The sequence below is a fragment of the Lawsonibacter faecis genome (assembly GCF_014287675.1).
GTDB lineage: Bacteria > Bacillota > Clostridia > Oscillospirales > Oscillospiraceae > Pseudoflavonifractor > Pseudoflavonifractor faecis.
In genome coordinates this window covers 57672-115342 of record NZ_JACOPQ010000011.1, presented here as the reverse complement: position 1 = coordinate 115342, position 57671 = coordinate 57672, and the positions used below count along the sequence as shown (strand labels likewise).

Here is a 57671-nt window from a genome sequence, read left to right as displayed (position 1 = left end):
GTCATCCACATAGGCCACGGCGAGCTCCTTGCCCTCGTTCCAGACATTGTTGTAAAGATCGAGAACGGGGTTGCCGCCGGTAAAAGTGAACTCCACGGAGTACTGCCTCCACTCGTTCCCGGCGGCCTTTACCATAGTCTTGCTGCCCTGGCCGGCATAGTCCTTGACGGAGATTTCAAGGATGTCGTCGCCGCGCTCCACCTTGGCCCAGATGGAGAAGGTGTAGGTCATCCCCGGCTGGAGGGTGGAGCCGTCGATGTTGTAACGCAAGCCGGAGCCATCCACACGGCTCTGCGCGTCATCATTGAACTTGACGCAGCTGCTCCCGCCGCGCCCGCCGGTTTTAGACTGCTGAACCAGCCAGTTGTTCCAGCGGCCGATCTCGTTGTTCGTCACGAAGCCGTCGGGCAGATCGAACCCCGGGTCCGCGATCAGGTTGGTTTTTTCATAGGTATCGTTCGCCGCAGAGGCAGCGACAGCCCCGGAGACCGCCATTGTGCAGAGCATGGCGGTGGCGAGGATGAGCGAAACGACCCGGCTAAGCCTTTTAGTTTTCATACCTTTACCCCTTTTCAAAAGGTGTCCGTCTAACAGACAGCGTTTGCGCTTCGTCCGCTCCGGGTCAGGCGTGAAGCAGCTTGGCACAGCGCTCCAGAATGGCGGCGGCCTCAGCGCGGCTGATTTCCGCCAGAGGCGCCAGGCTGTCGCCGCGCCCCTTCAGCAGGCCGCCCTCCACAGCCCACGCCATGGACTCGGCGGCCCAGCCCGAGACGCCGCCTGCGTCGGCGAAAGCGTTCAGCACAGTCAAATCCACAGGCCCGGCCTTGTCCCGGCCCTTGGCATAGCGGTGGAGCATGACAACCATCTGTTCCCGGGTCAGCACATCCTCGCCGCCGAAGATACCGTCACTGTAGCCGTTGATCACGCTGTTGGCGGCGCACCAGGCCACCGCGTCGGTATAATACGCGCCGGGCCTCAGGTCGGTAAAGGCAGGCCAGGCGGTGATCTCCGGCTCCCCGGCCAGGTTGTAGAGCAGCTGCGCCATCATGCCGCGATTGAGGATACCGGCGGGCTCGAAGGTCAGCGCGCTGGTGCCCCGCATCAGGTTCTCGCTGTAGACGTAGGCCACAGCGGAGGCATACCACGCATCCGGAGCCACATCCACGAAGGGGAGCGGGTCCACATGGTTTTCAGGATTCTTGTCCGGCCTGGGCCGGACAACCACTGGTCCCTCCTCAGGAGGGACCGCCGGATCGCTGCCCTGCTCGCTCCACTGCGCGGTGAGGGTAACGTCGGCGGTGATGGCAGCGCCCAGGAAGCGCTGTCCATCGGCGGTGAACCAGCCGTCCAGGGTGTACCCCTTGCGGGCTACGTTGGGAATTTGGCTGAGTGTGAGTTCCTCGCCCTCGTAGACGGTGATGCTGCCCTGCCCGCCCAGCACGCCGCCGTTGGCGTTGAAGGTCACGGTGAAGACGGGAATCGCCGTCCATGTGGAGGTAACCATAGTGTTGCCGGAAATGGGGGTGTCTGCGGTGAAGGCCGCGCCGCTGCCATCCACCCAGCCGGCGAAGCGGTAGCCCTCCCGGGTGGGGTCGGCGGGCATCTGCTCACCCATAGTCTGACCCTGTGCCACGGTGTAGCCCACGCCGTCGATGGTCACGGTGCAGGCCACGGCGTACTCGCCGCCCCACCGGGCGGTAAACACGGTGCCCGCCGGCTGGCCGGACACGGCGGTATCCCCGGGCACCGCCGCATTGGTGGCGCCGATCTGCCAGCCTGAGAAGGGGACGTTGTCCCTGGCGGGCAGCGTGGGCAGCTCACCGCAGCGCAGCTCAATGCCGGACAAATCCACTCCGCCGGTGACAGCGAAGTAGGCGTCACTGCCGCCGGACTTCACCAGGGATTCGCCGGGCGTGTCCTGGGTGTACACAATGGCGCCGTTCTGATGGAGGAAGGGCAGCATCCCCTCATAGTCGTGGTAGGCGGCGGCGGGGGCGGCTCCCTGGATCACCAGGTTCATCCGGCTGTGCCCGCTCATGGACTGGAACGCGCCGTTGGGTATGTTGCCCAGCGTCCCGGCAACCGTCACGCTGCGCAGCCGGGTGCAGTTGGCAAAGGCGTTGGAACCGATGGAAATCACACTCTCGGGCAGGGTGACGCTTCGAAGCTCCAGGCAGCCCTTGAAGGCGTTGACGCCGATATCGGTTACAGTGTTTGGAATCTCAATGGAGCCGATGCGGGTACTCTCAAAGGCGCTGTCGCCGATGGTCCCCACCCCTTCGCCCAGGGTGACGGAGGTCAGCGAGGTACCCTTGAAGGCGTTGCTGCCCACGCTGGTGACTCCAGCGCCGATGGAGACGGACCTCAGCGTCCGATCTGCAACGCCGTTGAGCCAGGGCGGGGTGCTGGTGTTCTTGGAGGAGTAGTTCTCCATCCCGCCCTCACCGGCAAAGTAGAGGCGGTTGTCGGCGGTGCGGGCAAAGCTCACCTTGCCCCCCGCCTGGCCGGAGCGGTCGATGCCGGTGGTGGTGGAGCCGTCCAGCATGGTTATTTCACAGCCCATCACGCCGAAGCCGCCGTCGCTGTTCATCTTCAGCATGGAGGCCCGGTTCTGGGGCAGGGTGACGTTCCGGACAAAGTCGGGCACGGTAAAGGTCTTCTCCCCCTCCACCTCAATATAGCCGCCGGTGGGGATGGTGAACGCGCCGTCTATTGCCGCGATCTCGCCGCCGGTTGCGTCATAGGCGGCCACGGTCTTGCCGTCGTCAATATGCTCGTGCAGGAAGTAGATATAGGCGGAGCCATTTATGCTGAATTGACCATTATCCGCGACGGGACCCCAGAAGTTGCTCATCCACTTATCGTTTGTGCTGTTCTGGCCCCAGATGAAGAGGGTGAGCACGCGGTTGGATGCGCCGATGATCTTATAGGCGCCGCCTGTCTCCGCTCTGGCGGTGACGGCCAGGTCGAAGGGGTCGCCCACCATGGCTGCACCCATGTTCAAATATCTGCCGCCGTTTGAAATCTGGTAGCCCCCCTCGGTGGCGGTGACGGTCATCAGCAGCTGGTCCAGGGTCAGTCTGACGGGTTCCTCACCCAGCAGGTAGCCCACCAGCTCGCCGTTCTCCAGGCCCAGCCTGGCGGTCACAACGCCCTGTCCCTTGATGACGCCGTTGTTGGGCTGGCACGCCTTATCCGGGTTGAGGTACAGGGCATAGACGTCAGTGTCCCCCTCCGCGCCGCTCTGGGCCAGGATCAGATGCTTGCCCCCCGCTGTGGCGGGCAGGGCCGTGGGGTCCTTCATGAACAGGTCGTAGCCGGGGACGTTCAGGGAGGTGAGCCACTGGGTCCCGCCGGGCTCCTCCACCTCCGCGCAGGTGGCCTCAATGGACAGATACCAGGTATTTTTGCCGTCAGCGGACACGGTGCAGTTAGGGTTGGCGGCCTGGTCCTTGATAAACGTCCAGCTCGCGTCGGCGGCGCTGTAGTAATAGTAGGCCACAGGCAGGTTGGCGGTGACCAGCTTGTGGGGTTCGCCGGTCTTGGTGCTGAGCTTGCCGAGGTAGTCGTTCAGGCTCCCCTTGGGGGTCACCGGGCAGCGCCAGGGGTAGGTCTCCGGCCGGTAGCCGGTGTTCTCCTCAATTTCGCCCACGGTGAAATCGTTCACCCACTGTGACCAGCCGTTCTCGCTGACGGCGCTCCACCAGTGTGTGTCCTTCCCGCTCTCGCCCTTGTCCCGGCAGACGATCTCAACCTGATAGAGGTCGGCCTCCTGCACAGTGGGCTTGGCGGCAGGCTTGCCCTCCTCCGGCTCCGTTCCGGTGCCGGGATCGGGCGCTTCAGCGCAGGTGACATAGACATGCAGAGTGCCCTCGTGTTTTTCGTTTCCCTGATTAAAGGTCACGTTGGTATCCGGCTGCTTATCCCGCAGAAGGGTCCAGCCGTCCGTGCTGTTCCAGTAGTAGTAGGCGACGGGGTAGTCCGCCTGCGCCGTGACCGCCCGGTGGCCCTCCGCTTTGGCGTTAACCTCTGCCAGATAATACTCCATCGTATCTGCAGGCGTGACGGGGCAGATATAAGGGTACTGCTCCGCCGTCCCGTTATCCAGGTCGTTCGCCCTGATTTCACCGACCGTAAACTGGTCGGCCGTGGTATTCCAGCCATGCGCGCTGGGGTAGGACCAGTAGTGGGCAGGCTCCTCCTCACACATAACCTCCACCTGGTACAGTTCCGTATCGGCATTGATGGCAGGCTTCTCCGTGGGTGGGACGTCCTCCCCCGCGGCAAATGCCGCGCCCGGCAGCAGCGTCAGCGCCATGCTGAGCGCCAGCAGGACTGACAGGATTCGTTTCTTCATAACGCGCCTCCTATTCGAGTATCGCACAGGTTATTCAACCTATCGTTTGATATCCTGCGCGGACAGCGGCTTGTTTCCAGCCCATGGGGTCCTCAGGCCGGCTGAAGTGTGAGGTAGCGGTCCAGAATGACCGCCGCTTCCGCGCGGGTAACGGCAGCCTTGGGGGCCAGGCAGTTGTCGGTGCGGCCGACAATCAGCTTATTGGATACAAGCCAGGCCATGGCCTGGGCCGACCAGCCGGAGACCTCGGCGCTGTCGGCGAACTGCTCCAGCACGCCGGTGTCAGCGGTCGCATCCCGTTTGTCAACCAGCCTGGCGTAGCGATAGAGCAGGGTGGCAAGCTGTTCGCGGGACAGGGCGTCCTCACCGCCGAACATCCCTCCGCTGTAGCCCTCAATCACGCCCTTATCGGCGCCCCAGGCCACGGCGTCGGCATAGCTGACTCCGCCCGCCAGATCCAGGAAGGATGCCTGGCCGGCAGTCTCCGGCTTCCCCGCCAGGCAGTAGAGCGCCTGGGCGGTCATGCCCCGGGTCATGGCCCCGCCGGGCGCGAAACGCTGGGCATCCACTCCCTCCATTACGCCCCCGTCGACGATGTTGGCAATGGCTACGGCGTACCAGACGCCCTCCGCCACATCGGTAAAGGGAAGCCGGGGGGCATCCTTCTTCGGAGACGGAGACACATAGATCACACCCCCGCCGCCAGCCGACCGGAAGGAGGCTGTCAGGGTCAAATCATGGCTGGGCATGATGCGGTCCTCGGGCAGATTGGTCCAGCCGGCGAATACCTGGCCGGACGGAGCGGCGGGATGGGTCATGGGAACGATGGTGCTGCCTGCGTAACAGCTCTGCACGCCCCAGATCACGTCGTTGACCACATAGGTCACCATGTACCGCTCGGTGTTACCAGTGCGGTACTGGGCGTAGAGCGTCTTGGATGCCTCGTCGATTCCGGCCTGCGCTGCAAGGGCCTCCTCCTCGCTGTCATAGGTTCCGGCCAGGGCCAGCACGTCGGCGAAGTTGGCCTCATACTCCTTCAGCGCGCGAATCAGGACCTTGAGCCCGTCGGCGGTGACGCTGTAGGTGGTGGTCTCGGCGGTGACAAGCTCGCCATAGAGGCGAATTTCGAAGGGCTCCGGCTGCATCCTCCAGCCGCTGGAGAACGCCAGATACTTGCCGCCGTTCCCGACATGGTAGACGCCGTTCCCCTGATGTGTGACGGTGAAGGGCACGGCAGCGTCGCCCAGGGCCAATTGGGAGCCGCTGGCCGCAGCGGTGAGATACTTGCCGTTGGTAATGCTCTTGAAGACAAACGCGCCGTCCTCCTGCTCCTCCAGGCGCCACAGGTCGTCGGTGGGCGACCAGCTGTCGGCGGCGTGGTTGGCGATCATCTGCTCCCCATCCATGGTCGGTCTGCAGTGGTCCGTGGCGTTTTTATTGGTGTTGTTGTGCATCACCCGTTCCCCAGACAGGGCATAGACGATATAGGGCTTGCTCTCCTCCACGCCGTCCTCATCCAGCACATAGCGGGTGGTGCCCGGAATGGTGGTGGAGGTCAGGGCGCTCTTGAATTCCTCGGGCAGGGTCAGTCCGCCCTCGGGCTGCACCAACACCTCAATGGCGGCGGTGCGGGTGAGCGGGCCGTAGGTCACGGAGAGGGTAATGGTTGCGGTGCCCGCTCCGGCGGCGGTGATCACGCCGTCGGCCACAGTGGCCACACTCTCGTCGGAGGAGGCCCACGCCACCCGGGCGTCCGCAGGGGAGTATTTGGGGGTGACGGTCTTGCTGCCGTTATAGTCCAGGTCGATCATTGCGGTGTCCACAGTGAGGGTGACGGGGACAGTGGGCTTCTCCGCCGTCAGCACCCAGCCGCTGCCCAGCAGATCCGCCGGGGTCAGCTTGACAAAGTTCATGGCCATGACGCCCTTGGTGGGGCTGAGTTGGGTGTCCTGCTCATACAGCACGGCAAAGCCCTCCGTGCCGGGGAGCTGGGTCAGGCAGGAGTAGTTGTACCGGCCCTTGAAGCGGACGGTGTCCTTGTTGAGCCAGGTGACGCTCTGGCCCTCGTCGGTGCCGACGGCGCCGATACGGATGACGCCGTCGCTGCGGTAGTTGTTCCGGGGGTAGGACGCCAGGATCAGGTTTTCATACACGGTGTTGTCCGGCCCCACCAGGCAGCCCTCCAGGTTGATGAAGGATACCATGCAGTTGTTGCAGTAGGCCAGGCTTTTATCCAGCTTGTACGTGCCCCAGGTCAGGCCGTTGTCGCTGCTGTCGGCGTAGCCGATATAACCGTTGCTCACGTTGCGGGAGTACATCCGCAGGTCGCCGTTGGGCAGGCGGACAACCTGGGACTCGCTGGCGGAGTCTGCCTCGCCCAGGTTCTCGGTGCGCTCTCCCCGCTGCCAGGTCACGCCTCCGTCGTCCGAGTAGACGGTGCTGGCGCGGCCGCCGTTGCCCTCCCCGGTCCAGTTGTCGTAGAGCTGAAACAGGATACGCTCGCCGCCGTTGGGGAGTGTGGCTGTGAAACCGCGGCCCGGGCAGAACACCAGGAAGCGCTCATTGTCCAGCTTAATCCCGGCGTTGATGAGCACGGGGTCGCTCCAGACCAGCTTGTCCCCCTCCACCTCCGCGCTGCGGATCATCAGGTATGAGGTAGAGTATGCCTTCCACTCGGAGGCCAAATAAAAGAGGTTGGACTGGACATAGTGTTCGCTCTCCTTCTGCCGGCACAAGACAGGCCGGATGTCCGGGCTCTCCGCACCGTAGTCATACCAAATGTCAAAGGAGGCATCCACATAGTAGCCGGTCTCCATCTCCTTGCCGTCCCTGTGGAAGATGGGGAAGAGGTCCACGCTCTCGCCGGTCTTTTCCGCCGTGGCGGTAGCGTCCTTGAAATCCACCCGGTAGAGGTAGTGGGCATCCGCAAAGGTCTTCCCTGTCTCGGCGGTAAGGCCGTCGGTGCCCTTGACGATGCCGCCGTACTGTGACTCGGTGATGTTGCCTACCATCAGCCAGCCGTTCTCGTCGAAGCCGGATCCGGCCTTCTGGGCGTTGGCTTTGAGGTTGACATTTGGGGGCTGGAGGTCGACGGCCATCCAGAGCTTCCCGCTGCTGTCCACAGTCAGGGCCGGGTCGATAAAGGAGGCGCTGTCCGTCTTGCTCTTGGCGCCGTTGGACCAGTAGGTAGGGTCCTGGATTGGGGCGAAGTCGGCGAAGTAATTGACCGCCTCCCACTCCCAGGTCTCGCCGCCGTCCTTGGAGACGGAGACGATGGTGTCCAGGTTGTTGGGAGAGTCGTTGGTATTGGGCCAGCGCAGATCGGAGGCCGCCACAATCCAGCCGTTTTCCAAGGTGACCATGGCGGGAATGCGGAAATAACTTTGAACGTCCTCATCGCTCATTGGTTCGCTGCTGGTTCCGCTGAGGATAGTATCGGGTGTGGTGTAACCCTCCTCAGGCTGGCCGGCGGGGGCGGGGAACTTCCCTTGCTCCGGCTCAGGAGCAGGCTCTGGTTCGGGTTTGGGTTTTGGATCAGGCTCCGATCCCTCGCCTGCATACCAGATGTGAAAGGTATCTTTGCCCGCGCCGGCAGGGGTGATTTGAAACTCGACAGCACCACCTGCGGCGAATACCACAGTGGCATAGCCGTCTCTTTCGCGGATTTTTGTTCTATCGGTCAGGTTCAAAACAGTTCCATCCATGGTATATTGAATGAAATATCCCCCGTTTTCACCCTCAGCCAACTTAACGGTACCGGCTCTCGTATCGGTGCGGGTGTCGCCTGTCACGGTGTCGCCTTCCAGGTCAAAGGGGTTCATGTATGTATCTGAGCCTGAAACACTTAGATCTCCGGGGTCATAGAGCCGGTACTCCGTACCGGCGGCCAACTCAGTCACCACCTCTCCAGTGGTGCTCTTAAGCTGAAGTTCGCCGGCAGTATCGCCGATGACCCACCCCTTTCTGTTGTCAGCACGTGAAAAATACAGCCTTTCCGAACTATCTCCTGCAGGCTCCGCCGCCAACACAGTCAGCGGCAGGCAGGCCGCTGACATGATAGCGGACAGGAAAATTGCGACGAGTCGGGAGCACGCTTGTCTTTTCATGCTTGTCATCCTTTCTTGTTTTTACCCACCGTGCGGCGCGAAGCTGTCTGCGGGGCGCAGTGCACAGCCTCCTTCTGTGAACTGCTGAGCATTCGGGTTCCGGAATCAGCCGGGCGTCGCTTCACTCTGTCCCTTGACGTTTCTAGTGCTAGTATATAGGCCATCCAAATGCGTGTAAATCTATAAAAACAATTAAATTATAAAAAACAAATAAATGTGTCAGTTTTATAGGTCCTGTCTCAGCATGCGCTGCTTTTTGAATTGGCACTGTTTCTGTACTTTCCGCAGATAAATTTGTAAGATTGCACAAAATCGCTCACCGAACAAATTCAAAAACCTGTCGAGCCTCCTCCGCCGTTGATACCCCGTATTCGGTGTATGCAGTCCATTTTTTTTGCCGACCGCAGGAATATTGACCGCAAAATCACCAGGATAGACATACTTCCCCGTTAAACCGGCATTAAACACATGACAATTATATAAAATCGCTTATTAGAATGCCATTTGTTGAAATTGCCTGAGTTTACATGGTGTCCCGGCTTGGAAGAAGGGGCCGTTTTGTCAACTTCTTGACTTTCTCGCCGGCACAAATTACAATAAAAATAACACTTATATAAAACGCAAGAAGGAGCAGCTATGTATCAAGACATGCATGTGACAAAAAAGTGGGAGTTTACCGAGCCAATGGCGGTCTGGTCCATCTATAAGCTCTTCACCGAAAAGGATTACATTATTAACCATCGCATCATCATCCCCGACAAATACTTTTTCATCTATACGATGGAGGGCGTCGGTCACTTCGTCGTGGACGACGAGCCGCTCGTGGTTGGCTCCAACAGCCTTGTGGTGGTCAATGCAAAGCGCAACCTCTACTACCGCTGCTCCGGCCCTAAGTGGAATTTTTGGCTCATTGAGTTCAAAACCACCCATCTGCGTCTTATTCCCAACCATGTTTACCCCCTCACCCTGAGCAAGGCCGGCGCCAAGCTCTGTACCGACGCCCTGGAGGAGTTCAAGCAGGAACGCCTTCAAACCGCCGCCGCTCTGTTCCAGGCCCTTTACTACACCTCATGCCGCATGGTTCAGCAGGCCGACCGCGGCCAAACCCACCGCCTCCTCAACTCCGCCCTGCTCTATATGCGAGAAAACATCGGCAGATTTTCTGTCAAAGAGCTCTGCCGCTATTTAAATGTGGAGGAATGGACCCTGCGCAATATTTTTATGCGGGAACTGAGCACCTCGCCCAAGAGGTACTTTGAATACCTGAGACTAGAGGAATCAAAGCGCTATCTGGAGACCACTTCCCTTTCCATCGCGGCCATCGCCACACAATTGGGTTTTTCCAACCCGGGCCATTTTTCCACTGCTTTCCGGAAGGAATACGGTCAAGCCCCCATGAAATACCGTCAGGATTTTAATGTCGGTGCCGATTCAACGAAATAGGGGTGCTTCGCTTATCCTCCTCCAAGCCACTATGGCATATGTGGCTTGGGAAACAATGAATTGCTTTGTTTTGAAAACTAATACTGTCATTTCGGGGAAGGTTTAATTTTATTCACCAGGGCGATTATGCATACAGCAGGCCGCCAGTACTTACTCTAATTAGGATAATCTACCGCCAGTTCAAAACAGGCCAGCCCAACACAAAATTGTGAGGCCGGCCTGTTTTGAACTGGCGCAGAGACAATACCTGTGCCGGAAATTGCATCGTATCCAAACGCAGAAGCGGAGACCGCATCCATTTGTGGTCTCCGCTTCTGCGTTTCCATGACCGGTTCTCCTGAGCCCTCCAGGAAACGTCCTCGTATACGAACACACATTCATATATACTTCAAAAACGCTCTTAAATCAGCTGTCAAAGTCAAATTATCTCAATATATACTATCGCTTCAACGAATCATTCACAAAAATTAAGAATATATGTTCATCTATATTTACAAATATCCATATGTTGTGTACAATTATTTCAGGCAATTCGACAGGATACATTAAAAAACACCAAGGTTGGGAGGGCGCAGGATGCTGCGGGATTTAATCAAACAGGAGCGCTGTGTGTTCCATGAGGGGTTTGAACGCTGGGAGGATGCACTGGCCGCCGGCGTGGAGCCGCTGGTCCGCTGCGGAGCGGTGGACCAGGCCTATGGGGACAAAATCGTCGAGGCGGTTCGGGCATACGGGCCTTATATCGTAATCTGCCCCGATGTCTGCCTGCCTCATGCATCGGCAAAAGAACTGGTCCATCAGACTGCCGTGAGTCTGATGATCTGCCGCAAAAGCGTGGCATTCAGCGGCGACCCGGCGGAGCGGGCCAGGCTCTTTTTTTCCGTGGCGGCGGTGGATGAGGACGCGCATCTGGAGAATCTGCAGGCCATCATGGCGCTGGTGGAACGAGAGGAGGTTATAGCCGCCCTTTGTCAAGCGAAGACCCCGGAAGACCTATGTGAACTGACGGAACGTTTTGGCATCTGAGCCGAAAACATGAAAAAGGGGAATGGAGAGTAAATGGATATTATTTTAACCATCTGGTCGTTTTTCCAGACCAACATCCTGACGAAACCCGCATTTTTCGTCGGCATCATTGTTTTTATCGGATATCTGCTCCTTCGCCGCCCCGTATACGAGGCATTCGCCGGCTTTGTCAAGGCCACCGTGGGCTATCTCATCCTGAACGTTGGCTCCGCTGGACTGACCAGCAATTTTCGGCCCATCCTGTCGGGTCTGAACACACGTTTTGACCTGTCCGCCGTGGTTATCGACCCCTACTTCGGTCAAAACGCCGCCTGGTCCGCCATCGAGAGCGTAGGCCGCGCCTCCTCCAACACCATGGTGGTGCTGCTGGTGGCGTTTATCTTCAACCTTCTGCTGGTGGCCTTCCGCCGCTGGACCAAGGTCCGTACGGTCTTCATCACCGGCCATATCATGGTGCAGCAGTCGGCCACCGCCCTGTGGATTATGCTGTTCTGCTTCCCCGTAATCCGGGATGTGCCGCTGATTATTCTGCTGGGCATCCTGCTGGGCTCCTACTGGGCGGTCGCCTCCAACCTCACGGTGGAACCGACCCAGAAGCTGACCGAGGGCGCCGGCTTCGCAGTGGGGCATCAGCAGATGATCGGCGTCTGGCTGGCGGACAAGATCGGCTGCGCCTTCGCCAGGCATGACAAGAAGCGCCGGGCCAGCGGCAAGGAGGCCAAGGAGGTCAAGCTGCCCAAGTTCCTCTCCATCTTCGACGACAATGTGGTCGCCACCGGCACGCTGATGCTCCTGTTCTTCGGCATTATCATCGCCATTCTGGGCAAGGACCTGATGCATGAAATCGACACCAGCTTCGCGGGCAACCAGAACTTCGGCTTCTACATCATTGAAAAGGCGCTGAACTTCGCCGTCTACCTGAGCATTCTGAAGCTGGGTGTCCAGATGTTCGTCGCCGAATTGACCACCTCCTTCCAGGGCATTTCCGAGAAGCTGCTGCCCGGCTCCATGCCCGCCATCGACTGCGCCGCCACATTCGGCTTCGGCAGCGCCAATACCGTCACCCTGGGCTTCCTCTTCGGCGCCATCGGCCAGTTCATCGCCATCGCGGGGCTCATTATCTTCCGCAGCCCCGTGCTCATCATCACGGGCTTTATTCCGGTCTTCTTCGACAACGCCACCTTCGCCCTGTTCGCCCACCGCAAGGGCGGCATGAAGGCCGTGGTCGCCACCGCGTTCTGCTCCGGCCTCATCCAGGTGCTTCTGGGCGCGGTGTGCGCCAGCTTTTTCGGCCTGGCCCAGTACGGCGGCTGGCACGGCAATTTCGACATCAGCACCGTCTGGCTCGCCGGCGGCGCGCTGATGAAGTACACCGGCTATATCGGCCTTGCCGTCTGCGTCGCGGCGCTGCTGGTCATTCCCCAGATCCAGTACCGCCGCCATAAGAGCACCTATTTCACCATTGCGGAGGACTACGGTAAGTACTGCGAAATGACCGGCGAGGAAGAGCGCTGAGCCCACGGGAGCCCCTCCGGAGACAGAGGGGCTCCTACAGAAAGGAGTCTTTGTCATGCTGAAAGTCATCTGCGCCTGTGCCAGCGGAATCGGCACAAGCCAAATGATCAAGATTAAAATCCAGCGCGTCTTTGACAAGCTGGGCGTCCCGGTCTCCATCACCCACTGCAGCATCGGGGATGCGAAGGCCACCGGGCAGAAATACGACGTCATCTTCTGCTCCGCCAACTTCGCCGACCGCTTTGACAAGGCCGCCGAGGCCGGGACCGTCATCATCGGTCTGAAAAATTTAATGGACGAGAAGGCCATCGAGGCAGAGATCCGCGCCCGGATCCTGCACCAGGAATAAGGAGGAGTTTTATGTTTATTCGCACGCTGACCGGCGACATCGCGCCGGAGGAGCTGGGCGTCTGCGACTCCCATGAGCATCTGATCCGCTCTGGCGGAGAGGAGACCCGGGACCCCGACTTTGTGATGGACTCCGTGGAGGCCGCCAAGAAGGAGGTCGGCTATTGGCTGGCCGCCGGAGGCAGGGCCATGGTCCTGATGGACTCCCTGGGCTGCGGTCGCAACGTGCCCAAAATTCTGGAGGTGGCGGAGGCCTACCGAGGCAAGGCCAACCTGATCCTGACCACCGGTTTCCACAAGGCCGATTTCTACGACGTGCCGGTCCACTGGATGACCACCGTCAGGGAGATCGACACCTGCGTGGACCTGCTGGCCGCCGAGGTGGAGGAGGGTTTGGATATCCACAGCTACAACGGACCCGTGGTGCAGCGGGTGGAGGCCAGGGCGGGCATCATCAAGGCGGGCACCAGCTACGGGGCCATCCAGGCATTCGAGTACAAGACGCTCCGGGCGGCCGCCCTGACCCAGCAGCGCACCGGCTGCCCGATCTCCGTCCATACACAGCTTGGCACCATGGCCTACGAGACGGCCAACCTGCTCCGGGAGTACGGGGCCGACCTCTCCCACGTCATGCTCTGCCACGTCCATAAGAATCCGGATAAGTACTATCACAAAAAAATAATGGAGACCGGTGTAAACATCTGCTACGACGGCCCCGACCGGGCCAAGTACTTCCCCGACGCCCTCTATGCGGAAAACCTGAAGTGGCTGGTGGACCAGGGCTTTCAAAAGCAAATCCTGCTGTCAATGGACGCGGGCCGCGCCAGCTACCAGCGCGGCTATATGGAGGAGAAGGACCGCACCGTCCTGGGGGTGTCCTATCTGCTGGAGCGCTTTGTCCCCCTGCTGCGGGAGGTGGGCGTACCGGACGACGCCATTAACGACATGCTGGTCAGCAATCCCGCCCGGGTGCTGACCTTCCGGCAGTGAGGGACGCGCCATGAGAGCAGCAGTTTACCGCGGCGTCGGCCGGATGGCGGTCGAGGAGCTTCCGACGCCCCGGGTAACGCCGGGCACCGTCCTGGTCCGCGTCAAGGCCTGCGCCCTGTGCGGCAGCGATATGCGCACATTCCGCCACGGGCATACCGCCATCACCAGACCCACCGTGCTGGGCCACGAGACCGTGGGCGAAATTATTGAGACGGCCCCGGACGTGACCGGCTATCAGGCGGGCCAGCGGGTGGCGGTCACGCCGGGCGTGGGCTGCGGCCGCTGCAGCTGCTGCCTGTCCGGCTGGCAGAATATGTGCCGACGCCGCCAGACCATCTCCCAGCACTACAACGGCGGCTTCGCCGAGTACGTCCTCATCCCCGAGGCAGCCGTACGCGGCGGAAATCTGAATCTCCTCCCCGACGGCCTGTCCTGGCTGGAGGCCTCCCTGGCCGAGCCGCTGGCCTGCGTGCTGAACGCCCAGGAGCTTCTGGATATCAGGCTGGGTCAGACTGTGGCGGTCATCGGCGCAGGCCCGCTGGGCTGCCTCCATGCGGAGGCGGCCCGCAGCCGGGGCGCGGAGAAGGTATTCCTCATCAACCGCAGCGCCGCCCGGCTGGACCTGGCCCGGAGCTACGGCTTTGACGCCTACCTCTCCTCCGATGCGTGCGACTGCGTCCAGGCAGTCAGGGACCTGACGGACGGGCGGGGCGCGGACGTGGTCATCGTCGCGGCCGGGAGCGCCCAGGCAGCCGTGATGGGAATGGAGATGGCCGGCAGGATGGGCAGGGTGTGCATGTTTGCCGGCCTACCGAAGGACGACTCCATGGTGTCGCTGGACCTCAACCAGGCCCACTACCGCCAGATTTCCGTGATAGGCGCCTTCTCCTCCGCGCCGCGGCACAACGCCCTGGCCCTGTCGCTGATCGCCTCCGGCCGCATCCGCGTCGCGCCCGTCCTGACCCATGCCGCCCCGCTGGAGCGGATCGAGGCGGCCATCGCCGCCGCCATGAGCCACCAGGGCATGCGCGTGTCCATCTCCCCCTGCCTGAACGAGCTGGAGCAGGAGCTGAGGGAGTTGCCGCATATCCAAATTGTCGGGGCGTGACCCGCAGCCACCGGAACACGAGCCGGAGAGGAAGGAGACAAAGCAATGAAATTTTGTGTCGTGGGAGACCCCATGATCTCCTCTAAAGCGCTTGAAAAGGCGGTCTATGAGGTGTTTGGATCGGAGTCACAGGTGGCCCGGGTGGACTGGGTTCCCGAAAGTGAGGAGGAGTTCTGGTACCTGCGCAGCCAGGTGGAGAAGCTCGGCCCTCAGGCGGGCAGGCCGCCTGAGGAAATCGCCGCCGCCGCCCGGGACGCGGACGTCATCATCACGCACCACACCCCCATCCAGCGCCGGGTTCTGGAGGCCACCACCGCCAGGTATGTGGGCGTGTGCCGGGCCGGAACGGAGAACGCCGACGTGGCCGCCGCCACGGAGCGGGGCATCAAGGTGCTGAAGACTGTGGGCCGCAACGCCGAGGCCGTGGCCGATTTCACGATGGCGCTGCTGCTGTCCGAGCTGCGCAACGTGGCCCGGGGCCACGCGGCGCTTATGCGCGGTGAGTGGAGAAAAAAATATGTCAATTCGCCCTTCATGGGCGACGCAGCCGGCAAAACCGTGGGTCTGGTCGGCTTCGGCGTGATCGGCCGGCTCCTCGCCAGGAAACTCTCCGGTTTTCAGGTGGATTTGCTGGTCTGCGATCCCTTCGTCTCCCCCGCCGAGATTGTGGCGGCGGGGGGCCGGGCGGTCTCCCTGGATGAGCTGTGCAGGGAGTCCGATTTCATCAGCCTTCACGCCCGCCTCACGGAGGAGACCCGCGGACTGCTGGATGAGCGGGCGTTCGCCCTGATGAAACCCACCTGTTACCTCATCAATACCGCCCGGGCGGGCCTCATCTCGGAGTCCGCTCTGGTGGACGCGCTCCTGCAGAAGAAAATAGGCGGCGCGGCCATCGACGTCTTCTGGACGGAGCCGCTGCCCGAGGGTCATCCCCTGCTGGGCCTGGACAACGTAACGCTGACGCCCCACCTGGCCGGCGCCACCACCGACACGCTGAAAAAGACCCCCTATCTGCTTCTGAACGAGCTGCGCCGGGTCATAGTGGATAAGGCCGATTCCCGCTGGGTGATCAACTGACGGCCCGGCGGCCGGAGGAGGGATAACGAGCAATGGCGAACATACTCATCACCACCCGTTCGGTGGCCAGCTGCGCAACCGCCGTATCCATGCTGCAGCAGGCCGGACACAGCATCAAGGTGCAAATCGGAGTGGGCGATATGCCCGAGGAGGTCATGGCCGGCCTTGTCGCGGGGGTCGACGCGCTGATTGTGGGCGTGGACCGCGTGACGCGCCGGGTGGTCGAGGCCGGGGCGCCTACATTGAAAATCATCGCCCGCAACGGCGTGGGCTACAACAATGTGGACCTGGATGCCGCGGCGGAACACGGCGTCGCCGTCACCGTCGCCCCCGGCGCCAGCGCCGTCTCGGTGGCCGAGCTGGCGCTGGGCCTCATGCTCACGCTCTCGCGCAGCATCGCCTGCCAGAACCAGTGTATCCAGTCCGGCGGCTGGGAGCGCCCCATGGGTACGGAGCTGTACGGACGCACCCTGGGCATTCTGGGCGTAGGGACCATCGGGAGCGAGGTCGCCCGGCGTGCCAGAGCGCTGGGGATGAACGTTCTGGCGTGCGACATTCTGCCCAACCACACCTTCGCGGCGCAGGTGGGCTTCCCCTACGTTCCGCTGGAGGAGCTGCTCCAGGGCTCGGATATCCTCACGCTCCACGTCCCCGCCACACCGGAGACGCGGGGGATCATCGGCCGCGCCGCTCTGGCGCGGATGAGGCCCGGGGCGCTGCTCATCAACACGGCACGGGGAGAGCTCGTTGATGAACACGCCGTCCGCGGGGCCATTCTCTCCGGCGTGCTGGGCGGCTACGCCGCGGACACCCTCCTGCGCGAGCCGCCCTTACCCGGGGACCCGCTGCTGGGTCTGGACCGGGTGGTGCTCACCCCCCACTGCGGGGCATACACCCGTCAGGCGGTTGAACGCTGCGGCATCATGGTGGCGGAGGAGGTCCTCCGGGTCCTTTGCGGCGAGGCGCCCCGCCATCCCGTCGTCCGTCATTAGGGGGTAGGGGAATGGAATACCGGGAACTGGCCGTCATCGGAAACGGCTGCGCAGGCCTCGCCTGCATCCGGGCGCTCCGCGCCTGCGGAGACAAGCGGCCCATCCTCGTTTTGAGCGATACGCGCTGGCCCGCCTATAACCCGATGCTTACCACCTATTTTGCCGGGGGCAAAATCTCCCGTGAGCAGATGTTTCTCTTTGGGCGCAATGAGGACCTGCGCACGAAGCTGGACGCGGAGATCTGGGAGGGCTTCCGCGCGGCCGACCTGGACGCTGAGGGACGAGTCATCCGGGACCAGACAGGCAGGACAGTGTCCTACGGGCAGTGCCTCGTCGCCACGGGCGCCTCCCCCATCCTGCCCCGGACCCCCGGAATGACCCGGCAGACGGTCTTTTTCATGCGCACCATGGACGATGCGCTGCGCCTGCGCAGGCGCCTGGAGGAGCAGCCGCCACGGAGCGCCGCCGTCATCGGCGCTTCCATGGTGGGGGTCAAGGTGATGGAGCTGCTCCACGCCAGGGGCTGCCGGGTGACGCTGGCGGACCTTGCGCCCCACATCCTGCCCGGGGCCGCATCCCCGGAATGCGCCCGCGAGATGGAGCGGCGGCTGGAGTCCAGGAGCGTCCGGCTGTGCCTGGGCGTGACGGCGGACCGGCTGGAGCCGGACGGAACGCTCGTGCTCTCCAGCGGAGAGCGGCTGGAGAGCGACCTGACCGTGGTGTGCATCGGCGTGCGCTCAAATCTGGATTTCCTGCGTCCGGGCCAGGTGGAGACCGACAGGGGGCTTCTGGTGGACGAGTATATGCGCACCAGCGCGCCGGGGCTCTACGCCGCGGGGGACGCGGCCCAGGGCCGGGAGCTGCTCAGCGGGGAAAGCATGGTTATCGGCCTGCTGGCCAACGCCCGGCGGCAGGGCCGGACGGCGGGACGTAATCTGGCGGGTGTCAAGACCCCCTACCCCGGCAACGTGCTGCACAACATCACCCATTTTATGGACATGGAATTTCTGGGGGCGGGCTCCGTGCGAAGCTATGATCAGGTGCGCTGCATGAGCCGCGGGGACAGCTTCGCGCAGTTATTCTGGACAAAGGGCAGGCTGACCGGCGTGAATCTGCTGAACGGGGGCGCCGTGGCGGGACCCGCCCGCCAGGCGCTCTTCCGGCAGGCGCTGCGCGCCGGCGGACAGCCCCCTGAGATACCGGACGAGCAAAATTTACTGCTGCGGGACTTGGAGAAGGAGTTGGTACAGCCGTGGACGTGACCGAGCTTGAAAAAGGTAAGATTCCCGGCGTCGAGACCGGGATCGAGATACGAAAATCCATCTGTGCCATCTGCGACCCCAGCGGATTGTGCGGGCTGGACCTGTCCGTGGACCGTAGCGGCGTGATCTGCAAGACCGAGGGCAGCGCGGAGCACCCCCGGAACAGGGGGACGCTGTGTTCCAAAGGGGCCGCAACCAGGCAGTACGTCTATCACAGCGAGCGCGTCAAAACGCCTCTGCTGCGCAGCGGCCCCAGGGGGTCCGGAAAATTCCGCCCCGTCTCCTGGGACGAGGCGCTGGACCTGACGGTCCGGCATCTCAACGAGACCAAGCACAGCTACGGCCCGGAGAGCGCGGTTTTTTACTCCGGCTACGCGAAGTATTACCGCCCCTATCTCAAGCGGCTGTGCCACAGCTACGGCTCCCCCAACTACCTCACCGAGGCCAGCTCCTGCCACTCCGCCATGCTGATGGCCCAGCGGCTGGTGTACGGCCACCAGGCCGAGGCGGACGTCTCCAATGCGGACTTGCTGCTGTTGTGGAGCATCAATCCCTTCCACGCCAACGTCCACAAGGCGCGGGACATCCAGGCCCGGCTGGACCGGGGTGCGCGGATGATTGTGGTGGACCCGCGGGAGACCCCCACGACCGCCCGGGCGCACCTCCACCTGCGTCCCAGGCCGGGAACGGACGGCGCGCTGGCCCTCTCCATGGCGCAGGTCATAATTGAGGAGGAGCTCTACGACCACGATTTTGTGGACCGGTGGTCCTACGGCTTTGCAGAGTACCGGGATTATGTGCGCTCCTTCCCGCCGGAGGTGGGCGAACAGATGACCGGCGTGAGCGCCGACCTCATCCGCCGGGCGGCCCGGATGTATGCGTCCGCCCGCCGGGCCGCTCTTCTGTACAGCTCCGCCTCCATTGTCCACCACACCAACGGGGTGCAGAACTACCGCGCGGTGTTCCAGCTGATCGGCCTCACTGGGAACCTGGACGTGGCCGGCGGGAACCGAATGGAGCCGGTGAGCTTCATCAACTCCGCCGGGCGCATCCCGACCCGGGAGACGGAGTTTACACAGTGCCGCCCCTGGTCGGAGATGGCCCCGCGGATTGGAAGCGGCGCCTTCCCGGTCTGGCCCCGGGTTATCGACGAGGAGGGGCAGGCCATGGCGCTGCCAGCCCAGCTGCGCACGGGGAAGCCCTACCCGGTCAAGACCCTGGTCGGCTTCGGGCTCAACCACCGTATGTGGCCCGCGCCGGAGGCGTTTTTGGAGAGTCTTTCCCACCTGGACTTCTTCGTCAACACCGAGCTGTTCCTGACCGATACCTGTAAATATGCCGATCTGGTGCTGCCCGCCTGCACCTCCGTGGAGCGCAGCGAGCTGCGCTGCTACGGCAGCGGCTATATCATCCTCACCCAGCCCGCCATAGCGCCCCTTCACGACTCCCGCTCCGACGTGGACATCATCTATGAGCTGGCCCGGCGGCTGGAGCTGGACGACCCCCTGTTTCGGGCGGGCTATGAGGCCGGTATCGACTATATCCTCGCCCCCAGCGGGATTACCGTGGAGGAGCTGAAGCGGCACCCCGGCGGCATGCCGGTGCCCAATCCCACGCCCAAGGTGGAGCGGAAGTACCTGACCGAGGGCTTCCACACGCCCACGGGCAAGTTTGAGTTCAAGTCCAGCCTGCTGGAGGAGCTGGGGGAGTCCCCCGGCTGCGAGGCCCTGCCGGTCTATACGCCGCCCAGGCACAGCCGGGAGCGCACGCCGGAGCTGGCGGAGAAGTATCCCCTGGTCCTGAGCAGCGGCTCCCGCCTGCCGATGTTTGTCCACTCCAGGACCTACCGGATGCCCTGGACCAGCAGCCTCCGGCCCGGCTTCCCCTCGGCGGACCTGTCGCCGGAGGACGCGGCGCGGCTGGGCATCGCCCAGGGCGACCCCATCCGCATCAGTACACCCTGCGGGTCCATTGAGGTGGGCGCCAATATCACCCGCATGACGCAGAGCGGCGTGGTACATATGTACCACGGCTTCCCGGCGGCGGATGTCAACACTCTGCTGAGCGCGGACTATCTGGACCCCATATCCGGCTTTCCGGGCTACCGCTCGTCGCTCTGCCGTGTGGATAAGATCGGAGGGACCAATCCATGAGCAGATTCATCGCCTTCGAACCGGGCCTGTGCGGCGGCTGCGGGGCCTGCGTGGTGGCCTGCATGGACCAGAACGACATCGACTGCGCCGCAGGCCAGCCGCCCTTCCGGCGCGTCTACCAGCTGGAGGAGCCCGGCCTCCCCCTCCTTTACCGCTCCGTGGCCTGCCGCCACTGCGAGGACAGCCCCTGCATGGCGGGCTGTCCCACCGGCGCCATCTACCGGGACGGGGAGACCGACCGTGTGCTGGTGGAGCGCAGCCTCTGCATCGGCTGCCACAGCTGCGCGATGAACTGTCCGTTCGGCGTCCCCCGGTTCGACTCCGAGGGACTGATGAGCAAGTGCGGCGGGTGCAGCCAGCGGCTGAAGGCGGGACTGGAGCCCGCCTGCGTGCGGGTCTGTCCCCAGCGGGCGCTGACTCTGGCGGAGGAGAACACGCTTCCTGCCCGGAGAGAGAAGCAGCTCGCGCGGGGTTATATTCACCTGCGGGGAGACAGGGACGAAAAGGAGACTGACTGAAATGGTCACATTCACCCATACCATTGTAAATTCCACCGGGCTGCACGCCCGCCCGGCCGCCCTGCTGGCCAAGCTCTGCCAGCGCTATCAGTGCGAGATTGTCCTGAACAGCGGCAGCCGCGCCCTCCAGGGGAAGAGCGTGGTCAGCATTCTCTCCGGCGGGCTCAAAAAGGGGACCCAGTTGACGGTCTCGGCCTCCGGCCCGGACGAGGCCGAGGCGGCGCAGGCCGTTCAGGCATTTCTGCAGGAGCTGGGCGAGTAACCAGATCGGAGGGAGGCGAGGGCCGTGGAAGAATTGATGGGACGGACAGGTTCCAGAGGGAAGGGCATGGGCGTACTCCTGCTCAAGGGGGCGGGCCGCCCGGACCCCGCGCCCGAGGCGGCGCAGGACCCCTGCGCCGAGTGCGGGCGGCTGAAAGACGCGGCGGACAGATGCCTGGCGGAGTTCAAGGAGATGGAACAGAACGCATTCCGGCAGGGTGGCGCAGGCGCTGCGGAGATTTTCCAGGCCTATCAGGCTATTCTGGAGGACCCCTACTTTTTGGAGGAGATGCTGGAGCGGCTCCGCCGGGAGCGCCTGCGGGCCGAGTGGGTGGCCTTTGACGCCTGCCGGAGCCTGGCCCGGTGCATGGCGGACAGCGGCGACGGCTACCTGGCCGGTCGGGCCGCCGACTTCCGCATGGTGGGCGGCGCGCTGCTGCGCGCGCTGGCCGGGGAGAACAGCGTGTCCGAGGCCCCCGCCGGGCAGGATATCGTCCTGGCCGCCGACGACCTCTCCCCCGCCGATACCATCTCCATCGATAAGAGCCGGCTGAAGGGAATCGTCATCCAGCAGGGGACGACCAGCTCCCACACCGTCATCCTGGCCAGAACCCTTGGCATCCCGGCGGTTGTGGGTGTGGACGGTCTGCTGGAGCGCTGCACGCCCGGCGCGCTCGTCCTTGTGGACGGAGACGCCGGCCGGGCGGTCCTCTCGCCGGACGCGGAAACCCTGACGCGTTTCACCGGGGCGCTCCGGGCGGACGCCGCGCACAGGGCGCGGATGGAGGCGTCCGCCCGCAGACCGGCTGCGACCAGGGACGGCCGCCCCGTGGCGGTGCGCGCCAACACGGGCGACTGCGAGAGCCTCCGCGCCCTGGAGATGGACGCCTGCGACGGCATCGGCCTCTTCCGCACGGAATTTCTGTTTCTGGGCCGGAGCTGCGCCCCCACGGAGGATGAGCAGTTCGCCGTCTACCGGGAGGCCGTGACGCGGGCGGGCGGCAAGGAGGTTATCATCCGCACGCTGGACGTGGGGGGCGATAAGCAGGCGTCCTACATGGGCCTTCCCGCGGAGGCGAATCCCTTCCTGGGCCTGCGCGGTATCCGCGTCTGCCTGGAGCGGCCCGAGCTGTTTCGGACGCAGCTGCGCGCCATCCTGCGCGCCTCCCTCTTCGGCCCGCTGAAGATCATGTTCCCCATGGTCACAAGCTGTCCGGAGCTGGCGTGCGGCCGCAGGGCGGTGGAGTCCGCGGCCGCCGGGCTGCGGGCGGAGGGCGTTGCAGTCCCGGACCGGGTGGCCGTGGGCGTCATGGTCGAGACTCCGGCCTCAGTGCTCCTGTGCGACCGGCTGGCGGCTGAGGCGGACTTCTTCAGCATCGGCACCAATGATTTGACGCAGTATATCATGGCGGCGGACCGGATGAACCAGCATGTGGCCGCTCTCTACGACGCGGCGCATCCGGCGGTGCTGCGGGCCGTCGCCGCCGTGGCCCGGGCCGGTCGGGCGGCGGGCGTTCCCGTGGGCATCTGCGGTGAGGCGGCGGCAGACGAGGCTCTGGCCCCCCTCTGGGCCGCCATGGGCGTCGGAGAGCTGAGCATGGCAGCAGGCCGAATCGGTGCCGTCAAGGCCGCCCTGCGGGCGTCCGATGCGCGGGCATTGGAATCTTCCCTGCCCGGCCTGCTGGCCTGCAGGGACGGAAGAGAGGTCCGCGCCCGCCTGAAGACGCGCCTTGAGGAGGTGACGCTATGACGCCGGAAGAGAAGCTCTCCCGCATCCGCCTGGTGGTCTGCGACATGGACCGCACCATTCTCCGTACGGACAAGCGTATTTCCCGGCGGACCGTCCGTGCGGTTCACGCGGCGCGGGAATGCGGCGTCGAGGTGACGCTGTGCTCGGCGCGGGTCTTCTCCATGATGGAATACTATACGCATGCGCTGGATATCCGCGCTCCGGCCGTCTCCTGCAACGGCGCCGCCATTGTGGAGCCCGGGACCCGGCGTGTGCTCTATGAAAATCCCGTCCCGGAGGCCGACGCCCTGGAGATTCTCCGGTTCTGCCGGGAAAACGGAATTGATCACGGGGCGCTGGGGCTGAACCACTGGTGGTTCTGCGAAGGCAGCATGCGCGCGGAGGGGTTTACGCTCTATAACGAGGTGGCGGGAGAAAACCGTTACCCGCCCATGCCGCTGGAGCTTTTCGACGCGGAATTTCGCTGTATCCGCGGTGAGAGCATCCATAAAATCCCCATCTGCGAGCGCACGCCGGGCGACTGCGCCCGGGTGGCCGGTCTGGCGGCCTCCCGCCCGGGCCTCATCGCCTTCGCGCCGGAGCCCGGCTACCTGGATGTGGTGACCGCGGGCAACGACAAGGGCGCAGGCGTCACAAGGCTGGCCCGGCTCCTGGATATCCCTCTGGAGCAGGTCTGCGTGATGGGCGACTTTGATAACGACCTGCCCATGTTCGCGGTGGCCGGGCTGTCCGTGGCAATGGAGAACGGGACGCAGCGCGTCAAGTCCGCCGCCGACCTGTGCACCGGCACCAACGACGGCGACGGGGTGGCGGAATTCCTGGAACAGAACATTTCCCGTAAGATCTGGTCCCGGTGAGGTCGGCCGTGCAGAAATCACCCCCGGAATCGGTTGAATGGAAAAGTATTCTATGTTAAACTGAAGAAAAAGCAGAAGGGCCGCCAAATTCATTCAGCCATATCATTGAGTTGTCCGACTACAGTAAGGAATGGGATTCGCATGAGGAACAGCAAGGCCGCTGTAACACAGCGCCGGGAGCACATTTTGGAGCTTCTGAAACGTGACACCAGCATCCGGGTCAACGACCTGGCCGATACCCTGGCGGTATCCCAGCTCACGGTCCGGCGCGATCTGGAGCAGTTGGAATCCGAGGGCAGGGTTAAGCGAATGCACGGCGAGGCGAGGATTATCGACCCCGCCATCCACCTCACCTACCGGGGCGACGAGCATTTGCTCCAGATGCAGGCGGTCGGGGCCGCCGCCGCCCGCATGGTGGAAGACGGCGATACCATTTTTGTCAATTCAGGCCGGACCGCCGTATACGTCATGCAGAACATCAAAAAGCGGGATGTGTTTGTGGTCACCACAAACCTGCGCGCCCTGATCATGGAGCAGAACCCCAATCTGCATATTATGCTGACCGGTGGGGAATTCTCAGACCGCTTTGATTCTCTCGTGGGAGAGTTTGCAGTCAATCCCCTGAATCAGGTGGTCTCGTCCAAGTGTTTTCTGGGCGTCATCGGGATCAGCGCCGCAGGCGGTCTCACGACGTCCTCTCCGCAAAAAATTGTGATTAACAAAACCATGATCGCCCGCTGCAAGGGACCGAAGATTGTGGTGGCGGACGGAAGCAAAATCGGCAATTCCACCAGCTTTTATACATGCCCGGTGACGGATATCTCCTGCCTGGTCACCGACACCAGCGCGGACCCCGAGGAGCTGCAGCGCATTCGAAACACCGGTGTGGAAGTCGTCGTGGTGGACCCCTACGCCCCGGCGCCGTGAGCCGAAGGAGGATCGCCTGCCGAAAAGCCCGCCGCAGAGAAAGCCTTGCAGAGTTTTGCCGTCCGCAGGCGGCGGAATCAAATGAATAACCGTCATTTCCGGGGACATATGCGCCTGGAAAACGATACTTCTCATGACGGATGGGGCGGCTTTTTCCCCAATAAATCGAGCCCCATCCGTCATGCAGCTTTTTAACAAGCTGTGAGGGAGCCCTGTAAGCGATGCTTACAGGGCTCCCTCTTTTTTACCGTCTATTCATGCGCCGGGCGGCTTTCGACGCTGTGGAAAGCCCGTTTCCTGCTGGGTGGGCCGCCGCGTTTTCAGAAGCTCTGTACCGCGAGAAAGGCCACATAGCTGAGTACGGCGTAGGCGACCACGAATACACACGCAGACAGCGCGGCCACAAAGCCCAGCCGGGCGGCTCTTTTCCCCAGGCTCAGCCGTTCCCCCGCCGCCAGCGCCACGACGCCGACGGCAAGGCCGGCCGCGGCCAGGATGACGGCGGGCACGGTGGCGTTCAGGAGGCCCAGAACGACAGCGGCGACAGCGGCAAGCATGGGCAGGCCGCAGGTCACCCCGTCAGGGATAGAGGTTTTTGGTGTTCCGGCCATATCAGTTATCCTCCTTTTTATTTCGTACGGTGCGGACAATCACCAGAGCCCCTCCGGCAGCACAGGCCAGTACGACCACAGCGTCCGCGATGTACAGCCAGGTCATCCACATGGGCGTGACGGGTACGACCTCCGCCGTCTGGGAGACTCCGTTCATCGCCGAGCTGTTGACCACATTGAAGAGGATTCTGTGGGAGGCCCGGCGCAGCGCGTTCAGAAGCGTGGGCCGGGCGGTCAGGTCCTTGACCACATAGTTATCCGCGTTGGTGTTCAGCCACATGTCGTTGCCCGCGCCGATGCCGCTGAGAATATGCATATTGGCGTAGCCGATGTTGGCCGAGTCGGTAACGACCGTGCCGCTGAATCCCCACTCGTCCCGAAGCACGGTGGTCAGCAGAGGGGCGCACGCCCCGGCCCAGTACGCGCCGATGCGCTGGTAGGAACTCATCACCGCCCGGGCGCCGCCCTCCTCCACCGCCATCTCAAAGGGGGCGAGGTAGAGCTCGCGGATGGACTGCTCATTGGCAAAGGAGGAGTAGGAGTGGCGGTTGGTCTCCTGGTCGTTCAGAGCGAAATGCTTGATGTAGCAGTACATGCCCTTGGACTGGGCCCCCAGCACCTGCTGGGCCGCCAGCACGCCGGACAGGAGGGGGTCCTCGGAGTAGTACTCGAAATTCCGGCCCGCGAAGGCATTCCGGTGCATATTGATGGCGGGGGCGTACCAGCCGCTGACGTCGGCGTAAAGGGCTTCCTCGCCGATCATCACCCCCATCCGGCGGGCCAGGTCCTTGTTGAACGCGGCGGCCAGTACGATGGTGGAGGGGTACGCCATACAGCGGATGCCCTCGCTCTCCGCGATGCCGCCGATGCTGGCGGAGATGCCCTGGGGGCCGTCCTGGTCCGTGGCGCCGGGATTGCCCACACTGGGCGTCTCCATGGTGCGCCAGCCGCCCAGCTGGACCAGCTCGAACATCTCCTGGGCCGTCATCTGGTCCAGGAAGGTCTCCCACTGGGAGTCCTCAAATTCCGCGCCCCGGAGGGTAATAAGCTGTATGCCGGTATTCCGGCCCATCACCGGGGCCTCGTCTCCCGGGTTTTCCCGCAGATAGGTCGCCTCGGTGTCCAGATCGTCGATTAGCTGCGGGGGAGCGGTCAGCTGCAGGTGGGTGGGGAAGGTCCCCTCCCAGTCGCTGCGTGAGAGGTAGACGACATCCTCCCAGTAGTGCCTGAGATCCGCAAAGTCGAACTGGTTGGTGATCGCATAGCCGGTGGCGTCGGACACGGCGTAGGTCTCCGCGTCGAAGTCCAGGCGGAATTCCGCCGTCAGGGCCGGGTCTCCCTCCCCCGTCATACCGTCCGCCGCCGTTTTGCCCTTGGCGGCCAGGATATTGTTGACCGCCCGGTGGGCGTCCGTGCCCACGGTCAGGTAGTAGACGCCCTCATCGATGATGAAGGTCTTTGCGTTGTTCGCATCGTAGGATTTAAACCGCTCCTCGCCGACGGTCACGGTCACCGTCTCGCTCCCGCCGGGTTCCAGAAGGGCCGTTTTCTCAAAGCCCACCAGCTCCACCGATGCCTTTTCGATACCGTACCGCCGGTCGTAGTCAGTATAGGGCTTCTGGGCGTATACCTGGACGACCTCCTTGCCGGCCACGTCGCCGGTGTTGGTCACGGTCACCGTGACGGTATAGGCGCCGTCCTCCCGCTCGGCGCGGAACCCGCTGTACGCAAACCGCGTGTACGACAGGCCGTATCCAAAGGGGAACTGAACCGTGGCGGCGTAGTCGTAGCCGCCGGCGTTCCCCTGGCCGAGCACCCGGTCCTCATAGCGGGTCTCATAGTAGCGGTAGCCGATGTAGATGCCCTCCTGATAGGCCACGTACTTGTTCTGGTAGTGGTAGGCGGAGGGCACGCTGAACGCGCCGTAGCGCGCCTCAATTTCCGCCGTGTTGGTATAGGTGTTGTCGTCCGTGTTCAGGGCCGCGGGCGCGGCGTCGGGATGGTAGGCGATGGTATCCGGCAGCTTGCCGGAGGGGTTGACCTCGCCGGTAAACGCCTTGGCCATGGCGTTCAGGCCGCCCTGTCCCACATAGCCGATCCAGAGGCAGGCCTGGATTTTGGAGTAATCCTCCAGCCAGCCCAGCTCCGGCATATTGCCCGTGTTGACCAGCACGATAATCTTGTCGAACGCGGGGTCGTCCTGGAGCATCTGCAGCACGCCCGCCTCGTCGTCGGTCAGGGAGAGAAAGGAGCCGCCGCTCTCGTCGGAGGTCAGGTTCAGGTCGTTTTGCTCGCCGCCGGACCGGGCGAAGACGAAGACCGCCGCGTCGCCGTAGTCCGCGAAGGAGGCCCTGACCGCGTCGGTATACTCCCTGGCGGGACACTCGTTCACCCGGTAGACGCCCTGGGCGTTATCAAAGGGGTTCCAGGACATCCGCTCGCGCATGTACTGCCCGTGGTTTTCCTCATAGAAGCTCCAGAGCGTATCGTTGACGGCATACCCCACCGACTCGAAAGCCTGGCGCAGGGTGGGCACGTCCGCCGTACTGACCTGGCCGGAGCCGGTGCCGCTGTAGAGCATATCCACCGTGGATTCGGAGAACAGGCTCAGTCTCTGGTCCGGGCCCAGCGGAAGGCAGCCGTCCTCATTTTTCAGGAGGACCATTCCCTCCGCCTCAATCTCCTCGCTTACCCTTGCCGTCTCGCCGCCCAGCTCCTCCAGGGTATAGGCGCTTTCAAAGTACTCGGAATCCCCCTGCTCCCCGCCCTCAATGTCCACAATCATGGACATGGGCTGGTTCAGCGCGGTGGAGATGATGGTCGCGAAGCTCATGGCCGTGTTGTTCAAGACCAGCAGCAGCGCAAGGACGAACGCTATCACCGAGCACCAGATTGAGCCGAATGTGACGTTGCGCATCTTCTTTCTCCCCATAAGTATGCCTCCTTCTTTTTGTTCGCCGGGTCCCGTGGGTTCCCGCACATTGTAGCAGGATTTTGCCCGGGCACGCGCTTGAGGCAAAAGGAGCGCCGGGGATGGCAAGGTCTGTTCCGTCCTGGCACAGACAGGGCCTTTTCCGGCACAGATTGCGCGGCGGCGGGGCTCCCGCCCCGGAGAAGGTTCAAGGCCGCCAAAAGCGTTCTTTTGGCGGCCTTGATAAAATGGAATTTTGCGCCCGGCTCAGGCAATGAAGGGGAAGAGGGCGTCCACGTAGAAAATCTCACCCCTCTGCTCCATGCGCAGCTCCGCCCTGTACTTGTCCGCAATCAGGCGCAGGCTCAGTACGCCGAAGCCGTGAAAGTCCCGCCCCCTCTGCGTGACGGGGAAGCCATCCCGGAAGTCCAGCTTTGTCCCGCACCAGTTCTCCTCATGAATCCAGACATGCTCCCCCTTCTTTTCCACGCTGAAAAAGACGTCGCGCTTTTCCGGCTCGGCATCCTTTACGCTTTCGATGGCGTTGTCCAGGAGATTGCCGAAAAAAGAGGCGAGTTCGGCTGTGGACAGGAAATGGAGCAGCTTACCGTCCGCGATGCAGGCCAGCCGGATTCCGTATTTCTCAGCCTGCAGGCTTTTTTCCGTCAACACCACGTCCAGCGTCTCATTCCCGGTTTTTGCAACTGCGTCGCAGATAATGATGGCCCCTTCCACCTCTTCTATCACCGCCCGCCGCTCCTCCGGGCAGTCGATTTTTTTGAGGGCGGCAATCTGGTGCTTCAGGTCGTGACATTTGAGATTAATGACGTCCAGGCTCTCCTTAAACAGGTGCTGCTGCTTTTCCGACGCATAGAGGAGCTGCTCCGCGATCTCCTTCTCCCGCTGGGTGCGCGACTGCTCAAAAATGCGAAACTGTACCAGCAGGAGCAAAATGCAGGAAAGGATTCCATAGAGGCACACGGCCACAACCTGCGTCTCCCCCAGCACATTCTGGGAGAACTGGCTGAGCACGTTGACCACCAGCAGCATGAAGAGGGAAAAGAGCAGCAGCGATTTATCGTTCCGCTCGGTCAGATTCTCCTTCTCATACCGGCGGACGAAGACAAAGTAGAAGAGCAGGCACACCGCCGCCATCATCAAAAAGCTGATGGCGTAATAGCGCAGCTCCCGCCCGGAGGGAAAGAAGCTGATCTCCAGCAGGACCTTCAGCCAGTAGAGCAGGTGCTGCCCGGTGTAGGCGAAGGTGGTGAAGAAAAAGGCCTGAGCCAGCGACGTCTGGAAGCAGTACCACAGCAGCAGGATGACCCAGAGGAAGCACAGGATAAAGCCGCCTGAAAACCACCCCACCCGCGCCACCTCCGTGAGCGTGACGAAGCAGCGGATGGCCAGGTATGGCAGGCAAATGGCGGTGAAGCGCACCCAGAACAGCTTCCGCCGGGCCAAGCGGAGACAGAACAGCAGGCTGAGCACCAGAAGCTGCACGTTGAAGAAGGTACAGAAGTCCAGAATATGGACTGCCATGCGGTAAAAATCCACTAGGCCCGTCCCCCCAGGTACGACATGAACGCGCTGACAAACCGCTTGTAGCGCGGACGGGAGATGTGCAGCTCCCCCGCCTTCAGGTACACGGCGTCCTGTCCAATCCGCATCACGTGCCGCAGATTTACCAGGCAGCCGTTGTTGCAGCGGGCAAAGGCGCAGGGGGAGAGCCGCTCCTCCAGCTCCTCCATCCTGGCCCGCTCCCGGTACTCTCCCATGTCCGTGTGGTAGACGGCATAGTGCTTGACCATCTCCACATAGTACACCGACGAAAGCGGCAGCCGGACAATCTGACCGGCGTCGTTGAGCAGAATCTCCTTCTCACTCCTGCTCTCAATACGCCCCACCGCCTTGGTCATGACGGTGGAGATATTGAAGTAGCTGATTGGCTTCACCGCGAAGTAGAGCGCGTCCACCTCATAACCCTTTACCGCGTACTTCGCCATATTTGTCACAAACACGATACAGACGTTTTTATCCAGCTTGTAGAGCACCTTGGAGGTTTCAAAGCCGTCCAGCAGCGGCATTTTGATGTCGATGAACACGATGTCAAACACGGGCTTGTAGTCGCTGATAAAGGACAGCCCGTCCTGAAATGCGGAAATGGTGACCGGCAGGCCCTTCTCCGCCGAATACCGCTCGATATATTCCCGCAGCTGCTCGACCGCCGGCAGTTCGTCGTCTACTATCGCAATGCGGACCATATACTCCCCTCCCAAGCGGGCCGCAGCACCGCCTGATGCACGGCCGCGCGCCTATTCCGCCGTTCCTGGTGTGCAGATAGGCGGTATCCAGCTTTATTTTCGCAGATTCCGCGCTGTTCTGCAAGGCCTAAAAACGGGAGGGCGCCCGGCGCCCTCCCGTTTTATCCCAGTCCGGCCGGAAGCTTCGAGGCCGCGCCGGGACGCGGGTGGAGATACACCCGCGGAATATGCTCCTTCAGCATGGCAATGACCTCGCAGGGATGGCCCCCATAGAGTTCGGCGTATTCCCGGATTGACACGCCGCCTCCATCCGCTTCGCCGAAGACCGTCACCTCGTCCCCCAGCCGCACGTCCGGTACGTCGGTGATATCTGCCACCGAAAAGCTCATGGAGAGCTTCCCGACAACCTCCACCCGCCGGCCGCGGATCAGCATATGCGCCCCCCTGGTCAGCCCCCGGACAAGTCCGTCGCCGTATCCTACGCCCAATACGGCGACGGTCATATCCCGGGGGGCCGCGTAAGTCATCCAGTAGCCAATGCAGTCGCCTTTCTTCACCTGCTTTATCTGCAGCACCCGGGTACACAGCCGGGCCACACAGCGGGCCCCCAGCGGTTCATAGCCCTTCTCAATGCCCAGATAGGCGGAGGTCAGCCGCGCGAACTGCTGGTGATATTCCGGATGCGACAAAAACAGCATGCTGCTCTCGCAGTGCATAGGCAGACATATCCCGATTTCCGCCAGGAAGTCTCCGAAAGCGGAAAACCGCTCCAGCTGTTCCACGTTCAGATGGTCGAGGGCCGGGTCCTGCATACCGGATATGTGGGTCATAAGCCCCTCGTTTGTAAGGTGCGGCAGGGCCGTCACCCGCCGGATATCCTCCCGCGCCTCCTCTTCCCGCCCGTTTACTGGGATGCCCAACCGGTTCATACCCACATCCACCTTGATGTGGGTACGAAGGCGGCCGCAGGGCGCCGCCGCCCGCTCCAGGAGCAGCGCGTGCTCCAGATCCACCACGGGGAGGATGATATTTTCCCGTATCGCCGCCTCCACGCTCTCCGGCGCCGCAGGGCCCAGCAAAAGGATGGGCTCACGGATGCCGGCCCGGCGCAGCGCCAGTGCCTCCGCCATGTCGGCAGTGGACAATATCCGGCACCCGCAGGCCGCCAGCTCCCGGGCAATCTCCACTGCCCCAAGCCCATAGCAGTTGGTCTTTACCACACCGATAGGCGTACACCCGGGACCCGCCAGTCCCTCCACAATGGCCGCATTGCGGCGCAGTTTTTCCAGATCGATCTCCAGCCAGCAGCGTTCTTCTTCCAGCCTCATGGTGATGGCCGCACCTTTCCGCCGCAGTCCGGGGCGTCGGCGGGGATCAGCCGCGACGCCTCAGATGCGGCACACGTGATCAGCGGGGATTTTGATTGGGCCCATATCAGTCGGCAGACAGCCTATACCGTGTGCTCATCTGTCTCCCCGTCCTCCGCCTCCTCAGCGAAAGACGCCTCGTGGTTTGGGTCCATTTGGTTGGCCAGCTTCAGATCCAGATACCCGTTGTACAGATTCATGAACCGCAGGACCACATCCATTGTCTCCTCATCCAGGGTACTGAAAAAGCTCTGGTCCCGCAGCTCCCAGTAGCGGTGCCTCGTCCGGTGCTGACGAAATATCTCCCGGCCGTAGGGGGTAAGCTTGTAATAGATCTCCTTCTGGTTGTCCGGCAGCTGGTAGGACACCACCGCGTCCTTACTCAGAAGCTTGCGCAGAACCTTGGAAATGGCTCCCCGCGTCATATTCATTTGCTCGGCGATCGCAGAGGCGTTGGGCCGCTTGGTTTTTCCAATGCAGTCAATGCAGTTGAGCTCCGAGTTTCCATATCCCTGCAGGATCTCCCGGGAATGCATTTTCAGCAGCATGTCATTCGTATTGGCCAGGCGCAAAAACTGTTTCAGAAGAAGGTCACCCTTCGTCATGTCGGCTTCCTCGCTTTCTTCCTCATTCAATGGTTCATCACTGTATTTATACCATGATTTGTGCCTTCGCGCAAGAGGTCAGCACCGTTTTTTGTTTCCTTGTCTTTCGTTGTTTCTCTGTGTTCTTTGGAATCAATTTTATTTTACTGTATTTTGTTTGTTTTTGTCAAAATACCAAGTAATCATTCTTTTTTGACCATATATATACTAATTTATATTTCATTTTTATTAAATATGCTCAAATTTTTCGCGTTATTTTTTGTATCCCAGGAAATTAAATTGTTGACTTTTCTATATAGTTCGCTTAATATTTAAGTCACAGCCCGCGCTTTTAAAATAAAATAAGTTCCCAGGAAACAAAGCAATGACTCCACGCTGCGATTAGAAAGGAGCATGTAATCATGCCAAAAACCACGCTGACAGCAAAATTTATACGCATTCCCGTGGACGGAGGCCGAATCCGCGTTGCGCCGGCCTTTGACGACTTTCTGGAGAGCGACAAAATGGTCGTTCTGGAACTGGGAATGCAGAGGGGCAACCTGGGTCCAGACTATTTTGAAGCGGAAAAAAGCAAGCAGCACATATCCCGCGTCAATCACTTCAACGCCGTCTGCCGCCAGTGCGGCATCCCGGTCGTTCACATCGGGCATCAGTTCCGTCCCGGCGGGCTGGATCTGGTCAGCGCCCAGCATCTCCGTATTACGCCGCTCTCCGGCAAGAGGCCCTTTCCCAACCCCGCCATGGAGGAGGGGAGCGCCCTGTGCGAATTCGCCACCGAAGTGGAGGCCGGAGATCTCACCCTTCTCTCCGCCAAACGGCATAACGCCTTCGAGGCCACGGAGCTGGAGTTTCTGCTGAAAGTCATGGGCCGCCGCATCGTCATTCTGGTCGGCGCCGGGCTCGACTGCCTGGGTATGGGCACGGGATTTGCGGGAATGTGCAAGGACTATAAAACCCTGGTGGTGGAAGACCGCTTCCTCCCCTATTTTGAGGATTTGGGCGAAGAGTGCGCCAGGGCCTGCACAATGTTCATCGGGCTTGTGGTCCGCGCCGACGAGCTGACGGACGAAATCCGCGCCGGCGCGAACGGAAAGGAGTCTTAACCATGCCTTATACGGATATGAAGATCAATCTTAACGGCAGGATGGTCTCCCTGCCCCAGGGCTTTGACGACTACCTCGATCTCAGCCGCGCGGTCATCGTGGAGCTGGACATGCACGGCGGCCATCTGGACCCGGGGCCGGACTGTCCCGCCCCCAGCCCCAGGGGGCGGGAGATCATTGACGACGTCAACCGCTTCAACGACGCCTGCAGGATGCTGGGCGTACCCGTCATCCACATTGTGAACACCTACCGCTCCGGTGATTTTGAAGGCCGGGAGTCCGGTTGGCGGCGGATTACCGAGGGCCACTACTCCATGCTCCCCGGCGATATGACGTCCTGCACCAGGCACTACGGCAACCTGGGCCTGGAGGGTACCAAGTGGGGTGCTCTTGTGGTGGAAAACAAGCCCGGCGACATCGTGGTGAACACCAAAAAGCGCGTCACTGCCTTCGAGACGACCGATCTCGACCTCATCATGCGCGCTTTGGGCCGGGATGTTATGGTTATCACCGGGATTATGACCAACTGCTGTGATCTGTGCACAGCCTACTATGCGGGCAGCAAGGACTACAAGGTCGTCCTCTGTATGGATATGACCCGCGGCTCCAGCCCTGCCGACGAAGCTGCCGCCGGGCTTATGATCTCCCGGTACATCGGGCTGAACACCAACTCCGGGGAGCTGCTCCGGGAGTGGCGGGCCCAGAAGTCCTGAAAGGAGTCTCATCCATGAAAATTACCGGTATCAGGACCTACTGGCTGAAGCTGCCCTACGCCAAGCCCTTTGAACCCACCTGGTATCCCGGAAGGAAAGAGACCCACCAGCACATCCTGCTGGTCCGCGTCACTACGGACGAAGGGCCGGAGGGCTTCGGCTGCGGAGAATTTCCTTTTGGGCTCACCCCCACCTACATGCAGTTCATCCAGGACATGATTGCCCCCTGGCTCATCGGCCAGGATCCCATGATGATTGAGAAGCTGGCGGCCCGCATGAAAGGCGACGGCCGGCTGGCGCCCCGACCATGGGTGGTGGAAAACGCCCTGTGGGATCTCATGGGCAAAATCTGCGGCCAGCCCACCTACAAAGTCATGGGCGCCTACCGGGATAAAATTCCCGCCTACGCCGCCATGTGTGAACTGCGCAGCGACGAGGAGCGCCGGGAGGATGCGCTTCGCCTTCTGGAGGAGGGCTTCCGGGCCGTAAAGCTCCGCCTGTTCATGCCGACGATCAAAGAAGACCTACACATTGTAGAAAACATCCGCAGGGCCGTGGGCGATCGGATGACCATTATCTGCGACGCCAATCAGGGCCCCGTCCGGGACCGGAACTTTGAGGGCCGCTCCCCCTTCTGGACCTATCAGCGGGCGCTGGAGACCGCCAGGGAGCTGCGGGATCTGGATGTTCTCTGGCTGGAGGAGCCTCTGGATCACTATGATATTCACGGCATCCGCCGGCTGACGGAGGCCACGGATATCGCCATCGCCGGGGGTGAGATTATGAACGGCATTCAGGACCACGCCATGCTCATCGACAACGACTGCTACGACATTTACATGCCGAACATCACCCTCTGCTGCGGCATCAGCCAGGTGCGCAAGGTCGCGGCCATGGCCGAGCACCACGGCAACAAGCTCTGCAACATCCACGGCTGGGTGCCCGGCACGGGCGTGGCCGCGGTGCTGGCCACCATCTGCTCCTACCCCAACGCAACATGGATGGAATACCCCCACGATCCTCCGGCCATTGGCCCTGAGAGCTTCCAGGGCATCGTAAAAGAGCCTCTGCGCATCTGCAAGGCCGACGGCTGCATTCATGCGCCCTCGAAGCCGGGCTTTGGCGTGGAGCTGGACGAGGATAAGGTCCGGGCGTATACGGTTATGGAAAAATAAGCTTCATATCGTTTCCGACCATCAAACCGAATCAGAGCTATGTCGGCCCCTGTTCCACCGGCAGCCCATCGACAAATACTGCTTCCCCGGCATTATCACGACACAGCGCCACTACTAATTTTGAGAGGAAGTACTGTCATGAAAAACGCACCGAGAGAGAAGAAAAAAGCAACCGTCGCCTTTTCCGCAATCGCGTTGTTGGTTCTTGTGGCGTTCATCGCTGTCATGCTCGGCGTTGCCAAGGCTCCTATCGTAGTCGTTATGCTGTTTTCCTGGCTGGTCATGATCCCCTTCGCCCTGTATCTGGGCTACAATCTGGTGGAAATTGAAAAGGCCGCCCTCGATCTGATCCGGCCCGCGGTGGGCGTGATGGCCCTGATGATCGCCGTGGGCGGCATGGTGTCGATTTGGCTCTCCGCGGGCACGGTCCCCTCTATGATCTACTGGGGGCTGAAGATCATTTCTCCGGGCGCGTTCCTTCTGGTCGCCTTTGTCGTGACCTCCATCGTCTCCCTGCCCACGGGCACCTCCTGGGGAACCGTCGCCACCGTCGGCGTCGCCATGATGGGCGTGGGCATCGGTCTGGGCCTGCCCGCCGGCATCGTGGCCGGCGCCATCATCTCCGGCGCTTATTTCGGCAATGGGTTCTCCCCCGTTTCCGACGCGCCGCTCATGCTCTCCTCGGTTCTGAACATCAAGGTATGGGACCATATCAAGCACATGAGTCTCACAACCGGTATTGCCTGGGTGCTGTCCGCCGTCCTTTTCGGCGTGATCGGTATCCGCTACGCAGGCGCGGCCATGGACCTGGGCAGCATCAACGAGCTTACAGCCACTCTGGACTCCCTCTTTCATATCAGCCCGGTCACCCTGATCCCCATGGCGGTGGTGCTGGTCATGATGATCACGCGGTTCTCGGCGCTTCTGTCCATCCTGGTGGGCAGCGTAGTGGGCGTCCTGGTCTCCGTCCTCTACCAGGGCTTTGACCTGGCGGCGGTGGTCGGCTATATGAACACGGGCTTCTCCATCCAGTGCGACAATGCCATCATCTCCTCCCTGCTCAACCGCGGCGGCTTTGCAAGTATGTACGAGCTGGTCGCCATCATCATCGGCTCTCTCGGTGTGGGCGGCATTTTGAAGGGCACCGGCATGCTGGACGTGCTGATCTCCTCCATGGGCAAATCCCTGAAGAGCATCCGCAGCCTGACCGTCGCCACCGCCATTGCCAGCTTCATCACCACCGCCATGGTCGGAACCTACTATTTCTGCATGACGTTCGTGGGCACCCTGATGCCTCCGCTGTATAAAAAGGCAGGCTATACGCCTGAAAACCCCGGCCGGATTATCAACAACATCGCCAACTGCCTTGTGGCCTTTCTCCCCTGGAACGCCGGCGCCCTGTACATGTCCTCCCAGCTGGGCGTTCCAATCAAGGACTTTGTCCCGTTCATTTTCTTCAACATCATCGTCATCGTAGTCGACCTCATTTTCGGATTCTTCGGCATCGGCGCGAAGCGTTACACGCCGGAAGAGATGGCCGAGTTTGCCAGGGAGGAGGCGGCCCAGACGGCGGCCGCTCAGACCGCCGTCCAAACAGAGTAAAGGCAGACCGGGCCGCCGCGTCCCCGCTCCCTCTCGCCGGCGGCGGGCCGCGGACCCACTCCCGCCCGAGCGGCGTCCCTTCCCGAGCGTTGACAGGCACTCTAGTATTGACAAGGACATAGACAGATATGGGAAATGTAACGTTTGAACTGAATGAGACTCTCGTCACCGCCCAGGCCGAAGGTCAGACCCTTTTGAAGTACCTTCGGGGCGTGGCCTGTCTGAAAGGCGCCAAAGAGGGCTGCGGCACCGGCCACTGCGGAGCCTGTACCGTCATCATCGACGGCAGGGCGGTACGCTCCTGCGTAACCCGGCTGGACAGGCTGGACGGGAAAAAAATTACAACCATCGAGGGGCTTCGGGGTGAAAACGGCGCCCTGCACCCCATCCAGCAGGCCTTTCTCGACATCGGCGCCGTGCAGTGCGGCTTCTGCACGCCCGGAATGGTGCTTGCGGCCAAGGCGCTCCTGGACGCGAACCCCAACCCCACCGACGAGGAAATCTGCGAGGGGCTGAAACATAATTACTGCCGCTGCACAGGCTATGTAAAGATAATCCAGGCCGTGCATCTGGCCGCCGCCCGTCTCCGGGGCGAAAACCCTCCCCTTACGGAGATACAGGCCCTGGAACATATTGAGCTTGTGTCCTACCATGTTCCCGGCGATCCCACGGCAGAGCATCTCACCGGCCGGCACATCGGCTGCAGCGAGCCGGACTGCGACGGCCCCCAAAAGGTACGGGGCGCCCTGGCCTACGCCTGCGACCTGGGCGATGAATCCACCCTGCACGGCGCCTTTACCTGGTCCAGGTTTCCCCACGCCCGGATTCTGTCCATAGACTGTTCCGCGGCGGAGGCCGCCCCCGGCGTTCTGCGTGTGCTGACCTCCAGGGATGTACCGGGACAGAATGTGTTCGGCACCTTCAACCCCGAGCAGCCGGTGTTCTGCGAAGATGAGGTGTGCTTTCTCGGGGACATGATCGCCATGGCCGTGGCGGACACCGAGGAGCATGCCAGGGCCGCGGCCAAGCTTGTAGAGGTCGCGTACGAGGTTCTTCCCGGCGTATTTGAAATTGAGGACAGCCATGCCCGGGGCGGCCGGCAGGTTATCCGCACCATCGACTTCTCCAAGGGCGACTATGACGCCGAGACCCGCCGGCCGGGCCTGGTCCATGTGGAGGGCGATTACTATTTTGAACGTCAGGAGCACGGCGCCCTGGAGCCCCTGTGCGTTCTGGCGGAGCCCGATGCGAACACCGGCGGCGTACATATCACCAGCTGCACCCAGTCCCCCTTCGAGATTCGGCGCATGCTGGCGCCTATCCTCGGCCTTGCGGAGGCTCAGGTACGCGTCACGGCCTCCCCGCTGGGCGGCGGCTTTGGGCAGAAATGCGATTCCTACATCGAGGCCCAGGCTGCCTTGGCCTCGATGGTTACAGGCCGCAGGGTACAGGTCACCCTGCGCCGCAGCGAATCCCTGATTCTCTCCACCAAGCGCCACCGGTACCGCAACCGCTACCGGCTCTCCGTGGACAGGGACGGCCGCTTCCGGGCGCTGGACGCGCTTATCACATCCGACGCCGGGCCCTATGCCGGACTGAGCGGAGGGGTGCTGGAGCAGGGCTGTATTTTTGCCCTGGGACCCTATCGTCTGGATGCCGCCCGAGTTCACGCCTATACCGTCCGTACAAACACCGCCCAGGGCGGAGCATTCCGGGGCTTTGGCATCAACCAGAGCGCCAACTGTATCGAGACCCTAATCGACGAGGCGGCCGAAAGGCTGGGCATGGACCCCTTTGAAATTCGTCTGCGCAATGCGCTCTCGCCCGGCGACAGGACGTTGACCACCGAGGTGGTTCAGGAGAGCGTGGGCATTCTCCAGACCATCCGAATCTGCCGGGAGAAGTCCCAGCCCATCATCGCCCGCTACCGGGAGGCGTACCGGAAGAAGAGCGATCCCGATCTGGCTCTGGGGGTGGGCGTGGCCAGCGGCTTTAAAAACGTGGGCGTGGGCAAGGGGAATCCCGACGACGGCGGCTGCATTCTGACAAAGCTGCCCGACGGGCGCTACACGCTGGCGGTCTCCGGCATCGATATGGGGCAGGGCTTTCGCACCGCCATGGTGCAGATTGCCGCCGAAATGCTGGACGAAAGCGCCAGCTGCTTCGAAGTCGTCAGCGGCGACACCGCCCAGACGCTTCCCCACCGCCAAGCCGTCAGCGAGCGGCAGACGCTGGATACCGGCCGGGCCGTGTACATTGCCGCAAATCAGATGCGCGAAGAGCTGGCCGCCCGTCCCTGGCGCCCCGGCGAAACCCGGCAGACCCGCTGCAGCCATTCGGCGCCGAGGACCTACGGCATCGCCGGCAGAGAACAGGCCCGCAGAGACAAAAATCCCTATCAGAATTACCGCGGCTATGCCTTTCTCACCCAATGCGTCATCGTGGAGGTGGACCGCCGCACAGGACGGGTCCGGGTGCTCCATGTTATCTCCGCCAATGATGTGGGACGGGCCATCAATCCGCAAATTATCGCCGGTCAGGTGGAGGGGGGCACATCCATGGGCATCGGCTACGCCCTGTCCGAGGGCTTTTCCTACACGCAGGGCAGGCCGGATCAAAAGGCCTTCGGCCAGCTGGGTCTGCCGCTGGCCGGCGACGCGCCGAAATATGACGTAGTCCTGGTGGAAGATCCCCATATCGAGGGTCCCTACGGCGCCAAGGGCTGCTCAGAGGTCGCCACCGTTCCCGCCACACCGGCAGTCATGAACGCCATCCATGACGCCGTCGGCGTCCGGTTCTACCACACCCCGATTCGCCCTGCTGATATCCTGGCCGCTCTGAAAAAAAACTAACGGCGCCCCGCGGGCCGGTCCTGCCGGCGCCGGGGGCGCAACCGGATACATCCAGCCTGAACAGCAAAAAAGGCCGCGAAATCATAGATTTCGCGGCCCTTTTTGGCAGCTTCCGCCTCAGCGCCTTGATGCCGCGGCAGGCACGCTCTCACCTCATGGGCAGCAGGAGGTCTACCGAAAATACGCCGTTCTCCCAGGCGGCCCGCATCTCGCCCCTGTATTTATCCACCAGATACCGGACGCTCCTCATCCCATAGCCATGGTACCGGGTATCTCCCTTCGTGGTGACGGGCAGGCCGTCCTTGAAGGTGGGGGCCGCAGAGCACTGGTTATGAATGTGGATGAGAAGCATCTCCCTCTCCCTGCGCACATTGAGAGAGATGAGCCGCTTATGCTCCTCCTCCTTGCCGACGCTTTCCAGGGCATTGTCCAGCAGATTGCCGAAAAGGGAGGCGATATCGGGCGCAGAGAGCCACTGCAGGGCGGCTCCATCCACAATATATGTGAATTTGACGTGCTGTTTGATGCAGATTGGGTAGATGCTCATGATGACGCTGTCCAGCACGTCGTTCTCCGTCTTTACAAGGGAGTCGTAGATGTCGAACGTCTGCCTTATCTCCTCATAGATGGCCTGGCGGCTCCCCTCCGGTTCCTCCTCCAGACGGCGGAGCTGGTACTTCAGGTCGTGGCATTTCATATTGACGAGGTCCACCGTCTCCTTGTTAAGGGTGTGCTTTTTGGCCTCCTCCATCAAGAGCCGGTCCAGAATCAAGTTGCTCTCCTCAAGGCTCCGGTTTGCAAAGTACCCGGTCTGCAGAAAGAGGCAGAGAAAACAGCCAAAGAGAGCATAGGCAGTACAGACTACGTCAGTGGTAAAGCTATTCAGCGCCGCTCCAAATCCGTAGCCCTTGACGATATTCAGAATCATGCAGATCGAAAGATTCACCACAGAGACGACGCATACCCGCACATCGGAGGCATCTATGGAGCTGCGTTTCAAATTCGGGCGGAGGAGAACGTAATAAACCGCCAGGATAACAACCGTTTTGAAGCACAGCCATAACCCGATTTTTTGTCCCCATTCGGAGAAGACCACGCCATTGCTGCGCAATATAAAAATGGCGATGCTGGTCACCGCGTATCCGATGTGCTCCAGCGAATAACCCGCGGCGCAGAAAAAGACCGCGTTTCGCAGCTCTATTTCCCAGCACAGCATCACCAGCGGGATGGTCGCCAAAAAAAGCAGTGTGAAGTGCCCAATCTGCAGCAGAAGAGAGGCGGCATCCCCGACAGCGATTGCCCGAATCTGTCCTACCAGCAGCCCCTCCAGATACACTGCCGCCGGAAAGAGAACCAGCAGTGCGGTCAACCCCGCCGCAAAATACCGCCTTCTGGGCTGCCCCTGCAAAAGAAGGATCTCTCCAATCAGCAGCGTGGCAATATATGTCGTAGCAGAAACCGCAATCGTCTGATCCACCTCAACGCCCTCCCACACAATTCATCAGGTCATTGATAAACTCTTTCCGGCGCTGCCGGGCCAGGGGCAATTCCTCACCGCCGACAAAAACCGAGTTTTTGGTGGTCCGCTCCACAAAGCGCAGATTCACCAGGCACCCGCTGATACAGCGGGAAAACCACTCCCCCTCCAGCTCGGCCTCCACGTCCCGCATGGTGCCCCGCATCTCCCACACACCCCGCGTCGTGTGGAATGTCAGGGTATTGGTATGCTTTTCCACGTACAGGATATCCTCGGCGGCCACGCTGACGGTCTCCGTGGCGGAGAGGTTCAGCAGTATCCGCTTTTTGGCCCGCCTGGGGGCGTTGAGAAACGCCCGGCGCATGCAGTCGGCCACGCTGAAATAGGAGACCGGCTTGACGATATAGTCCAGCGCCCCCACCTTATAGCCCTTCAGCGCATACTGCGCCATATTGGTGACGAAGACGATGTTCACGTCCCGGTCTATCTCCCGCAGCTTCTGGCTCACCTCCAGGCCGTTAAACAGGGGCATCTCAATGTCCAGGAAAACCAGGTCGGCGTCCAGCTTGTAGGATTTGAGGAAATCCAGACCGTCCCAGTGGAGGTGTATTTCCACAATTTCCCCCAGCTCTTCCGCATACCGCTCGACATATTTCTTCAGACGCCGGGCGTCCTTCTCGGAATCTTCCACGATGCTGACCGACTTCACGCCATCCCTCCTCAAAGCGGGCTCATTCCCCGCTCTATTGTAGGGTATTTCAAACAGTTTTTCAACTTTCAAACCACAGACTGAACCGTTCACAGGAATCCGGCCCGCCTCCCAGCGAGGCGGGCCGGATTCCTCCTATGCCGCTTGATTCTCCCTGCGCAGCCTTATGAACAGCCTGACGTTCAGTATACACAGCACGGCGGACAGTACGGCCTCCAGCGCGAGCTTGTTGCCGCCGTAGGCGGCGAAATCGTAGATGCGGAAGCCGTAATTGCTGACCTTCGTAAACATGGATACCACGATGACCCCAAACCAGATTACAGTCAGCAGTTCCAGCACAGCACAGACGCCGGAGAGTCCGCCTGCCGCCTTGCGGACCCCAGGCCGTTTACCGCTCCGATCCAGGGCGTAGATGACAATCATTGCCACCGGGGTCAAAAAGAGCAGCGCGGTGAAAACCATGGTGACCATCCCAAGGCCGCCGGCCAGGGCGGAGGCCTCGGTGACGCCCATTACCACACGCCACTGGGCGGCGAAGAGCTGGGCCGGGATAAACACGCCGGGTCCCATGTGGGACAGGGTATACCCCAGGCCGAAGAAAAAGGTTGCCTTGGAATCGCCGGCGCTGGAGCCTGCCACGTTCACATGGCCGTACTGCATGAAGTGCATGGCGCCGCTGCCCAGCGCGTCCCATATAATCAGGGGGAAGAGCAGCGCCAGGGCCAGCAGAATGGCGGAAAAGACGATCAGCTTCTTCTCGGTCCTCCGGCTGGCCAGGGGTGAAATAACGATATCGTTCATAGGAACCTCCCGTGTTTCAGTGGGGGAGCCGCGGCGCTTGGCCGCGGCTCCCATTCGTCGATCAGAATCCCCAGCCGCCCTGGCTGTCGTCGCTCCACTGGGCGGTCACGGTCACGTCGTAGCCCTGGACGGTAAAGGGGTCGCCGGGCTGATAGGTCACGCTGTCGGCCTTCCAGCCGGTGAACTCCGCCCCGTCACGGGTAAAGCCGCACTCAGGCATGGTAACGGTCTCGCCCAGCCTGCCGCTGACGGGGGCGGTGTCCCCGGCCGCGTTTTCCTTGCCGGAGACGAACTCCACCGTGAAGGAGGGCTCCTCGGGAACCGGGACGGAGGCGCCCAGCTCCGCGTTATAGGCGGTGATGAGGGCATAGGCGGAGATGTGGTTTACATGGTTCTTCATGCCGCCCCGGTCGCCGGGATGGGTGAGGGTGTAAGTAAACGTCTTGCCGTCGGAGGTGACCTCCACGTCGCTGTTGCGCTCCACGCCGTCCTGCTCCGACAGAACCATGGACAGCTCCCCGCCGTCGCTGAGGGCCCAGGTGCCCTCAAAGTGGGAGAAGCTGGCCTGGCCCTCGGCGTCCGCCGTCCAGGTGCCGTCGGCGTAGAAGATGGTATAGGCCGCGGTAGGGCCGATCAGCCCCTTCCCCATAGCGGTCATGTCCATCGTCCCGGGGTTTTCGCAGAAGCTGCGGATCAGCTCCTTGGCCTGGAACACGGCGGTCAGGGTGATGTCCGCCGTGCCCACGGTGAGGGTGGAGCCGTTGGCGAAGTAACTGCCGCCGGCATCCTGCCAGCCCACCTGCTGGGCGTGGTCCTTGGTGGCCTCGGCGGTGGGAAGGACAACCTGCTCGTAGGGCTCATAGGACCCTGACGCGGGGGCGCTGCCCGACGCGCCCTCCGGCAGGACATAGGCGACCTTGACGCCCGAGCCGCATGCCGCCAGCGAGACTGTCAGCACTGCGGCAAGCGCCGTTAAAAGAATCCTGGAAAGCCGTTTCATCTCTTGCCCACCTCTCCGCCGTTCTTTTTTCCTTTGACAATGCTCCGCACCAGCATTGCCGCGCAGGCAATGGTGACGACGCCCAGCGTCACGTCCAGAGCAGTCAGAGCGGTCTGCCACCAGGGCGTGACCGCCACCAGCCGGGTATTGGAGCTCAGGCCGTTCATGGCCGCGCTGCGGGTGGCGCCGTAGAGCATCCGGTGGGCGGCCTCCACCAGGGCGCTGACGATGACGGGGTCATTGCGGTAGGGTTCGCTGGTCAGCAGGCCGTAGCCGTACTCGTTGCTGGCGGTGGAGAGCCACATCGTGGTGCCGGCCTGAATGCCGTCGATGACGTCCTGGTAGTCGGCTTCGTACATGTCGGTCACAATATTGCCCTCAAACCCGCATTCCTCCTCCAGGAAAACGATTTGCGAGTTTCTGTGCTCGCCGGGCCAGATCATGCCGATGCGGTTGAAGGAGTTCATGAAGCCCATGCCGCCGCCCAGGGTGACGGTGTACTCGAAGGCGGGCAGGTAGCACTCGCGGATGGTCTGCTCGTTGGCCCAGGTAGCGATGCCGTGCCGCTCGTCCTCCTGGTCGTTGAGGAAGAAGTGCTTGACGAAGCAGACGCTGCCCTTCTCCTGCATTCCCTGGACGGCAAGGCCGCAGGCGATGCCGGTAATATAGGCGTCCTCGGAGAAATACTCGCCGTTCCGTCCGGAGTAGGGAGAGCGGTGGATGTTGGGGCTGAAGCCGTAGAGACCGATGGCCTTGGCCGAATCGGTGGAGGCGTGGAGGTTGTTCTCGCCGGTCAGGAGGCCAATTTCCTTCATGATCTCCCGGTTGAAGGTGGCGGCCCGCAGATCGCCGGAGGTGAAGTCCACACCCAACAGATCCGGGTTTGCGGTAAAGGGGTTGGTGCGCCCCATGGAGGTGTCCTGATCGGTCTGGCGCAGCTTGCCCACGCTGGCCACGGCGTCGGAGCCATACCAGCAGTTCATCACCAGCTTGGCGGTCTCCTCGTAGGTCATCTGCTCCAGCAGCTTATCCCACAGGGGGTCGTCGTACTCCACGTCCATAAAGGCCGCCAAAGTCAGGCCGTTGGCCACGCCGAAGCGGGGCATCTCGGTCTCGGCCTGTCGGGCGGGGTCGGCCACGTAGGAGATGGGGCGGGCCTGCTCAACCATATCGTCGTTGTACCTTATCGTCTGCGCCGCGGCGGGCAGAGTGCCCTCCCAATCGCTCCGGCTCACCCAGGTCACGCTGTTGGTCTGGCTGGCGGCGGCGTCCTTGTTGGGGTCGGCGCACTCGAAGAGGTTGGTGATGGAATTTCCTGTGGCGTAGGATTTTGAGAAGATCTCGGTATCCAGCGCGGCCACCTGGTACTCGTATACCATGTCCGTGTTTCCGGCGGAGTCCGTATTGCCGAAGCCCTTCTTGGCGAGGATGTTGTTCACAGCCTCATGGGAAGAGCCCGCCGCGGTGAGGTAATAGCTGCCCGCGTCCAATATGTAGGTCTTGGCGTTGTTGGCGTCGTAGGAGCGAAGCTGCCACTTGGGCACCTCCACCGTGACGCTCTCGCTGGCGCCGCCGTCCAGCATCCCGGTCTTGGTGAAGCCCACCAGCGTGACGGCGGCCTTCTCGATTCCGTTTAGCTTGTCGTAGTCGGTATAGGGGGACTGGAGGTAGACCAGTACGGAGTGCTTCCCGGGTACGCTGCCGGTGTTGGTCACATCCAGGGTGACCACGAAGTTGTCCCCGTCCTCGGCCACCTGGAAGTTGCTGTAGGCCCAGGTCGTGTAGCTCAGGCCGTGGCCGAAGGGATAGGCCACGTATTCGTCGTACTGGAAGCTCCCGGTATTGGGAGTGCCCATCACCACATCCTCATAGCGGGTCTCGTAGTACTTGTACCCCAGGTAGATGCCCTCCTGGTAGACCACGCTGTCCTCCCAGAAATCGCCCTGGGGATTGTTGTTATAGGTATAGTTTTCGTTCTTGACCTCTTCCACCAGGGCCTGGTCCACCCCGGACAGGTCTCCGTCAATGGCGCCGTAGTTCATCATGACGGGATTTTTGAGGTTGTCCATATAGACGGTGTCCACCAGGCGGCCCGAGGGGTTCACCTTACCGCTCAGGATGTTCACGAGCCCCTCGGTGCCGTAGGTCTCCTGGGCCTGGCCCATCCAGATGCAGGCGTCTATTCCGAAGCGCGGGTCGTTGATGAAGTCGCCGTGGACCATGTTGCTGGTGTTGATGACGACAACAATCTTTTTGAACTTACCCTCGTCCTTGAGGCGCTTGACGTTCTCCATCATGGACTCCTCACCGGGGGAGATGTCCAGGTAATCGCCGTTGGCGGCGTCCACGGCGGTGTTAAGTGAGCCTGCGCCGGGGTGGGCGCAGTCGGTGCCCTCGCCGGCGCGCCGTCCGATGGTGACGAGGGCCACGTCGCCCTGGGCGCCGCCCAGCACGCCATCGTCCCATACGGGTACGCCGATGGTGGTCCGGGCGGTGGCCTGTTGGCCGCCATAGTAGTCCCATACGGCGCTGTCGACGGTATAGCCGGCCTTTTCGAGCTCGGAATTCAGCCCGGTGATGTAATTGGGTCCGGCGACGCCGAACACGGTGATTTTCGTCTCCCCGCTTTTGATGGGAAGCGCGCTGCCTTCATTCTTAAGCAGGGCCGCGCCCTCCTCCACCGACCGGCGGAACAGAGCCTCCGCGTCCGCCACCAGCTGCTCCTCCCCTGTGCGGTCATAGGTATAACCGCTCTTGAAATACTCCGTGTCCACCGCCGCAGCCGTGGGGTCCACTTCGATTTTAGAGGTGGAGGCCATAAGCAATGTGTTGAGCACGGGCTCAAAATAATTCGCCACCATTGTGCCGATGATGGCGACCACCAAAAAGACTGCGAATATGCTTGTCAGCGTCATCCACAGCTTTCGGTGGCTTCTCTTCTTTCCCATTCCGTTTTCCTCCCTATCCCCCTCAAAAAGAGGGGGGCGTAATACGCCCCATGAATGATCAACGGGCACGATGATTGTAGCATTTGATTCAAATCTTCGGGGCGTTTTGCCGTATGTTGCGCACTTACAGACAACCTTTGTACGGACAGGACCATTTACCACAAAAATCAGGCCGTTTATCACACCCGCGTATCCCCGCCGCAGCAGACCTCCTCCTGTCAGCCGAAACAAAGCGCCGCCGTCCTGCTTCCTCAGGACGGCGGCGCTTTGTTCTATCCTTGGTTCTTCCCCGGCAAAATCAGATGCGGGCGCTCCCCGCTCTACGCATGCGGAAATTTTGCCTGCAGCTGCTCCAGAAACTTGGCGGTCGCAGGGGAAAACACCTGGTATTTCTTCCATACGATGTCCAGCCCCACCTCCAGCTTCGGCCGCAGCGGCCGGAAGCACAGGGCGCTGTCCCCCGTGGTGTTGATGAGCTTGTCCAGGCTCAGGGCATAGCCCAGCCCCTCCTCCACCATGAGCGAGGCGTTGTAGATCAGGTTGTATGTTGTAACAATATGCAGTTCCTCATGCTCTCTGCCCAGCCACGCCATCAGCTCCTTCTGGGCCATGGTCTGGCGCGAGGTGAGAAGCGGAAGCTCCCAGAGGTCTTCCGGCTGGATGTACTCTTTTTCTGCCAGCGGACTGTCCTTCCGCATCAGTACGCCCCAGATATCGGTGGCCGGGAGCTGGATGGAATCATACTTTTTCATATCAAAGGGCTCCACCAGGATGCCCAAATCCAGCAGGCCCTTGTCCAGCCGCTCCGACACATCCTCCCCGTTGCCGCTGTACAGGTGGTAGCGGATGCGCGGATAGGCCGCCTGCAGCTCCTTGGCCGTCCGGGCAATCAGCCGCATGGCGTCGGTCTCGCCGCCGCCGATGTAAATATCGCCGGTGATATCGGCCTCATCCGTCTCGCAGAGCTCAGAGCGCGTCTTTTCCATCAGGTCCAGAATCTCCTCCGCGCGCTTCCGGAGCAGCGCCCCCTCCTCCGTGAGGGTGACCTTGCGGCTCCCGCGGATCAGAAGCTTTCTCCCCAGCTCCGCCTCCAGGTCCATCAGCTGGCGGGACAGTGTCGGCTGCGTTAGATGCAGGGAATCGGCGGCGCCGGAGATACTCTCCTCCCGGGCTACCGCCAGGAAATATCGCAGTACGCGCACTTCCATTTGTTTTCCCCCGTTTTTTTCCCATTCTACCGCCGCGCAATATGCCTGTCAAGCATATATACATATAATATATAGGTATTTGCAATTAGAGATGCAGTCGCCTATACTGGAGCTGAACCCAGCGGCAAGGTCCCCCCGGGCAGTATGAAGCAGACCATCATGAGGAGCTCAAACATGGAACTGAAGGAACTATTGGAACATCTCAACCGCGGAGAACGGGTGATAAACGGCTCGGAGGCCCACCGGTCCATGAGTGCGGCGGCTTATGAAGCGATGGAGCTGACCGCGCGGCTCAACAGCGGCTGCCACGGTCCGGAACAGATTCAGGCGCTGTTTTCCATGATTATCGGCAAGAGCGTGGATAGGGCATTCACCCTGTTTCCGCCCTTCTACACCGACTTCGGCAAAAACATTACGGTGGGAAAGGGCGTGTTCATCAATTCCGGGTGCCGCTTTCAGGATCAGGGCGGCATCACCATCGGCGAGGGCAGCCTGATTGGCCATAACGTGGTGCTGGCGACCTTAAACCATGAGCTTGACCCCGACCGCAGGAAGGATATGCATCCCGCGCCCATTGTCATAGGCAAACGCGTGTGGATTGGGTCCAGCGCCACCGTTTGTCCCGGGGTGACCATCGGAGACGGCGCGGTGGTGGCGGCCGGCGCGGTGGTGACAATGGATGTCCCATGCAACACGGTGGCGGGCGGCGTCCCCGCCAGGAAGCTGAAGGACGTCGGACAACGCGCGAGCGCCGCCGCGCCTGTCTGAGCGGCGGAAGCCGGGGGATAAAACATCATTCACATCAGGAGGAAACTGCGATGCTAGGGAACTTTACCTACTGTAACCCCACCCGCCTGTATTTCGGCGAGGACGCCCTGGAGAACCTGGGCGCGGAGCTGGCCAAATACGGCAAAAACGTGCTGCTGGTCTATGGCGGCGGCTCTATCAAAAAGTCCGGCCTGTACGGCCAGGTGACCGCAATCCTGGCGGACTGCGGCAAGGAAGTCTGCGAGGTGCCCGGCGTGATGCCCAACCCCACGGTGGATAAGCTGTATGAGGGGTGCAGAACAGCGCGGGAGAACCGTGTGGATTTCATTCTGGCCGTGGGCGGGGGGTCCGTCTGCGACTATGCCAAGGCGGTGTCCGTCTCCGCCTGGTGCGAAGAGGACCCGTGGGACAAGTACTTCCTGCGGATGGAGGATGTGGACAACAGAATCATTCCCGTGGGCTGCGTCCTCACCATGGCGGGCACCGGCTCTGAGATGAACGGCGGCTCAGTCATCACCAACCACGCGTCCAGGCTGAAAATCGGCCATGTCTTCGGGGACAATGTGTTTCCCAAGTTCTCCATTCTGAATCCGAAGCTGACCTATACCCTGCCCAAATACCAGATGGCGGCCGGAATTTACGACATCTTCAACCATATCACGGAGCAGTACTTCTCCGGTACGGACGACAATACCTCCGACTATCTCGCCGAGGGCCTCATGAAGTCCCTCATCCACAGCAGCCGCATTGCGGTGCAAAATCCGCAGGATTACGAGGCCCGCAGCAACATCATGTGGACTGCCGCCTGGGCGCTCAACACCCTCATCGCCCAGGGCAAGCGAACCGACTGGATGGTCCATATGATCGGCCAGTCCGTGGGGGCGTACACCGACGCCACCCACGGCATGACCCTCTCGGCGGTCTCCATGGCGTACTACCGCGCCTTGCTGCCTCACGGTCTTGACAAGTTCCGGCGCTTCGCCGTCAACGTCTGGGGTGTGGACCCCGCCGGCGGTCCCGCCGTCGAGGTGGCCGCGGAGGGTTTGAAGCGCATGGAGGCCTGGATGCGGGAGCTGGGGCTGGTCATGAACCTGCGCGAGCTGGGCGTCACAGAGGACATGCTGGAGGGCATCGCAGACGGCGTCTTCCCGATGGACGGCGGCTATAAGGCCCTCAGCCGGGAGGAGATTGTGCAGCTTCTGCGGGAGAGCCTGTAGTCCGCCGGCGACAGAGACAGGAGGAATAAGCATGCATAAAAAGGTCCTGATTGTCTCCACCTCGCCCCGCAGGGGCGGGAGGGGAAGGCGGCCACAATTTGTGGCCGCCTTCCCCTCCTTTTGCATTGATGCCCGGCCATCCCCGATTGCCGGCGGGAAAAATCCACAGGCCGCCGGGCAGGGCCGTCTTCCGCATGTGGGCCGCGCCGGCGCGGGCGCTGAAAACACGCCTCGATTCACTCCTGCCGATCCCACATAGTATCTGCGCCGCCGTCACCCCGCTCCTGCTCCGCCATGGTCTGCGCTATTTTTTGAAAGCTCTCTGAAATCAGGCCGTAATTCTCCCGGCGGTGGGGCAAAAGGCACCGGCTGCAGTCCTTCACCCCGTTTTCCAGGTAGGTAAAGCTGCCCCCGCACCTCCTCCCCAGCATATAGAGGGGGCAGTAGCAAAAAAGGCAGTTGAAATCCATCCCCTCCGCCACCGGATGGCAGGGATAAAACTCGCAGCTCTGATTGCTGAAAAATGAGAACGATTTCCCCTCCCAAAACGCTTTTTCTTCCTTCACCGTCTGCTCCTTTCCCTCTCTGCACGGTCCTGCCGGCATATGGCTAACGTCCGCCGGGCCGCGGCCATATCCAGCCGCAAAGGTGGGACGGCTCCTGCCCCGGAGCCGTCCCGTTTTACCGAAATATAGGCAAGAACATCCCTGCCGGTTCACATGCGTCTGCGCCGGCAGGGCGTCTATCGTAAGCGGCCTGGCGGCGCGGCGGACCGTGCTGGCAGTCACGGTCCGCCGCCCGCGCCAAGAGAGAGGTTTTCAAAACAGACATGAAAAAAAGCTGTACCCGGGAGGGTACAGCAACAAAACTATGGTGCAACCATAGGTGAAACTGCACCCTCCTTGGCCCGAGGAGGCTTCGTGTGCGTTATACACAGGCAGGTATTCTGACTTAGGCGTCCGACACGATACCCCGTCTTCCCGGAGCGGCAGCTCCAGTGACATTTGGGGACCGCTTCGCCAATACAGCAACGGCATTGCGCGGGACTCTCACCCGCTTCCCTGTGAGGGGCTCCCCTTGGGAGCCCACCTGTATACCACTCATGATTCAATTGTCTGTTCCTGGAATTATGATACACCTGCGGCCCCCGGATGTCAAGGGGCTTCCGGCCGTCCCCGCCTGTCGGAACCGGGCGGGGATGGCCGGAAGCGGCCGCGTTTAGCCGTTCAGCGTCTGCCAATTGGCGGGGTACACAAAGTAGGCGTAGCGGGTTTTGTCCGGCGTCTGAAAGTGGATGCGGCTGTTCTTGGGGATATAGATGATATCCCCCGGCCGGCCCACCACCACGCGCCCGTCGATCTCAATCTCCAGGGTGCCGTCGATCACGAAGTCATACTCGTCGTAGGTGAGCGTCCACTCAAAGCTGGTATGGTCCAGCTCCATGATGCCGCAGCCCATGCGTGGGGCCTCCTCCAGGGTGACCACGTCCTTGAGCGTCACGCCGTCCTGTCCGAAGGGCTCACACCTGACGGTGCTGGTCTTGATGCCGATGATGCCGCTGGGATCCACGTGCTTTTCAAAGTCGGCAGCGGGAGCGCCTGCGGACTCCTGAAGCACCTTGGTGACGATCTCGCGGATGAGCTCTTCACTCACGTTCATAGATCAGGTTCCTTTCTCATTGGAAAATCAGTCGTCCTTCTCCATCTCGGCCCTGGTGATTTCAATCTTGGCCAGCAGCTTGGGAGAGAGGAGGTTTGCCAGGATCAGTGCGGTAATGCCGGCCACCAGCTTGCCGACGATCATCGGGAAGATCATCTCGTTGTTGGCTCCGGCGGCAAAGCCCAGGTGATCGCCGAATACGAAGGCGGCGGACACGGCAAACGCCACGTTGAGGAGCTTGCTTTTATCGTTCATCTTATTCATGATGTTGAACATGGCGATGTTGTTGGCCAGGGTGGCCACCATGCCGGCAGAGCCCTCGCCGTCCATGCCCATCATGCTGCCCAGCTTGCCCAGGGCCTTGCCGAAGTGCTTGGTAATCCAGGCCACCATGGGGAAGGCGCCGATGAGGACGATGGCGATCTGGCCGCAGACCAGCAGGCCGGACTCCAGCGGAATCACGCCGTCCCCGTCGGGGGTGACCATGATGTTGAAGAGGGGGAACTCGATCTTGGTCTGGTACTGGAACACGGCGATGGCGGTCAGAACCGTGATGACCACGGTGACGCCGGTGCCGAACTTGTTGAAGCCGTTGATCATCTTGCCGGGGAAGAACCACAGGCAGATGCAGATGATGCCCGCGATGATGATGACGGGGATCAGGTTGCGCAGGATGGAGACAATGTCCATCTTAAGGCTGGTCATGTTCATCACCAGTCCGCCGGCGATACAGCCGATGGGCACGGTGATGAGGCCGGCCAGCACACCGGCGCCCAGGAAGGGCCGGTCCTGCTTCTTAATGATGGACAGGGCCACGGGAATGGTAAAGACAATGGTGGGGCCCATCATGCTGCCGAGGATCAGGCCGGCGAAGTTGCCGGTGGCCGGGTCGCCGGCGAGCTGCATGGCCAGCGGATAGCCGCCCATATCGCAGGCCAGGATGGTGGTGGCGAACATGGAGGGGTCCGCGCCCACGAGGCCGTAGATGGGGACCAGGATGGGCTTGAGGATGATGGCCAGCACCGGGGCGGCCGCCACGACGCCCGCCATGGCGATGGCCAGGGATCCCATGGCGTTGAAGCCCTCTTCAAACTTTTCGCCGTAGCCCAGCTTGTTGCCGCGGATGCGGTCCACCGCGCCGACAATCATAAAAATCATCATAATCAGCATGATGACCGAGTTGATGGAAATATTGCTAATCCACGCCTGGATGCTGCCGGTAAATACTTCTACGTTGGTAATGTTGTCAATGAGTTCCTGGAACATACACACGTCTCCTTCTCCAAATCAGATGGCGCGCAGGGGGTCTATAAAAGGGACTGGAGCACCTGGGGCGCGGGGCGGGGGATGACGCTGGTGCCCACCAGCAGCTCCGTATTCTTCGCCGCCGCGGACACCGCCTCCCGGACGGCGCCCACGTCTCCTGTCAGGGTCACAAAGCCCTTGCCGCCGATGGCGTAGCCGATGCGCACCTCGATGAGGGTGACTGCGGCGGCCTTTGCGGCAATGTCGGCGGCGGTGATGGCGGAGGCCACCGAATAGAACTCCAGCACGCCCACCGCGCCGCTCAGCGGCGCCTGGGTGGTCCCGCTGATGGCGGGGATGAGCTGGGGGTGGACGTTGGGAAGCAGCAGCGTGTTCACCACGCACTCCCCCCCGCGCTTCACGCCCTCCGCCATGGACGCCTTGACGTCGCCGGTCTCGCCGGCGATGAGGATAATGTACTTGCCGGGGCATACAGTGGAGGCGCGGACAAGGTCCACCTGGGCCGCCTTTACCATATAGTCGCTGGTCTCGACGCCCCGGGCGATGCCGGTCAGTTCAACCATGCCGATGGCGTTTCCCATGCCGCTTATACCTCCCTACGGCGGAGCCGGGCCCCTGCCGGTGTGATTTCTGTCACCACGCCGTCGATGCTGGCGTGGATATTGGCGGAGAGTCCGTCCCGGGCGGCGGCCGCCAGCAGCTCCCCTGCGGACACCGTATCCCCCACGGCCCTGACGGGCGCGGCGGGAGCGCCGATATGCTGCCGGAAGGGAATGAATACGCTTTCCGGGGCCACGGTCCGGCAGTCATGCGCGTGCCGTCCGCAGTAGCTCAGCAGGCCCAGGCGGGCCGTCAGCCGGTCGGTGGGGGTCTTATGCTCCTCCACGTACTCCCTGGCCTGGGGCTCCGTCTCCCGCGGGACCTGGATGCCCCGCCTGCGCAGCTCCCCCTTGAGGCAGCCATTCACCTTTCGGGGGGAGAGCCCCATGGGACAGGCGAACATCTCGCATACGCCGCAGTCGCAGCAGTTGGCCGCGTCGCCAAAGGCCCGCAGGTACTCGCCGTCGTCCTCCATCCCCGGCTCGCGCCACAGACTCCGCATGACCAGATGGGGGCGGATCTGGTGCCCGATGAGGTAGCGGGGGCACAGGTCTGTGCACATCCGGCACTGGATGCAGGCGCTCTTGGCCTGCCGCCGGATGGTCTCCATCGGCAGCGAGGCCCGGCGGAAGAGGTAGTGGTCCCCGGGCAGGACGACGAGGTTGCCCGTGGTCTTGGTGACCACCGCCGCCTCAATCTCAGCCCGGTCCGTAAGCGGCCTGCCCATCATGGGTCCGCCCACGATGAGGGCGTAGTCCGCCAGAGTGGGACAGGCCGCGGCCACGCAGTCGGTGAGGGCCGTACCGATGGGCGCATGGAGCACAACCGGCTCCTTCACCTCGCCCACCACGGAGAGGTACTTTTCCGTCACGGCCCTTCCGCTCATGGCGTCCAGGATATTGAGCAGGGTGCCCACGTTGTCCACGACGCACCCCACATCCAGCGGGAGGCCCCGCTCCGGGACGCACCGTCCCGTCACCTGCTGCACCATGGTCTGTTCGTCACCGGCCGGGTAGAAGGTCTTCATACGGAAGAGCTCGACGTCGGCGTTCATCCGGCGGATGGCGTCCTCCAGGGCGGCAATTTCGGCCCGGTACTTCCCCTTGAGGGCGATCACCGTCCGTTTCGCGCCCAGATGGGCGGCCACCGCCGAGGCGGCGGCCACGATCTGGTCCGGGAAGGTGCGGCAGAGGTATTTATCGGTCTCAATCAGCGGCTCGCACTCGGCGGCGTTGACCAGGAAGCACTCCGCCCGGGCCGAGAGCTTTACGTGGGTGGGGAAGCCCGCGCCGCCGGCGCCGACCACCCCCGCGGCTTTCACCGCTTCGGTCAGATTCATAGCTGTGACTTCCTTTCGCGGGCTGCGCGCCGTCGGGTGCGAGGCCGCGCTGTGTCATTGCAGCGCGCCGGGATCAAGCTCCTGGTCATCCACGATGCCGACCACCGACGCATCCACGGGGGTGGACATATCTCCGGCCGCACTCCGGGCCGAGCTGCCGCTGACGATAAGGACCGTCTCCCCCACCCCTGCGCCGATGATGTCGGCTGCCACGATGGGCGTTGTGTCCGGTGTGCCGTCCAGCGGATTCAGCGGCTGCACCAGCAGCAGCTTCAGCCCCGCCAGTTTCTCTTCCTTGCGGGTGGCCCAGATGGTGCCGATAACCTTCGCTACTTTCATAGCAGTGATCATTCCTTTCCGGGATAGTGGCGGTATGCGGCCGGAGCTTCACCGGGCTCAGTCCCGCTCAAGGCGGATTCCCCGGTCCTTTGCGCAGTCCTGTGCAAGCGCCGTGAGAATGCATTTGGCGGGGAGGCGGATACTGGTAAAATGGCCGGCCAGCGCGTCGGAGACGTCCTTCTCCGTGAGGACCCGCTTCTCAAGCCGCAGCTCCCTCTCCGCCCGGCAGGTTTTTTCCGCCGCCGGTGCGGACGGGCACGCTGCGGGCGCGCACGCGCGTGCGGCCCCGTCCAGGATGGACTGCTCCAGATTGCCCTGGGCGCAGATTGTCACGCCCGAGGCGATCAGCAGATCCAGCTTCTCCCGCATCATGGCGTAGTAGGCGCCGGGCGCGGTGGTGGCGTAGCGGTAGAGCTCCACCTGTTCGGTGGGCACATACACCCGCTTGCCCCTCAGGATGGCCTGGGCTGCCAGGCGGGTGTAGGGCGTGTCGCACACGCCGCCGGCCAGCTTGCCCAGCACCTCGTTGGAAAACTGGTAGAGCACCACCACATCGTATCCGCCGATGTCGGCACAGTCATCCTGCAGGAGCGCGCAGTCCGTGCGGTAGCGCTCCTGCAGCCGCACACTCTCCAGCACGGCGTGGCAGGCCTCCCCGTGCTGCTGGGTAAGCACCAGCAGTCCGGGCTTGGCCGCGCCGCCGCAGCTTTCACAGGGGGCAGGCACGTCTCCCGTCTCGGCCAGCTTCGCCGCCACCCGGGAGACAATCTCGTCGATGAGCCGCGTTTGGTCCATGCCTTCCCCTCCTTTCACTTTACTAAATTTTGCAGTTCATGGCAATGCCTGTGGGCGTCACCAGAAACGGATTGGCGGGTTTGAAGGTCCGTATCCCGGTCTCTTTTTCAAAAACGCCCTCAATTCCGGTGAGGCAGCAGGTGCCGCCGCAGAGATAGATGGCGTCGGTGCCGGCCTTATCCACGCAGCGCCGGACAATGGCGGCCATCTTCTCCACCACGGGGCGGACCACGGGCAGGATTTCCCGGTGGCGGGCATAGTCCTGCTTGATGGCCTCGGCCTCCTCAACGGGGATATGATAGTTTCCGGCCAGCACCAGGGAGAGATGGGTGCCGCCGGTGGGCTCATCCTCGGTCTGCACCACCCGGCCGCCCTTCAAAACCGCCAGCCCTGTGGTGCCGCCGCCGATATCCACCACCACGCCGTCCTCAATCTCATAGACGGCGTTGGCCGCGCTGGGCTCATCCAGCACCGCGGTGACCTCCAGCCCCGCGCCCTCGGCCACATACTGGTGGGTCCTGGCGCTGGACTCGGTGCCCGCGGGCATGGCGATGGCGCAGTTCACCAGCTCCGCGCCCAGCCGGGCCTCCAGCTTCTCCTTCAGCTCCCGGACGATGCGCAGCGCTCCGGTGTAGTCCACCACCACGCCGTCCCGCAGGACGCCGGACGCCCGCTTTTCGCAGGCCACAGGGTTGTTCTCCTCGTCCAGGACCACCAGCACGATGTAGGCCGTGCCCAGGTCCACGCCCACCTTGAGCTTACCGCTCACAGGCGGGAAGGTGTTGGTCTCGGACTCCTCCACACGGGAGAGATAGGCGTTCACGCGGTCAAGGTCCAGCATACTCCAGGCGCTCCTTTTGAAAAAATCGGGTGCTTAACGGATAATCTTTCCCAGGGTAAAGCCGCTTACCAGCGCGGCGTTGGCCTCGTCGAAATCAATATGCATTCTGCAGTTGAAATTGGGACTGACCCGGATGACGACGTCCCGGAACACGACGGGCCGCTCCGTCATCACCGCCACCGAGACCCGCTGCTTGTCGTGCAGGTTCAGCAGCTCTGCGTCGGCGGTGGTGAGGTGGATATGGTTGCGGGCGATAATGGCCCCCTCCTCCAGGTGGATGCTGCCGCAGGGGCCCTCAATGGTGACGGCCCCGGAGCCGGCCACATCGCCGGACTCCCGCAGGGGGGCCTTCACGCCCAGCTCCACGCAGTCGCTTTTGCTCAGCTCCACCTGGGCGGCGCCGCGGACCGGGCCCAGCACGGCAGTGCGCTCCTTCCGGCCCTTGGGCCCCACCAGAGTCACCCGCTGCCCGGACAGGAATTGTCCGGGCTGGGAGAGGGGCCGCTTGGGCTCCAGCTTCGCGCCGGGTCCGAAGAGGGTTTCCACATCCCGCTGTGTCAGGTGGACATGCCGGGCGGAGACCTCCACCTCCACCAGTCCCGCCTTGTGGACGGCATCCAGAACGGCGGATACGATTTCTTCCATTCCTCTGTCTTCCTCCTCAGCGGTACTGGCCGGCCAGGTACATACACATCATGATATGGATGGCGCTGGACAGGCGGTTGAGCTCCTCGATAATATCCCCGCGGGTATACCTGGCGCCCACCCGGAAGGCCTCGGCCGCCGCCACCTCCGTCTCCCGGACGGCGGT

General features: G+C 62.0%; 48 protein-coding genes and 1 riboswitch (2 of these 49 cut by a window edge). Of the genes, 22 read left to right on the top strand and 26 right to left on the bottom strand.

The window, feature by feature from the left end; translation table 11 throughout:
• The 3 genes from H8S62_RS13655 to H8S62_RS13645 form a co-directional block, all read right to left on the bottom strand.
• Positions 1-558, bottom strand: the beginning of a protein-coding gene (locus tag H8S62_RS13655; protein ID WP_186919845.1) for a carbohydrate binding domain-containing protein. Its footprint begins 2232 nt before the window's first position; 558 of the gene's 2790 nt are visible here — the first part of the coding sequence; the start codon lies at positions 556-558; its stop codon lies beyond the left edge, outside the window.
• A gap of 64 nt (positions 559-622) precedes the next feature.
• Entirely contained in the window at positions 623-4357 is a 3735-nt protein-coding gene (locus H8S62_RS13650; protein WP_186919844.1) for a leucine-rich repeat protein, read from the bottom strand.
• A 92-nt stretch (positions 4358-4449) separates the two neighbouring features.
• Entirely contained in the window at positions 4450-8178 is a 3729-nt protein-coding gene (locus H8S62_RS13645) for an S-layer homology domain-containing protein (RefSeq protein WP_186919843.1), read from the bottom strand.
• A gap of 921 nt (positions 8179-9099) precedes the next feature.
• On the opposite strand from H8S62_RS13645, the gene H8S62_RS13640 reads away from it, so the two are divergent.
• A complete protein-coding gene (locus tag H8S62_RS13640; protein ID WP_155145789.1) occupies positions 9100-9906 on the top strand; it encodes an AraC family transcriptional regulator in 807 nt (268 codons plus the stop codon).
• Positions 9907-10061: 155 nt separating this feature from the next.
• Here the strand turns inward: H8S62_RS13640 and H8S62_RS13635 are convergent, their stop codons facing one another.
• Complete coding sequence (locus tag H8S62_RS13635) at positions 10062-10232, bottom strand: hypothetical protein (RefSeq protein WP_155145792.1); 171 nt, start codon at positions 10230-10232, stop codon at positions 10062-10064.
• A gap of 250 nt (positions 10233-10482) precedes the next feature.
• Here H8S62_RS13635 and H8S62_RS13630 point away from each other — a divergent pair, with 250 nt between their 5' ends.
• The 14 genes from H8S62_RS13630 (at position 10483) to H8S62_RS13565 (ending at position 24690) form a co-directional block, all read left to right on the top strand.
• A complete protein-coding gene (locus H8S62_RS13630) occupies positions 10483-10932 on the top strand; it encodes a PTS sugar transporter subunit IIA (protein ID WP_186919841.1) in 450 nt (149 codons plus the stop codon).
• Positions 10933-10965: 33 nt separating this feature from the next.
• On the top strand, positions 10966-12447 hold the full coding sequence (locus H8S62_RS13625; RefSeq protein ID WP_155145796.1) for a PTS ascorbate transporter subunit IIC: 1482 nt from the start codon (positions 10966-10968) through the stop codon (positions 12445-12447).
• A gap of 55 nt (positions 12448-12502) precedes the next feature.
• Complete coding sequence (locus H8S62_RS13620) at positions 12503-12796, top strand: PTS sugar transporter subunit IIB (RefSeq protein WP_155145798.1); 294 nt, start codon at positions 12503-12505, stop codon at positions 12794-12796.
• Between the two features lie 11 nt (positions 12797-12807).
• A complete protein-coding gene (locus H8S62_RS13615) occupies positions 12808-13785 on the top strand; it encodes a phosphotriesterase family protein (protein ID WP_155145800.1) in 978 nt (325 codons plus the stop codon).
• A gap of 10 nt (positions 13786-13795) precedes the next feature.
• Positions 13796-14893: an alcohol dehydrogenase catalytic domain-containing protein gene (locus H8S62_RS13610; protein ID WP_186919839.1), complete on the top strand. Its 1098-nt coding sequence runs from the start codon at positions 13796-13798 to the stop codon at positions 14891-14893.
• Between the two features lie 45 nt (positions 14894-14938).
• Entirely contained in the window at positions 14939-15970 is a 1032-nt protein-coding gene (locus H8S62_RS13605; RefSeq protein ID WP_155145804.1) for a 2-hydroxyacid dehydrogenase, read from the top strand.
• A 32-nt stretch (positions 15971-16002) separates the two neighbouring features.
• The gene (locus H8S62_RS13600; RefSeq protein WP_186919837.1) at positions 16003-16962 is read left to right on the top strand and encodes a phosphoglycerate dehydrogenase; all 960 of its coding nucleotides are present in this window, start codon (positions 16003-16005) and stop codon (positions 16960-16962) included.
• Positions 16963-16973: 11 nt separating this feature from the next.
• Positions 16974-18224 carry an NAD(P)/FAD-dependent oxidoreductase gene (locus tag H8S62_RS13595; RefSeq protein WP_186919835.1) on the top strand — a complete coding sequence of 417 codons (1251 nt, stop codon included), beginning with the start codon at positions 16974-16976 and terminating at the stop codon, positions 18222-18224.
• Positions 18215-20377, top strand: a complete 2163-nt coding sequence (locus H8S62_RS18570) for a molybdopterin-dependent oxidoreductase (protein ID WP_186919833.1) — start codon at positions 18215-18217, stop codon at positions 20375-20377. Before H8S62_RS13595 ends, H8S62_RS18570 begins: the two co-directional genes overlap by 10 nt.
• The gene (locus H8S62_RS13585; protein WP_155145812.1) at positions 20374-20895 is read left to right on the top strand and encodes a 4Fe-4S dicluster domain-containing protein; all 522 of its coding nucleotides are present in this window, start codon (positions 20374-20376) and stop codon (positions 20893-20895) included. Before H8S62_RS18570 ends, H8S62_RS13585 begins: the two co-directional genes overlap by 4 nt.
• Position 20896: 1 nt before the next feature.
• Positions 20897-21157: an HPr family phosphocarrier protein gene (locus H8S62_RS13580; protein WP_155145814.1), complete on the top strand. Its 261-nt coding sequence runs from the start codon at positions 20897-20899 to the stop codon at positions 21155-21157.
• Positions 21158-21181: 24 nt separating this feature from the next.
• Complete coding sequence (gene ptsP, locus H8S62_RS13575; RefSeq protein ID WP_186919831.1) at positions 21182-22906, top strand: phosphoenolpyruvate--protein phosphotransferase; 1725 nt, start codon at positions 21182-21184, stop codon at positions 22904-22906.
• Positions 22903-23763 carry a Cof-type HAD-IIB family hydrolase gene (locus H8S62_RS13570; protein WP_186919830.1) on the top strand — a complete coding sequence of 287 codons (861 nt, stop codon included), beginning with the start codon at positions 22903-22905 and terminating at the stop codon, positions 23761-23763. The genes ptsP and H8S62_RS13570 overlap by 4 nt, the downstream gene beginning before the upstream one ends.
• 141 nt (positions 23764-23904) lie before the next feature.
• On the top strand, positions 23905-24690 hold the full coding sequence (locus H8S62_RS13565; protein ID WP_155145820.1) for a DeoR/GlpR family DNA-binding transcription regulator: 786 nt from the start codon (positions 23905-23907) through the stop codon (positions 24688-24690).
• Between the two features lie 320 nt (positions 24691-25010).
• Here the strand turns inward: H8S62_RS13565 and H8S62_RS13560 are convergent, their stop codons facing one another.
• The 6 genes from H8S62_RS13560 to H8S62_RS13535 form a co-directional block, all read right to left on the bottom strand.
• The gene (locus tag H8S62_RS13560) at positions 25011-25301 is read right to left on the bottom strand and encodes a hypothetical protein (protein ID WP_186919828.1); all 291 of its coding nucleotides are present in this window, start codon (positions 25299-25301) and stop codon (positions 25011-25013) included.
• 1 nt (position 25302) lies between these two features.
• Positions 25303-28233 carry a glycoside hydrolase family 3 protein gene (locus tag H8S62_RS13555; protein WP_186919826.1) on the bottom strand — a complete coding sequence of 977 codons (2931 nt, stop codon included), beginning with the start codon at positions 28231-28233 and terminating at the stop codon, positions 25303-25305.
• A 246-nt stretch (positions 28234-28479) separates the two neighbouring features.
• A complete protein-coding gene (locus H8S62_RS13550; RefSeq protein ID WP_186919824.1) occupies positions 28480-29754 on the bottom strand; it encodes an ATP-binding protein in 1275 nt (424 codons plus the stop codon).
• Between the two features lie 14 nt (positions 29755-29768).
• Positions 29769-30476, bottom strand: a complete 708-nt coding sequence (locus tag H8S62_RS13545) for a LytR/AlgR family response regulator transcription factor (protein WP_155145828.1) — start codon at positions 30474-30476, stop codon at positions 29769-29771.
• A gap of 161 nt (positions 30477-30637) precedes the next feature.
• A complete protein-coding gene (alr, locus tag H8S62_RS13540; RefSeq protein ID WP_155145831.1) occupies positions 30638-31804 on the bottom strand; it encodes an alanine racemase in 1167 nt (388 codons plus the stop codon).
• 122 nt (positions 31805-31926) lie between these two features.
• A complete protein-coding gene (locus H8S62_RS13535; RefSeq protein ID WP_155145834.1) occupies positions 31927-32448 on the bottom strand; it encodes a MarR family transcriptional regulator in 522 nt (173 codons plus the stop codon).
• A gap of 401 nt (positions 32449-32849) precedes the next feature.
• Between H8S62_RS13535 and H8S62_RS13530 the strand changes: the two genes are divergently transcribed.
• The 5 genes from H8S62_RS13530 to H8S62_RS13510 all read left to right on the top strand — a co-directional run bounded on the left by H8S62_RS13530 (position 32850) and on the right by H8S62_RS13510 (position 39893).
• The gene (locus tag H8S62_RS13530; protein WP_186919823.1) at positions 32850-33551 is read left to right on the top strand and encodes an isochorismatase family protein; all 702 of its coding nucleotides are present in this window, start codon (positions 32850-32852) and stop codon (positions 33549-33551) included.
• A gap of 2 nt (positions 33552-33553) precedes the next feature.
• Complete coding sequence (locus H8S62_RS13525; protein WP_155145838.1) at positions 33554-34264, top strand: cysteine hydrolase family protein; 711 nt, start codon at positions 33554-33556, stop codon at positions 34262-34264.
• A gap of 14 nt (positions 34265-34278) precedes the next feature.
• Complete coding sequence (locus H8S62_RS13520; protein WP_186919821.1) at positions 34279-35439, top strand: mandelate racemase/muconate lactonizing enzyme family protein; 1161 nt, start codon at positions 34279-34281, stop codon at positions 35437-35439.
• 138 nt (positions 35440-35577) lie between these two features.
• Entirely contained in the window at positions 35578-37041 is a 1464-nt protein-coding gene (locus tag H8S62_RS13515) for a Na+/H+ antiporter NhaC family protein (RefSeq protein ID WP_186919819.1), read from the top strand.
• A 128-nt stretch (positions 37042-37169) separates the two neighbouring features.
• On the top strand, positions 37170-39893 hold the full coding sequence (locus H8S62_RS13510; RefSeq protein ID WP_186919817.1) for a molybdopterin-dependent oxidoreductase: 2724 nt from the start codon (positions 37170-37172) through the stop codon (positions 39891-39893).
• Positions 39894-40041: 148 nt separating this feature from the next.
• Here H8S62_RS13510 and H8S62_RS18565 read toward each other — a convergent pair whose 3' ends face one another.
• From H8S62_RS18565 to H8S62_RS13480, 6 genes are all read right to left on the bottom strand, one after another.
• Positions 40042-41370: a GHKL domain-containing protein gene (locus H8S62_RS18565; protein WP_155145846.1), complete on the bottom strand. Its 1329-nt coding sequence runs from the start codon at positions 41368-41370 to the stop codon at positions 40042-40044.
• Between the two features lies 1 nt (position 41371).
• The gene (locus H8S62_RS13500) at positions 41372-42079 is read right to left on the bottom strand and encodes a response regulator (protein ID WP_173023434.1); all 708 of its coding nucleotides are present in this window, start codon (positions 42077-42079) and stop codon (positions 41372-41374) included.
• Positions 42080-42214: 135 nt separating this feature from the next.
• Positions 42215-42880, bottom strand: coding sequence for a hypothetical protein (locus H8S62_RS13495; RefSeq protein WP_155145850.1), 666 nt, complete (start codon positions 42878-42880; stop codon positions 42215-42217).
• A 61-nt stretch (positions 42881-42941) separates the two neighbouring features.
• Positions 42942-43880 (bottom strand): InlB B-repeat-containing protein, encoded by a 939-nt coding sequence (locus tag H8S62_RS13490; RefSeq protein ID WP_186919815.1) that lies wholly within the window; start codon positions 43878-43880, stop codon positions 42942-42944.
• A complete protein-coding gene (locus H8S62_RS13485; protein ID WP_186919813.1) occupies positions 43877-46828 on the bottom strand; it encodes a glycoside hydrolase family 3 protein in 2952 nt (983 codons plus the stop codon). Before H8S62_RS13485 ends, H8S62_RS13490 begins: the two co-directional genes overlap by 4 nt.
• Positions 46829-47148: 320 nt before the next feature.
• Complete coding sequence (locus tag H8S62_RS13480) at positions 47149-48036, bottom strand: LysR family transcriptional regulator (RefSeq protein WP_186919811.1); 888 nt, start codon at positions 48034-48036, stop codon at positions 47149-47151.
• 174 nt (positions 48037-48210) lie between these two features.
• Here H8S62_RS13480 and H8S62_RS13475 point away from each other — a divergent pair, with 174 nt between their 5' ends.
• Together H8S62_RS13475 and H8S62_RS13470 are read left to right on the top strand one after the other, a co-directional pair.
• Complete coding sequence (locus tag H8S62_RS13475) at positions 48211-48804, top strand: DapH/DapD/GlmU-related protein (protein WP_186919809.1); 594 nt, start codon at positions 48211-48213, stop codon at positions 48802-48804.
• A gap of 50 nt (positions 48805-48854) precedes the next feature.
• The gene (locus tag H8S62_RS13470; protein ID WP_186919807.1) at positions 48855-50021 is read left to right on the top strand and encodes an iron-containing alcohol dehydrogenase; all 1167 of its coding nucleotides are present in this window, start codon (positions 48855-48857) and stop codon (positions 50019-50021) included.
• A 236-nt stretch (positions 50022-50257) separates the two neighbouring features.
• On the opposite strand, the gene H8S62_RS13465 is transcribed toward H8S62_RS13470, so the two are convergent.
• The 10 genes from H8S62_RS13465 to H8S62_RS13420 all read right to left on the bottom strand — a co-directional run.
• Complete coding sequence (locus H8S62_RS13465) at positions 50258-50587, bottom strand: cysteine-rich small domain-containing protein (RefSeq protein WP_341481063.1); 330 nt, start codon at positions 50585-50587, stop codon at positions 50258-50260.
• A 353-nt stretch (positions 50588-50940) separates the two neighbouring features.
• Positions 50941-51129: riboswitch (cobalamin riboswitch) on the bottom strand.
• Positions 51130-51239: 110 nt separating this feature from the next.
• Positions 51240-51680, bottom strand: a complete 441-nt coding sequence (locus tag H8S62_RS13460; RefSeq protein WP_186919804.1) for a cupin domain-containing protein — start codon at positions 51678-51680, stop codon at positions 51240-51242.
• Positions 51681-51707: 27 nt separating this feature from the next.
• Entirely contained in the window at positions 51708-52871 is a 1164-nt protein-coding gene (locus tag H8S62_RS13455) for an ethanolamine utilization protein EutH (protein WP_341481064.1), read from the bottom strand.
• 116 nt (positions 52872-52987) lie between these two features.
• Positions 52988-53527, bottom strand: coding sequence for a BMC domain-containing protein (locus H8S62_RS13450; protein WP_186919800.1), 540 nt, complete (start codon positions 53525-53527; stop codon positions 52988-52990).
• A 5-nt stretch (positions 53528-53532) separates the two neighbouring features.
• Positions 53533-54885 carry a 4Fe-4S dicluster domain-containing protein gene (locus H8S62_RS13445; protein WP_186919798.1) on the bottom strand — a complete coding sequence of 451 codons (1353 nt, stop codon included), beginning with the start codon at positions 54883-54885 and terminating at the stop codon, positions 53533-53535.
• Positions 54886-54939: 54 nt separating this feature from the next.
• Positions 54940-55224, bottom strand: a complete 285-nt coding sequence (locus H8S62_RS13440) for a EutN/CcmL family microcompartment protein (protein ID WP_155145872.1) — start codon at positions 55222-55224, stop codon at positions 54940-54942.
• 57 nt (positions 55225-55281) lie between these two features.
• Positions 55282-56019, bottom strand: coding sequence for a hypothetical protein (locus tag H8S62_RS13435; protein ID WP_186919797.1), 738 nt, complete (start codon positions 56017-56019; stop codon positions 55282-55284).
• 22 nt (positions 56020-56041) lie between these two features.
• A complete protein-coding gene (gene eutJ, locus H8S62_RS13430; protein WP_186919796.1) occupies positions 56042-56860 on the bottom strand; it encodes an ethanolamine utilization protein EutJ in 819 nt (272 codons plus the stop codon).
• A 33-nt stretch (positions 56861-56893) separates the two neighbouring features.
• Positions 56894-57505 (bottom strand): phosphate propanoyltransferase, encoded by a 612-nt coding sequence (gene pduL, locus H8S62_RS13425; protein ID WP_186919794.1) that lies wholly within the window; start codon positions 57503-57505, stop codon positions 56894-56896.
• Between the two features lie 16 nt (positions 57506-57521).
• Positions 57522-57671, bottom strand: partial view of an ATP-binding protein gene (locus H8S62_RS13420; RefSeq protein WP_173023798.1) — the 3' end only. 636 nt of this gene lie beyond the right edge of the window; the window shows 150 of its 786 coding nt (coding positions 637-786); its start codon lies beyond the right edge, outside the window — the gene reads right to left on this strand; it ends in the stop codon at positions 57522-57524.

Coding starts and splice junctions, on each gene's coding strand:
- H8S62_RS13650 (WP_186919844.1), bottom strand. CDS start 4,357: ATGAAGAAACGAATCCTGTCAGTCCTGCTGGCGCTCAGCATGGCGCTG.
- H8S62_RS13645 (WP_186919843.1), bottom strand. CDS start 8,178: ATGAACCCCTTTGACCTGGAAGGCGACACCGTGACAGGCGACACCCGC.
- H8S62_RS13640 (WP_155145789.1), top strand. CDS start 9,100: ATGTATCAAGACATGCATGTGACAAAAAAGTGGGAGTTTACCGAGCCA.
- H8S62_RS13635 (WP_155145792.1), bottom strand. CDS start 10,232: ATGGAAACGCAGAAGCGGAGACCACAAATGGATGCGGTCTCCGCTTCT.
- H8S62_RS13630 (WP_186919841.1), top strand. CDS start 10,483: ATGCTGCGGGATTTAATCAAACAGGAGCGCTGTGTGTTCCATGAGGGG.
- H8S62_RS13625 (WP_155145796.1), top strand. CDS start 10,966: ATGGATATTATTTTAACCATCTGGTCGTTTTTCCAGACCAACATCCTG.
- H8S62_RS13620 (WP_155145798.1), top strand. CDS start 12,503: ATGCTGAAAGTCATCTGCGCCTGTGCCAGCGGAATCGGCACAAGCCAA.
- H8S62_RS13615 (WP_155145800.1), top strand. CDS start 12,808: ATGTTTATTCGCACGCTGACCGGCGACATCGCGCCGGAGGAGCTGGGC.
- H8S62_RS13610 (WP_186919839.1), top strand. CDS start 13,796: ATGAGAGCAGCAGTTTACCGCGGCGTCGGCCGGATGGCGGTCGAGGAG.
- H8S62_RS13605 (WP_155145804.1), top strand. CDS start 14,939: ATGAAATTTTGTGTCGTGGGAGACCCCATGATCTCCTCTAAAGCGCTT.
- H8S62_RS13600 (WP_186919837.1), top strand. CDS start 16,003: ATGGCGAACATACTCATCACCACCCGTTCGGTGGCCAGCTGCGCAACC.
- H8S62_RS13595 (WP_186919835.1), top strand. CDS start 16,974: ATGGAATACCGGGAACTGGCCGTCATCGGAAACGGCTGCGCAGGCCTC.
- H8S62_RS13585 (WP_155145812.1), top strand. CDS start 20,374: ATGAGCAGATTCATCGCCTTCGAACCGGGCCTGTGCGGCGGCTGCGGG.
- H8S62_RS13580 (WP_155145814.1), top strand. CDS start 20,897: ATGGTCACATTCACCCATACCATTGTAAATTCCACCGGGCTGCACGCC.
- H8S62_RS13570 (WP_186919830.1), top strand. CDS start 22,903: ATGACGCCGGAAGAGAAGCTCTCCCGCATCCGCCTGGTGGTCTGCGAC.
- H8S62_RS13565 (WP_155145820.1), top strand. CDS start 23,905: ATGAGGAACAGCAAGGCCGCTGTAACACAGCGCCGGGAGCACATTTTG.
- H8S62_RS13560 (WP_186919828.1), bottom strand. CDS start 25,301: ATGGCCGGAACACCAAAAACCTCTATCCCTGACGGGGTGACCTGCGGC.
- H8S62_RS13555 (WP_186919826.1), bottom strand. CDS start 28,233: ATGGGGAGAAAGAAGATGCGCAACGTCACATTCGGCTCAATCTGGTGC.
- H8S62_RS13550 (WP_186919824.1), bottom strand. CDS start 29,754: ATGGCAGTCCATATTCTGGACTTCTGTACCTTCTTCAACGTGCAGCTT.
- H8S62_RS13545 (WP_155145828.1), bottom strand. CDS start 30,476: ATGGTCCGCATTGCGATAGTAGACGACGAACTGCCGGCGGTCGAGCAG.
- alr (WP_155145831.1), bottom strand. CDS start 31,804: ATGAGGCTGGAAGAAGAACGCTGCTGGCTGGAGATCGATCTGGAAAAA.
- H8S62_RS13535 (WP_155145834.1), bottom strand. CDS start 32,448: ATGACGAAGGGTGACCTTCTTCTGAAACAGTTTTTGCGCCTGGCCAAT.
- H8S62_RS13530 (WP_186919823.1), top strand. CDS start 32,850: ATGCCAAAAACCACGCTGACAGCAAAATTTATACGCATTCCCGTGGAC.
- H8S62_RS13525 (WP_155145838.1), top strand. CDS start 33,554: ATGCCTTATACGGATATGAAGATCAATCTTAACGGCAGGATGGTCTCC.
- H8S62_RS13520 (WP_186919821.1), top strand. CDS start 34,279: ATGAAAATTACCGGTATCAGGACCTACTGGCTGAAGCTGCCCTACGCC.
- H8S62_RS13515 (WP_186919819.1), top strand. CDS start 35,578: ATGAAAAACGCACCGAGAGAGAAGAAAAAAGCAACCGTCGCCTTTTCC.
- H8S62_RS13510 (WP_186919817.1), top strand. CDS start 37,170: ATGGGAAATGTAACGTTTGAACTGAATGAGACTCTCGTCACCGCCCAG.
- H8S62_RS13495 (WP_155145850.1), bottom strand. CDS start 42,880: ATGAACGATATCGTTATTTCACCCCTGGCCAGCCGGAGGACCGAGAAG.
- H8S62_RS13490 (WP_186919815.1), bottom strand. CDS start 43,880: ATGAAACGGCTTTCCAGGATTCTTTTAACGGCGCTTGCCGCAGTGCTG.
- H8S62_RS13485 (WP_186919813.1), bottom strand. CDS start 46,828: ATGGGAAAGAAGAGAAGCCACCGAAAGCTGTGGATGACGCTGACAAGC.
- H8S62_RS13480 (WP_186919811.1), bottom strand. CDS start 48,036: ATGGAAGTGCGCGTACTGCGATATTTCCTGGCGGTAGCCCGGGAGGAG.
- H8S62_RS13475 (WP_186919809.1), top strand. CDS start 48,211: ATGGAACTGAAGGAACTATTGGAACATCTCAACCGCGGAGAACGGGTG.
- H8S62_RS13470 (WP_186919807.1), top strand. CDS start 48,855: ATGCTAGGGAACTTTACCTACTGTAACCCCACCCGCCTGTATTTCGGC.
- H8S62_RS13460 (WP_186919804.1), bottom strand. CDS start 51,680: ATGAACGTGAGTGAAGAGCTCATCCGCGAGATCGTCACCAAGGTGCTT.
- H8S62_RS13450 (WP_186919800.1), bottom strand. CDS start 53,527: ATGGGAAACGCCATCGGCATGGTTGAACTGACCGGCATCGCCCGGGGC.
- H8S62_RS13445 (WP_186919798.1), bottom strand. CDS start 54,885: ATGAATCTGACCGAAGCGGTGAAAGCCGCGGGGGTGGTCGGCGCCGGC.
- H8S62_RS13440 (WP_155145872.1), bottom strand. CDS start 55,224: ATGAAAGTAGCGAAGGTTATCGGCACCATCTGGGCCACCCGCAAGGAA.
- H8S62_RS13435 (WP_186919797.1), bottom strand. CDS start 56,019: ATGGACCAAACGCGGCTCATCGACGAGATTGTCTCCCGGGTGGCGGCG.
- eutJ (WP_186919796.1), bottom strand. CDS start 56,860: ATGCTGGACCTTGACCGCGTGAACGCCTATCTCTCCCGTGTGGAGGAG.
- pduL (WP_186919794.1), bottom strand. CDS start 57,505: ATGGAAGAAATCGTATCCGCCGTTCTGGATGCCGTCCACAAGGCGGGA.